Origin of the sequence: Paenarthrobacter sp. NyZ202 (assembly GCF_049860755.1) — a bacterium.
GTDB lineage: Bacteria > Actinomycetota > Actinomycetes > Actinomycetales > Micrococcaceae > Arthrobacter.
This window is the reverse complement of the sequence record NZ_CP187556.1, coordinates 850,054-907,724: the sequence shown is the minus strand read 5'-3', so window position 1 is coordinate 907,724 and position 57,671 is coordinate 850,054. Positions and strand designations below refer to the sequence as shown.

At 63.9% G+C, this 57,671-nt stretch carries 46 protein-coding genes and 3 tRNA genes (2 of these 49 only partly in view); 27 read left to right on the top strand and 22 right to left on the bottom strand.

All coding sequences use genetic code 11. The features are described 5' to 3' along the window. Both ACPFL9_RS04370 and ACPFL9_RS04365 read left to right on the top strand, forming a co-directional pair. Positions 1–706: the 3' portion of a hemolysin family protein gene (locus ACPFL9_RS04370; RefSeq protein WP_426006059.1), read on the top strand. Its footprint begins 653 nt before the window's first position; 706 of the gene's 1,359 nt are visible here — the last part of the coding sequence; its start codon lies beyond the left edge, outside the window; its stop codon occupies positions 704–706. After that, positions 699–1,739, top strand: coding sequence for a hemolysin family protein (locus ACPFL9_RS04365; RefSeq protein WP_426006058.1), 1,041 nt, complete (start codon positions 699–701; stop codon positions 1,737–1,739). The genes ACPFL9_RS04370 and ACPFL9_RS04365 overlap by 8 nt, the downstream gene beginning before the upstream one ends. Before the next feature lie 25 nt (positions 1,740–1,764). Here ACPFL9_RS04365 and ACPFL9_RS04360 read toward each other — a convergent pair whose 3' ends face one another. From ACPFL9_RS04360 to ACPFL9_RS04340, 5 genes are all read right to left on the bottom strand, one after another. Then, positions 1,765–3,282, bottom strand: coding sequence for a carboxyl transferase domain-containing protein (locus ACPFL9_RS04360; protein ID WP_426006057.1), 1,518 nt, complete (start codon positions 3,280–3,282; stop codon positions 1,765–1,767). After that, positions 3,279–4,511 (bottom strand): CaiB/BaiF CoA transferase family protein, encoded by a 1,233-nt coding sequence (locus ACPFL9_RS04355; RefSeq protein ID WP_426006056.1) that lies wholly within the window; start codon positions 4,509–4,511, stop codon positions 3,279–3,281. Before ACPFL9_RS04355 ends, ACPFL9_RS04360 begins: the two co-directional genes overlap by 4 nt. Positions 4,512–4,526: 15 nt before the next feature. Further along, on the bottom strand, positions 4,527–5,753 hold the full coding sequence (locus ACPFL9_RS04350; RefSeq protein WP_426006055.1) for an amidohydrolase: 1,227 nt from the start codon (positions 5,751–5,753) through the stop codon (positions 4,527–4,529). Between the two features lie 45 nt (positions 5,754–5,798). Beyond that, on the bottom strand, positions 5,799–6,533 hold the full coding sequence (locus ACPFL9_RS04345) for a hypothetical protein (RefSeq protein ID WP_426006054.1): 735 nt from the start codon (positions 6,531–6,533) through the stop codon (positions 5,799–5,801). A gap of 61 nt (positions 6,534–6,594) precedes the next feature. Continuing rightward, the gene (locus tag ACPFL9_RS04340; protein ID WP_426006053.1) at positions 6,595–7,353 is read right to left on the bottom strand and encodes a DUF5058 family protein; all 759 of its coding nucleotides are present in this window, start codon (positions 7,351–7,353) and stop codon (positions 6,595–6,597) included. A 283-nt stretch (positions 7,354–7,636) separates the two neighbouring features. Between ACPFL9_RS04340 and ACPFL9_RS04335 the strand changes: the two genes are divergently transcribed. Beyond that, positions 7,637–9,091, top strand: coding sequence for an amidase (locus ACPFL9_RS04335; protein ID WP_426006052.1), 1,455 nt, complete (start codon positions 7,637–7,639; stop codon positions 9,089–9,091). Here ACPFL9_RS04335 and ACPFL9_RS04330 read toward each other — a convergent pair. From ACPFL9_RS04330 to ACPFL9_RS04315, 4 genes are all read right to left on the bottom strand, one after another. Further along, on the bottom strand, positions 9,078–10,025 hold the full coding sequence (locus ACPFL9_RS04330) for an AsnC family transcriptional regulator (protein ID WP_426006051.1): 948 nt from the start codon (positions 10,023–10,025) through the stop codon (positions 9,078–9,080). The two genes, ACPFL9_RS04335 and ACPFL9_RS04330, sit on opposite strands and share 14 nt — an antisense overlap. Before the next feature lie 274 nt (positions 10,026–10,299). Further along, a complete protein-coding gene (locus ACPFL9_RS04325; protein WP_426006050.1) occupies positions 10,300–11,541 on the bottom strand; it encodes an AGE family epimerase/isomerase in 1,242 nt (413 codons plus the stop codon). Between the two features lie 250 nt (positions 11,542–11,791). Further along, complete coding sequence (locus ACPFL9_RS04320) at positions 11,792–12,574, bottom strand: DeoR/GlpR family DNA-binding transcription regulator (protein WP_426006049.1); 783 nt, start codon at positions 12,572–12,574, stop codon at positions 11,792–11,794. Between the two features lie 74 nt (positions 12,575–12,648). Then, the gene (locus ACPFL9_RS04315) at positions 12,649–13,791 is read right to left on the bottom strand and encodes a Gfo/Idh/MocA family protein (protein ID WP_426006048.1); all 1,143 of its coding nucleotides are present in this window, start codon (positions 13,789–13,791) and stop codon (positions 12,649–12,651) included. 133 nt (positions 13,792–13,924) lie between these two features. Here ACPFL9_RS04315 and ACPFL9_RS04310 point away from each other — a divergent pair, with 133 nt between their 5' ends. From ACPFL9_RS04310 to ACPFL9_RS04250, 13 genes are all read left to right on the top strand, one after another. After that, on the top strand, positions 13,925–14,824 hold the full coding sequence (locus ACPFL9_RS04310) for a PfkB family carbohydrate kinase (RefSeq protein WP_426006047.1): 900 nt from the start codon (positions 13,925–13,927) through the stop codon (positions 14,822–14,824). Between the two features lie 16 nt (positions 14,825–14,840). After that, complete coding sequence (locus tag ACPFL9_RS04305) at positions 14,841–15,725, top strand: aldolase (RefSeq protein ID WP_426006046.1); 885 nt, start codon at positions 14,841–14,843, stop codon at positions 15,723–15,725. Between the two features lie 85 nt (positions 15,726–15,810). Next, on the top strand, positions 15,811–17,100 hold the full coding sequence (locus ACPFL9_RS04300) for an ABC transporter substrate-binding protein (RefSeq protein ID WP_426006045.1): 1,290 nt from the start codon (positions 15,811–15,813) through the stop codon (positions 17,098–17,100). Next, complete coding sequence (locus ACPFL9_RS04295; protein ID WP_426006044.1) at positions 17,097–18,053, top strand: carbohydrate ABC transporter permease; 957 nt, start codon at positions 17,097–17,099, stop codon at positions 18,051–18,053. The genes ACPFL9_RS04300 and ACPFL9_RS04295 overlap by 4 nt, the downstream gene beginning before the upstream one ends. A gap of 4 nt (positions 18,054–18,057) precedes the next feature. Continuing rightward, entirely contained in the window at positions 18,058–18,873 is an 816-nt protein-coding gene (locus ACPFL9_RS04290) for a carbohydrate ABC transporter permease (RefSeq protein WP_426006043.1), read from the top strand. Positions 18,874–18,902: 29 nt separating this feature from the next. Beyond that, complete coding sequence (locus ACPFL9_RS04285; RefSeq protein ID WP_426006042.1) at positions 18,903–20,342, top strand: NAD-dependent succinate-semialdehyde dehydrogenase; 1,440 nt, start codon at positions 18,903–18,905, stop codon at positions 20,340–20,342. Then, positions 20,343–21,086 carry a sulfite exporter TauE/SafE family protein gene (locus tag ACPFL9_RS04280; protein ID WP_426006041.1) on the top strand — a complete coding sequence of 248 codons (744 nt, stop codon included), beginning with the start codon at positions 20,343–20,345 and terminating at the stop codon, positions 21,084–21,086. Positions 21,087–21,116: 30 nt separating this feature from the next. Continuing rightward, positions 21,117–21,305: a hypothetical protein gene (locus ACPFL9_RS04275; protein WP_426006040.1), complete on the top strand. Its 189-nt coding sequence runs from the start codon at positions 21,117–21,119 to the stop codon at positions 21,303–21,305. 64 nt (positions 21,306–21,369) lie between these two features. Continuing rightward, positions 21,370–22,764 (top strand): phosphomannomutase/phosphoglucomutase, encoded by a 1,395-nt coding sequence (locus tag ACPFL9_RS04270; RefSeq protein WP_426006039.1) that lies wholly within the window; start codon positions 21,370–21,372, stop codon positions 22,762–22,764. 116 nt (positions 22,765–22,880) lie between these two features. Beyond that, positions 22,881–23,480 (top strand): TetR/AcrR family transcriptional regulator, encoded by a 600-nt coding sequence (locus tag ACPFL9_RS04265; RefSeq protein ID WP_426006038.1) that lies wholly within the window; start codon positions 22,881–22,883, stop codon positions 23,478–23,480. Between the two features lie 334 nt (positions 23,481–23,814). Further along, entirely contained in the window at positions 23,815–25,311 is a 1,497-nt protein-coding gene (locus tag ACPFL9_RS04260) for an aldehyde dehydrogenase family protein (RefSeq protein ID WP_426006037.1), read from the top strand. Further along, positions 25,312–26,964, top strand: coding sequence for a GMC family oxidoreductase (locus tag ACPFL9_RS04255; protein ID WP_426006036.1), 1,653 nt, complete (start codon positions 25,312–25,314; stop codon positions 26,962–26,964). It abuts the gene before it with no gap. Between the two features lie 145 nt (positions 26,965–27,109). After that, on the top strand, positions 27,110–28,678 hold the full coding sequence (locus ACPFL9_RS04250) for an APC family permease (RefSeq protein ID WP_426007483.1): 1,569 nt from the start codon (positions 27,110–27,112) through the stop codon (positions 28,676–28,678). A 105-nt stretch (positions 28,679–28,783) separates the two neighbouring features. Here ACPFL9_RS04250 and ACPFL9_RS04245 read toward each other — a convergent pair whose 3' ends face one another. The 7 genes from ACPFL9_RS04245 to ACPFL9_RS04215 form a co-directional block, all read right to left on the bottom strand. Next, entirely contained in the window at positions 28,784–29,623 is an 840-nt protein-coding gene (locus ACPFL9_RS04245; protein ID WP_426006035.1) for an aldo/keto reductase, read from the bottom strand. A gap of 137 nt (positions 29,624–29,760) precedes the next feature. Then, on the bottom strand, positions 29,761–30,201 hold the full coding sequence (locus ACPFL9_RS04240) for a hypothetical protein (protein WP_426006034.1): 441 nt from the start codon (positions 30,199–30,201) through the stop codon (positions 29,761–29,763). A gap of 8 nt (positions 30,202–30,209) precedes the next feature. After that, the gene (locus ACPFL9_RS04235) at positions 30,210–30,854 is read right to left on the bottom strand and encodes a bacterial proteasome activator family protein (RefSeq protein ID WP_426006033.1); all 645 of its coding nucleotides are present in this window, start codon (positions 30,852–30,854) and stop codon (positions 30,210–30,212) included. A 90-nt stretch (positions 30,855–30,944) separates the two neighbouring features. Next, complete coding sequence (locus ACPFL9_RS04230; RefSeq protein WP_426006032.1) at positions 30,945–31,136, bottom strand: YbdD/YjiX family protein; 192 nt, start codon at positions 31,134–31,136, stop codon at positions 30,945–30,947. Next, complete coding sequence (locus ACPFL9_RS04225) at positions 31,136–33,406, bottom strand: carbon starvation CstA family protein (RefSeq protein WP_426006031.1); 2,271 nt, start codon at positions 33,404–33,406, stop codon at positions 31,136–31,138. Before ACPFL9_RS04225 ends, ACPFL9_RS04230 begins: the two co-directional genes overlap by 1 nt. A gap of 176 nt (positions 33,407–33,582) precedes the next feature. Continuing rightward, the gene (locus tag ACPFL9_RS04220; protein ID WP_426006030.1) at positions 33,583–34,116 is read right to left on the bottom strand and encodes a PadR family transcriptional regulator; all 534 of its coding nucleotides are present in this window, start codon (positions 34,114–34,116) and stop codon (positions 33,583–33,585) included. A gap of 28 nt (positions 34,117–34,144) precedes the next feature. Further along, positions 34,145–35,128, bottom strand: a complete 984-nt coding sequence (locus ACPFL9_RS04215) for an NAD(P)H-quinone oxidoreductase (protein ID WP_426006029.1) — start codon at positions 35,126–35,128, stop codon at positions 34,145–34,147. 101 nt (positions 35,129–35,229) lie between these two features. Here ACPFL9_RS04215 and ACPFL9_RS04210 point away from each other — a divergent pair. The 4 genes from ACPFL9_RS04210 (at position 35,230) to ACPFL9_RS04195 (ending at position 41,664) form a co-directional block, all read left to right on the top strand. After that, positions 35,230–35,320: transfer RNA gene (locus ACPFL9_RS04210), tRNA-Ser, on the top strand. 137 nt (positions 35,321–35,457) lie between these two features. Further along, the gene (locus tag ACPFL9_RS04205; RefSeq protein WP_426006028.1) at positions 35,458–36,243 is read left to right on the top strand and encodes a VOC family protein; all 786 of its coding nucleotides are present in this window, start codon (positions 35,458–35,460) and stop codon (positions 36,241–36,243) included. A gap of 181 nt (positions 36,244–36,424) precedes the next feature. Further along, positions 36,425–36,916 carry a septum formation family protein gene (locus ACPFL9_RS04200; protein WP_426006027.1) on the top strand — a complete coding sequence of 164 codons (492 nt, stop codon included), beginning with the start codon at positions 36,425–36,427 and terminating at the stop codon, positions 36,914–36,916. A 221-nt stretch (positions 36,917–37,137) separates the two neighbouring features. After that, positions 37,138–41,664: an ExeM/NucH family extracellular endonuclease gene (locus tag ACPFL9_RS04195; protein WP_426006026.1), complete on the top strand. Its 4,527-nt coding sequence runs from the start codon at positions 37,138–37,140 to the stop codon at positions 41,662–41,664. 53 nt (positions 41,665–41,717) lie between these two features. Here ACPFL9_RS04195 and ACPFL9_RS04190 read toward each other — a convergent pair whose 3' ends face one another. Next, the gene (locus ACPFL9_RS04190; RefSeq protein WP_426006025.1) at positions 41,718–43,655 is read right to left on the bottom strand and encodes an FAD/NAD(P)-binding protein; all 1,938 of its coding nucleotides are present in this window, start codon (positions 43,653–43,655) and stop codon (positions 41,718–41,720) included. A 60-nt stretch (positions 43,656–43,715) separates the two neighbouring features. On the opposite strand from ACPFL9_RS04190, the gene ACPFL9_RS04185 reads away from it, so the two are divergent. After that, complete coding sequence (locus ACPFL9_RS04185; RefSeq protein WP_426006024.1) at positions 43,716–45,914, top strand: prolyl oligopeptidase family serine peptidase; 2,199 nt, start codon at positions 43,716–43,718, stop codon at positions 45,912–45,914. A gap of 70 nt (positions 45,915–45,984) precedes the next feature. Beyond that, a tRNA-Ser gene (locus ACPFL9_RS04180) sits at positions 45,985–46,073 on the top strand. A gap of 79 nt (positions 46,074–46,152) precedes the next feature. Here ACPFL9_RS04180 and ACPFL9_RS04175 read toward each other — a convergent pair. Both ACPFL9_RS04175 and ACPFL9_RS04170 read right to left on the bottom strand, forming a co-directional pair. Continuing rightward, a complete protein-coding gene (locus ACPFL9_RS04175) occupies positions 46,153–47,586 on the bottom strand; it encodes an MFS transporter (protein WP_426006023.1) in 1,434 nt (477 codons plus the stop codon). A 178-nt stretch (positions 47,587–47,764) separates the two neighbouring features. Continuing rightward, positions 47,765–49,930 (bottom strand): RecQ family ATP-dependent DNA helicase, encoded by a 2,166-nt coding sequence (locus tag ACPFL9_RS04170; RefSeq protein ID WP_426006022.1) that lies wholly within the window; start codon positions 49,928–49,930, stop codon positions 47,765–47,767. A 125-nt stretch (positions 49,931–50,055) separates the two neighbouring features. Here ACPFL9_RS04170 and ACPFL9_RS04165 point away from each other — a divergent pair, with 125 nt between their 5' ends. The 4 genes from ACPFL9_RS04165 (at position 50,056) to ACPFL9_RS04150 (ending at position 53,849) form a co-directional block, all read left to right on the top strand. Beyond that, positions 50,056–51,474 carry a phosphomannomutase/phosphoglucomutase gene (locus ACPFL9_RS04165; RefSeq protein WP_426006021.1) on the top strand — a complete coding sequence of 473 codons (1,419 nt, stop codon included), beginning with the start codon at positions 50,056–50,058 and terminating at the stop codon, positions 51,472–51,474. A gap of 12 nt (positions 51,475–51,486) precedes the next feature. Continuing rightward, the gene (locus tag ACPFL9_RS04160) at positions 51,487–51,984 is read left to right on the top strand and encodes a hypothetical protein (protein ID WP_426006020.1); all 498 of its coding nucleotides are present in this window, start codon (positions 51,487–51,489) and stop codon (positions 51,982–51,984) included. Positions 51,985–52,007: 23 nt separating this feature from the next. Beyond that, the gene (locus ACPFL9_RS04155) at positions 52,008–52,517 is read left to right on the top strand and encodes an RrF2 family transcriptional regulator (RefSeq protein WP_426006019.1); all 510 of its coding nucleotides are present in this window, start codon (positions 52,008–52,010) and stop codon (positions 52,515–52,517) included. A gap of 174 nt (positions 52,518–52,691) precedes the next feature. Beyond that, positions 52,692–53,849 (top strand): globin domain-containing protein, encoded by a 1,158-nt coding sequence (locus ACPFL9_RS04150; RefSeq protein ID WP_426006018.1) that lies wholly within the window; start codon positions 52,692–52,694, stop codon positions 53,847–53,849. Positions 53,850–53,938: 89 nt separating this feature from the next. Here the strand turns inward: ACPFL9_RS04150 and ACPFL9_RS04145 are convergent, their stop codons facing one another. Next, the gene (locus tag ACPFL9_RS04145; protein ID WP_426006017.1) at positions 53,939–55,765 is read right to left on the bottom strand and encodes a phosphoenolpyruvate carboxykinase (GTP); all 1,827 of its coding nucleotides are present in this window, start codon (positions 55,763–55,765) and stop codon (positions 53,939–53,941) included. 284 nt (positions 55,766–56,049) lie between these two features. On the opposite strand from ACPFL9_RS04145, the gene ACPFL9_RS04140 reads away from it, so the two are divergent. Continuing rightward, positions 56,050–56,123, top strand: a tRNA-Arg gene (locus ACPFL9_RS04140). A gap of 254 nt (positions 56,124–56,377) precedes the next feature. On the opposite strand, the gene ACPFL9_RS04135 is transcribed toward ACPFL9_RS04140, so the two are convergent. After that, positions 56,378–57,325: a fumarylacetoacetate hydrolase family protein gene (locus ACPFL9_RS04135; RefSeq protein WP_426006016.1), complete on the bottom strand. Its 948-nt coding sequence runs from the start codon at positions 57,323–57,325 to the stop codon at positions 56,378–56,380. Then, positions 57,322–57,671: the 3' end of a cyclase family protein gene (locus ACPFL9_RS04130; RefSeq protein WP_426006015.1), read on the bottom strand. 436 nt of this gene lie beyond the right edge of the window; 350 of the gene's 786 nt are visible here — the last part of the coding sequence; its start codon lies beyond the right edge, outside the window — the gene reads right to left on this strand; the stop codon is at positions 57,322–57,324. The genes ACPFL9_RS04135 and ACPFL9_RS04130 overlap by 4 nt, the downstream gene beginning before the upstream one ends.

Below are 57,671 nucleotides of genomic sequence, written 5' to 3'. Positions count from 1 at the left end.
TGACGTCATGACACCGCGTGTCCGGATGGTTGCCGTGGACGCTGATGACACGGCGGCGGAGATCGTAGCCCTCGCATCAGCCACTGGGTTCTCGAGGTTCCCGGTGATTGGCAGGGACCGGGACGAGGTTCTGGGTGTCCTCCACGTGAAGCAGGCCTTCGCCGTTCCGTTGGACCGGCGTGAAGCAGTGACCGCCACGGACCTGATGACCGAACCGCTGTATGTACCTGAGTCAAAGGACGTGGACGCTTTGCTGGTTCTGCTGCGCAAGCAGGGCCTGCAGGTGGCCATCGTCTCGGACGAGCACGGCGGAACCGCGGGAATCGTCACCCTCGAAGACTTGGTGGAAGAAATCGTGGGCGAACTCGAAGACGAACACGACCGTGCCCGCGCCGGTGTGGTCCGTGTTGGCCGATCCATTACCTTTGATGCCTCGTTGAGGCCCGACGAACTGCTCGACCGGACGGGCATTGTGGTTCCGGAAGGCGATGAGTACGACACCGTCGCCGGTTTCGTGTCCGACCAATTGGACCGCGTGCCGGAGCTCGGCGACGAAGTTGCCATCTCCGGAGGCGTCCTTCGCGTGGAACGCGTAGCGGGCGCCCAGTTGGGACGAATCCGTTTCACGCCGGATCCCGACGCGGTAGAAACCAGCAGACACGACCAGATCGTTGACAAGATCTCCGAGGAGCTCGGCCATGAGTGAGTACCTTCCCGGCATCATCTGGCTGGTGATCCTGCTGGTGGTCAACGGCTTCTTTGTTGGCGCCGAGTTCGCTGTGATTTCGGCCCGTCGTTCACAGATCGAGCCCAAGGCCGAGGCCGGCAGCAAGGCCGCAAAGACGACCCTGTGGGCCATGGAGCACGCCACCCTCATGCTGGCAACCAGCCAGCTGGGCATTACCGTGTGTTCCTTGGTGATCCTTAATGTCTCCGAACCCGCCATCCATCACCTGTTGGAGATCCCGCTTGGGCTGACGTCACTTCCGGCGGAGGCCATTGGCATCATCGCATTCGTGGTGGCCTTGCTGCTGGTGACGTTCCTGCACGTGGTCGTCGGAGAGATGGTCCCGAAGAACATTTCCTTCTCCGTGCCGACCCGGGCAGCCCTGATACTCGCTCCCCCGCTGGTCCTCGTGGCCAGGATCTTCAAGCCCGTGATCTGGACCCTGAACGGGATCGCCAACTCGGTGCTCCGCCTCTTCCGGGTGGAGCCGAAGGACGAGGCCACCAGCGCCTACACGCTGGACGAAGTGGCCAACATCGTTGAGCAGTCCACGCGTGTAGGTACGTTGAATGACACCAGTGGAACGTTGACTGCGGCCTTCGAGTTCACGGCCAAGACCGTGAGTGACGTTGAAGTGCCGATCGCCAACATGGTGCTCCTTCCCGCCACGTCTACACCGGCAGACATCCAGAGGACGGTGGCGGAGCACGGCTACTCCCGCTACATCCTCACCGATGCTAACGGCGAGCCATCGGGATATCTCCATTTGAAGGACGTCATGGACCTGACGACACCGGAGAAGTTCAACCGGCCGGTACCCGAGAAACGGATCCGTCGCCTTGCGTCGGTGTACGTGGGAAGTGAACTTGAGGATGCTTTGGCTTCCATGCGCCGCAGCGGTTCGCACGTGGCCCGTGTTTTCAACTCCGAAGGTGCCACCACCGGTATGTTGTTCCTCGAGGACATCATCGAAGAGTTGGTGGGCGAAGTCCAGGACGTGACGAGCGCCTGATAACGCACTACAGACCCGGGAGACGTCAGCAGACCAGGGCGCGGTACTTTGCCCGGCGGGCCTGCAGTCCGGGCGTCCCGGCACTGAGCCCGTGAAGTTCGACGGCGATCGCCTCACCCACGCGGCGGCAGAAGGAAACGGGTTCCTGCGCGGCATCCGGCACTTCGGGAACCACCACATCCACCACGCCCGCGGCGGCCAGCGCAACAGACGTGATGCCCTGGCTTTCGGCGAGCGCCGGGGCGTGGGATGTGGTCCGGTGGACGATGGCGGACGCCCCTTCGGGAGGCAGCGGAGCCAGCCAGGCATTCCGGGCCGCAATGGTCCGGTCTGCAGGCAGGAGCGCGAGGGCCCCTCCTCCTGTGCCCTGCCCAAGGAGGACGGACAGGGTGGGTGTTGCGAGGCTGATCAGGTCGTGGAGGGACCGGGCGATTTCTGCGGCGAGCCCGCCCTCCTCGGCTTCCTTGGACAGCGTGGCGCCTGGAGTGTCGATGACGGTGACCAGCGGAAGCCCGAGTTCCCGGGCCAGCCGCATGCCCCGCCGGGCGTCACGGAGGGAGGCAGGGCCCATGGCCTTCCCGGACACCCCGTGGCGTCCATGCCCGACCACCACGCAGGAGCTGCCGCCGAACCGGGCCAGGGCAATCTCCATGCCGTTCTCCTTGGCCCCATCCCCTGCGCCCCGCAACAGCACCACACCGTGGGCAGCTTCGCGCAGCAACTCGGCGGTGGACGGCCGGAGCGGATCCCGTGAGGCCACAACGGAATCCCAGGCTGGGCGGTCCTCAACGCACAGGGGTGTGGCAGTGGCTTCCAAACCCGCGGTCGTATCCGCTCCGGAGGCAGGAGTGCACAGCACCTCCAGCACCCGGCCAAAGTAGCTCCCGAGTTCCTCCGGGGGAACCACGCAATCCACCAGCCCATGATCGTAAAGATTTTCCGCGGTCTGAACGCCTGCGGGGAACACCTCACCGTGCAGCGCCTCATAGACCCGGGGACCGAGGAATCCCAGCAGGGCACCGGGTTCAGCTGCGGTCACGTGGCCCAGGGACCCCCAGGAGGCCATGACCCCGCCGGTGGTTGGATGCCGCAGGTACACCAGGTACGGCAGGCCCGCTGACCGGTGTGCCTGGACCGCCGCGACAATCTCCACCATCGCAAGGAAGGCGGTGGTTCCCTCCTGCATGCGGGTACCGCCGGACGCCGGCATGGCCACCAGCGGCAGGCCACGTTCCGTTGCGCGTTCGACGGCGGCCACCAGCCTTTGTGCCGCATCGCGCCCGATGGAGCCGGCCAGGAAAGCGAAATCGGAAACCACCACGGCAACTCGATGGTTCCGGATGAGGCCTTCGCCGGTGAGGACCGACTCGTCGCTGCCGGACTTCCGGGCAGCGGCTGCAAGGTCGGCAGCGTACCCCGCCGCGGAGTCAAAGCCGGCCGCCCCCCGAACGGGACGGTCCCACGACACGTAAGTCCCGGCGTCGAGCATGACATCAAGCAGTTCCCGGGCGCCGAGGCGGCGGGCGGTAGCGGTGGCGGTCATTCAGCGCTCCTCCCCGCAGCGAGCCATTGACGGATACCGTCATTGTGCTGGTTGAGCAGCGGCGGCGCGGTATGGGTGCGGCGGGTGGACTCGGCCCCAACCATGTTGTCGAAGAAGCGCAACGGCGATCCGGGCAGGGTCACGGGGCCCAGCACCGGATGGTCAACCTCCGCCAGCAGGCCCTGGGATGCTACCTGCGGCCATTCGTAGACTTCCTTCAGGGAGCGGACCTTCCCCGCCGGAATCCCGGCAGAAGCGAGTTTGGCGAGGAGCGGTTCGGCCTCGTGTCCAGCGAAAGCCGATTCCACGAGCTCAATGACCTGCGTACGGTTCCGCACCCGGTCGGCGTTGGTGGCCAGGCCATCGGCGGCTGGATCCAGCCCGAAGGCCGCGGCGAAGGCGCTCCACAGCTTCTCGCTGCCCACGCTGATCTGGACACTCCCGTTCCGGCAACGGAAGAGCCCGTAGGGGGCGATGGACGGGTGGTGGTTGCCCTGGGCTTCCGGCGCTTCTCCAGCGACGGTGACCTTGGTTCCCTGAAACGCGTGCACCCCCACGAGCGATGCCAGCAGCGATGTCCGCACCACTTGTCCCTGGCCGGTCCGTTCGCGTTCCAGCAGGGCGGCGACCACCCCGTAGGCTCCGTACATTCCGGACAGCAGGTCGGCTATCGGCACGCCAACGCGTTGCGGATCGTCCGGACCGGAACCCGTGAGCGACATGAGCCCGGCTTCGCCCTGGAGGATTTGGTCGTAACCGCTGCGATGGGATTCAGGGCCGTCATGGCCGAACCCTGTGATGGACAGGATCACCAGTCCCGGATTGATGGCGTGCATGGCTTCCGTGCCGAATCCGAGCCGGTCAAGGACGCCTGGCCGGAAGTTTTCCACCACCACGTCGGCGCGCTCCAGGAGCTGCCGCAGGATGGTCCGTCCGTCATCGCTCTTGAGGTCAAGGGCAAGGGACTCCTTGTTGCGGTTGCAGGACAGGAAGTAGGTTGCCTGCGGGTCGTCCCCGGGGCCTACAAAGGGTGGCCCCCAGCCCCGGGTGTCGTCACCTGTGCCGGGATTTTCGATCTTGATGACCCGGGCGCCGAGGTCGCCCATCATCATGGCCGCGTGGGGTCCTGCGAGCGCACGGCTCAGGTCCACGACGAGCCGGCCGGCAAGCGGGCCGCCCGTCTCCTGCCGGACGGGTGCAGTTGCCAGGGTTTCGGTTGGTGCAGTCATGGGAATCCTTGATGTTCAGTTGCCCAGGCGGGACAGTAGGACAGCGACTGCGGCAGAGACTCCGCCGGCCAGGGAGCCTTCCAGCTCCGGGGCAAAGAACGGCGAATGGTTGACGGGAACCGGTCCCGGCCCATCGAAGGCCGAGGCGGGTGTACCGCCGAACATCCAGAACACGGACGGCACGCCGATGGCTGTCCCCAGGTGCCCGAAGTCCTCGCTGCCCATCATGGGCGGCGTCACCTCGACCGAGCCGTCCCCGAGCTCGAGGCGCAGTGCGTCGAGAACCGCAGGGACGGCGTCGGGATCGTTGTAGCACTGAGGGAAGCGGTACAGCTCCTCGATGTCCGGCGAGGGCGCGCCCGAGGCGGTTGCCTCTGCCTCGATGATCCGGCGGACTGCGGACAGGACCTGCCCGCGCACGTCTTGGTCGAAGGTGCGGATGTTGAGCGTGAACTCGGCCGCCGCAGGGATGATGTTCTCCTTGAGGCCCGCGTGGAAGGTGCCCACGGTGACGACGGCGGACTTCCGCGGATCCACTTCCCGGGACACGATCGTCTGAAGCCGGGTGACCATGTGTGCGGCCATGACGATCGGATCGATGGAATCCTGCGGCTGGGATCCGTGGGACTGTTGGCCGCGCACGGTCACGCGCAGCGAATCAGCCATGGCAGCAACCGGGCCGCTGGAGATGGAGATGGTCCCCACGGGCCGGGGCATGACGTGCTGCCCGAACACCACCTCCGGGCGCGGAGCCTTGTCCCACAGCCCGTCCTCCAGCATGGCCAAGGCACCTGCTGCGGTCTCTTCGCCAGGTTGGAAGACCAGCACCAACGTCCCGGACCAGGCGTCCGGGTTTCCGGCCAGGACTTCCGCTGCACCCAACAGGCTCGCTACGTGGGTGTCGTGGCCGCAGCCGTGCATCACCGGAACGGCAGCTCCGTCCAGCACACCGGTGTCCGTGCTGGCGTAGTCCAGACCCGTGGCTTCTTCGATGGGCAGCCCGTCCGTGTCTGCCCGGAAAGCGACCACCGGCCCCTCGCCGTTGCGCAGGATGCCCACTACGCCTGTGCCGCCGCAGCGGAAGTGGTCGATGCCGAGCCGGTCCAGTTGCTCTTCGATCAGAGCTGCCGTGGCATGTTCCTGCATGGAAAGCTCCGGATGCGCATGGAGCCGTCGATACAGGGCGTGAAGGGCCTGGGTCTGGACTGCGTCCAGGTGGAGAGCGGTTGCTGTGCTGGTCATGTGGTTTTCCTTCCGGTGCGTGCGGGGTCTGATCGGGGCGGCGCTCTACTCGATGTGGATCGGCTTGGCCTCGCTGACCTGCTTGCCGCGGAAGAACCACGCCAGCAGGATGGTGCCGAGAACCGCGATGGCCGTGGACACCATGGCGAGCGATGGCACCAGCGGCAGGACCACGAACACCACGACGGCGGATACGAGCAGGGCGAATACGGTGGTGCGCGGCTGCTTCATGGACACGATCGCCTGCACCAGGACCGCACCCAGGACCGTGGGCAGGACATACAGGCGGGTGACCGTCAGGACTGACGGCGGAATAACGCTGATCAGCCAGCTGCCCAGCAGTCCCACGAAGATCGCCAGCGAGACCAGGTGCACCACGGCGGCACCGCAGATGGCAACGACGGCGGCGAGTTCGGCCCGCTTGCTGCCTGGCTTTGCACCGATGTTGGTTTGGGCGATCAATGCCGCCGGAAGGAGCTTGTTGGAGATGTTGCCGATCATGAACGCCTGGTACATGGCCGCCGGCCCCAGGATCGGGTAGTACGTCAGGGGTTCGACGATCCAGATGATGCCGAAGGTGGCCGCCACTGCGGCGAAGGCGATCCACAACTGGGCGGGGCCAATGTCCAGCCCGGTGCCGAAGACCAGGTACAGCGGTCCTGCCACGGAGACCAGCAGTCCGCCGATCATGGTGATTTGTCCCCAGCGGGAGGTGGTCCGGTTGAAGTCGGCCATCGCCGTGCCGGTTGTTGTTGCGGGTGTGGAAGTCAGGGAAGACATGGGAGGTGTTCCTTTCAGTGCCTGGGTTTTCTCGAGTGAAGGACGACGGCGGCTGGTTGCCTTAGGCGCCCACGGCAGGACCGGCGGCGGCAAAGGCAGCACCCAGGCCGATCACGATCGAGAAGCCCAGGCCCCACTCACGCAGCCAGCTTTTGCCGAGCTTCCTGGCCAGGAAAAGGCACAGGCCCATGACGGCTGCTGAGACTGCGAAGGACAGGACGTGGATGGTGGACTTGGGCAGCTCAGTGAGGCCGAGGCAGGAAAAAGCACCGATCAACGCAGCGGCGGGAACGATGGCCATGGCTGCGGGGTTCACGGACCGGATCTTGGCGTCGCCCTTGCGCAGGATTGGGGTAAGGATCAACGTGGCCAGCATCCACATGGCACCGCCGATGCTCATCGCGAAGAACGCCACCGCGAAAACGCTCTGGGTGTAGCTCGCGTCGCCGAGCTTGGCGCCCATCGAACCGGCTGCGATGCCCGCGGCGGAAACGTCGTACGCCGCGGAGCCGATCAAGCCGATGCGGGAGAGCACTGCCGGGGCTCCGAAGAGGCCCAGGAGGGCGATCGCCACCAGGGAGACCGCCAGGGAGGGTCCGATCGCGGACACGGCACCGGAGCGGAACGACGTCCTGATGTCCTGGGTGCTCATGTCCACGGAAGGGGCGGCTTTGCGGGCCGCTTTCATGAAGATGACGGATTGGATGATGATGACGCCGAAGACGCCGGCCACGCAGATCCAGAGGACAGGATTGTTGGCGATGGCCAGGATATCGGCGGAGTCGGCAGCGAGCGGCTGTGGTGCGAAGGGTTGGTGCATGGGAACCTCCCGGTGAAGCCCAGAAGCAGGCATTTTTTCGAACCTCGTTGTACGGCGTGTGCTGAACAGCACGGCATGCGTCTGGGGAATCCTGCCCGAGGACCGAATCGGCCATCGGGTTGAGAACAGCTTTGACTATGAGCCTGATCACAAACAACGGTTGACGGAATCAGCCAGCTCCGTGGCCGAATCAGTCAAACTGCGGCTTTGCCCGGCCGCATGCTTCCACCCGTGTTGTGTGACCGGGCACACTTTCACGCAGTACACCCAGCAAAGGAGCACCATGCCTGACACCATTGGCGGGCTGTCCGCCGTCGAACTCACCGCCGCCATCCGCGCGAAGCGGATTTCAGCGCGGGAGGCCCTGGCCGCCCATCTGGACCGCGTCGCGGAAGTCAACCCGGTCATCAACGCCGTGGTGACGCTGGATCCGGAAGGTGCCCAGGCGTTGGCGCACCATGCAGACCAACTGACTGCCTCCGGAGCGGACCTGCCCCCGCTGCACGGACTGCCCATGACCCACAAGGACACCAACAACACCGCAGGTATGCGTACCACGCAGGGGTCCCTGGCCCTGCGGGACTTCGTGCCCGGCACGGACGACCTCATCATTGCGCGCCTGAAGTCAGCCGGCGTGGTGACCACGGGCAAGTCCAACGTCCCCGAGTTTGGCGCCGGTTCGCACACTTTCAACGACCTCTTCGGAACCACCACCAACCCCTATGCGCCCACGTTGAGCGCCGGCGGCAGCAGCGGCGGGGTTGCCGCCGTCGTTGCTTCCCGCATCCAAAGCATCGGCGACGGCAGCGACATGGGCGGCAGCCTCCGCATCCCGGCCTCCTTCTGCAACGTGGTGGGCTTCAGGCCGTCGACGGCGGTCATCCCCATGCCGTCCGACGTCAACGCCTACGCGTGGCTGGGCCGGACCGGGCCGATGGCGCGCACAGTGGAGGACATCGCGCTGTTCATGTCCGTCACCGCAGGGCCGGATGCCAGGGTTCCGCACCCCGCAGCCCTGGACCCCGAGGTTTTCCGGTCCTCATTGGACACGGACATGCGTGGCGTGCGGATTGGCTGGTCCCGGGATTTTGGGATCGGTATTCCCGTGGAACCCGAAATCCTGGAACATCTGGAACGGCAACTGGCGGTATTTGCGGACCTTGGGGCGATCGTGGAAGAAGCCTCACCGGATTTCAGTGAGGCAGACCTCGTCTTCGGGAACACCCGGGCCATGGATTTCGCCGCCGGGCTGGGCCCGATCCTGGAGCGTGCCGGGGACGTCATCAAGCCCGAAGTCCACTGGAACGTGAACAAGGGCCTGGCATTGACGGCCAAGGACCTGATTGAAACAGCCGCTGCCAGGACCCGGCTGGAGCTCGGTGTGCAGGAGTTCTTTGGACGCTATGACATGTTCGCGAGCCCCTGTGCACAGGTACTGCCGTTCGATGCCGCCCTGCGGTACCCGGCCTCGGTGGCAGGGGTGGAGTCGGAGACCTACCTCGACTGGATGCGTTCGGCCTGCGTCCTTTCTGCCACCGGCCTTCCCGTGCTGAGCGTTCCCGCCGGATTCAGCTCCGCCGGACTGCCGATCGGACTGCAGTTGGCCGGCAACCACTACTCGGACATGCAGCTGCTTCGCTGGGGCCGGGCGTTCGAGCAGCAGACGGGGTACGCCGCCGTCGAACCTGCTGTTGACGCTACCGGTTCCACCACGACGGCGGCACTTACGACCGCGTGATCCGCCCGCCGCGCTTGCGGGCATCGAGGAGGATGGACACGTCCACCCCGGCAGCGAACTGTGCCCAATCCGAGGCGGTAATGAAGCGGTACAGGGCTGACATGTCCCCCACGGTGACGTCCGCAACGATCTGGTAATCACCGGCGATGGCCGCGGCATAACGGACCGTGGGCAGCTCGGCCAGGCTTTTTCCGAGCTGCTCCACGTGCTGCGGCGAGGCCCGGATCCACAACAACGCCTCGACGGCCAGCCCAAAGGCAGCCGGTTCAACCACTGCCCTCAACTGGACCTGGTTGTTGGACAGAAGCCATTCACTGCGGCGTCGGGCAGTCGCCTCGGACACCCCCACCCGCCGGCCCAGGGCCTCGAAGCTCATCCGGCCGTCCACACACAGGGCATCGACCAGTTCGGTATCCTGGCGGTTCAGTTGCTGCTGGGCTTCCAGGATGCCGGCGTCCTGGGTCAGGACCGAACGGAGCGCTTCTGCCCGCTCCGCGCTAAGGACCTCCGGGCGCCAACCGCGGATCGTACGGAAGTACCGCAGGACGGGGTAGCTCGTGGAATCCCGCAAGCCGATGATGGAGGGAAGTTCGTCGGACAGCACGTCGCCCATTCGGTTCGGATCGGTGAGGATCTCCGCCACGCAGTCCCCCGTGCCGGTGGTGGTGTAGACGAACGTCGTGTCGTGGCGCTGCGCCAAAGCCTGGGCCGCGGCACGGACCGTTCCCGGGTTGCAGCGCATTTCCACGAGCACCGCGGCCGGGCGCGGCCTCACCCCGACCACCGCCACGGCGCCGGACTCAAGGAGCTGGGCACCGCGACGGGCAACAGTCCGCTCGGCCTCCCCCAGGACAGCTGCCATCTTGCGCCACGGGCAGCGCGGATCCAGCTGCAGGGCCGCAACGATTTGCCGCTCCAAGGGGTCAAACAGCACTGCTCGCGCTCCGTTCGGTTGGCCCTGGCCACTGGATCAGGGGTCTCAGGACAGACTATAGGCGCAGCTGGGTCGGTTGTGGTCCCGGGCTCCCGATGACGCTAGAAGGCCTGCCCCGTGGCCCTCACCATGACCAAAGACCGCCGGGGTACCAGGAAAATCCTGGCACCCCGGCCCTACCACGCAGGTCGTCCCATAGCAGGGGAAAGTCAAAATGATCCCCCGGTCCGCCTTCCCCGTATTGATGTCAAGTGCCCGGGGTTGACGCAGCAGCTTAGTGGAGGCGCGAGTCCAGCAAACCGGCTGCGAGTGCCGGAGCCAGACCGGGCGCCAGCGGGAGCCGAGGAACAACGAGGCAGTGCCACAAGTGGTAGATATCGGCCTTGCCTGACCACACAGTTGAGGCCACGTTGCCGTGCGCGTCCAGCTCCTGCTTCCAGGAGCCATGCTCGTAGTCGATGAACCAATCGCGGGCGTGGTCCCAAATCCGCTCGTACCAATCCGCGTAGCTCTGGTCTCCAGTGGCCATGTACAGCGCAGCCGCACCGCCAATCGCTTCCACCGGCACCCAACGAATGCGGGACGTGACAACGGGCTTCCCGTCCCAGTCCACGGAGTAGACAAATCCGGGATGGCCATCCGGCTCCCAGGCATCGCGGATGGCTGCGTCGAACAGACCTCGTGCGTCGTCCGTCAGCCAGGAAGGTGCCTCCATGCCCCGGGCCTCGAGTCCGGCGCGGAGGTGCAAGAGCAAGCGCGCCCATTCGACCCAGTGTCCAGGCGTTCCGCCGTAGGCACGGAACTGGCTTGCGCGGTCGTCCGTGTTGTACTCCGGAATCGGATTCCATTCCGGGTCGAAGTGCTCGAAAACGCGGTAGTTGTTGTTGCGGGCGAAGTGATGAATGAGCACTTCGGCGATGTGGAGGGCGCGTTCGATCCAGCGGTTCTCGCCGGTGACGTCAGCGACGATGAGGTAGGCCTCCACGGAGTGCATGCTGGCGTTCCCGCCTCTGTATGCCTCGGTTTCTGTGAAGTCGCGGTTCCAGGAGTCAAAGCACATGTTGGCTTCGTGGTCCCAAAATTTAGAGTCGGCTATGTGCAAGGCTTCCTCGAGCAGCTCCTGCGCGCCTGGCCGGCGGGCCGCGACGGCGCTGGCTGCCGCCAGGAGCACGAAGGAATGCTGGTACCCGGACTTTGCGTCGTTCACGGGCCCGTTCTCGTCCACTTCGGCGTACCACCCGCCATGCTCACTGTCACGGAAGACTCCGTTGAGCGCCGCTATGCCGTGGTCCACCATGGATGCCGCACCGGGCCGTCCCATCAACGCTGCCACCGCGAAACTGTGGACCATTCGCGCAGTGATCCACAGGTGGGTCGGCTTGCCCGGGTCCACCTTGCCGTAGTTGTCGAGCCAACCGAATCCTGTGGCGACCTTTGAACCGGCCGCGAAGTTGATGAGCCGGTCCGTTTCTGCTTCGAGCCAACGTGCGTGAGCGGCGCTGTTCAGCCACGTCATGTGCATCTCCTCAATGATGATGGGGGCCGCCGGAGGGGCCTTTAGTGATCTTAACTCCCGATGGTGGAATTCCACCAGAGTCAGTTTGAATTCAGACATTTGGAATTTATTGCAGGGCCACATTTGGCTATGCGCCATGCCACGGCAGGTCCGCCGTCGTCAATCCGTACAAAAGGGAGCCCGACGCCGGTTAATCGGCAGGGCAGGTCAGGAGCCTATGGCTCCGGGTGGCAGGGCCGCAGCGATGCGGTCAAGCCGCCACGATGAGTTTCACGTCGGCTGCTTTCAACGCGGCCGTAATTTCCTTCGGCGGCGGCGCATCCGTCACCAGAACATCGACTGCGTCAAATACCGCCAGCTTGGCCAGCGCATACCGCAGCATTTTCTGGTGCGTGGCCACCACTACCACCTGCTCAGCCGATGCCATGAGGGCGAGCTTCGTGGCTCGTTCAACATCACGTTCAATGTAGAACGCTTCATCATGGATTCCGCTGACTCCGATGAAGGCGGTCTTGGCACGAAGACCTTGGGCGGCACTGACGGTCATGGGACCGTTGAACGCCTGGCTGTCCAGCAAGAGTTCGCCGCCCAGGCAAATGGTCCGTGCGGACGTCAATTGCAGGCACCTCTGGATGGCTGGCGCCGAATGGGTAATGATCGTGCCCATGAAGGAAGCCGGCAGTTCCTGCGCGATCTGGTACGTCGTGGTTCCTGCGTCAAGGATGATGGCGTCCCGTTCGGCCACCATGTCCACGCAAGCCTTGGCAACACGCTGCTTCGCCTCGGCATCCTCGCGGGCACGCGCCGCGAAGTCAGCGTTTTGTCCATGCCCTTCAACGGCACTTACTCCACCATGGACCACCTTGACCAGTCCCAGCTTGGACAGCGCCCGGGTGTCGCGGCGGACTGTCATGTCAGAGACGTCGAAGGTTCCCGCCAAATCCGCGGTCGAAAGGAATCCTCGCCGGCCGAGCTCGTCCAGAATGGTGCGCTGACGCGGCGTCAGCGGCGCCTCTTCCCGTGCGATGCTCATGGCTTCGCCTTTCCTCTCGTGCCCTTGGACATTTTAGGGTGTCGCAAAGTGTTGTAATTCCAACACAATCCTACTTACTTCCGGGCGACAACCATTGGTGCGTGCAGTTCAATGGCGCGTCCTTCCACAATGGACTGCTCGGCCGCAAGGCCCATCCTGACGGATTGCAGGCCGTCCGCAACCGTGACATCCACGGGCCCCTCGCCCAGTATGGCCTTCCGGTAGCCGAGGTGCTCGTAGTAGGTGGACCCGTGATGGGCCCCCGCGGCAAGGACTGCCTCGTCCACCGGAACGTCGTGCTTTTCCGGACCCAGCGGCGAGCGCGGACTGAACTCGACGGTGGCTTCAGTTTCGTCGCCTTCGATCCAGTGGTTGGCGGCAACCGGGATGAGGGTCTCGATCTTGGCAGCGTCCCCCACAATCGAAATTCGTTCCTGGAATTTGGATCCCTCGGCGAACATGGACAACTCCAGCATGGCCCGGCGGCCGCCCCTGAAATCGACGATCACATAGGCGTTGTCCACCATGTCCGGTGTTCGACCGTCGTAGGACTCGTCCAGGTGGTTGACATCGTGCCCGCCACTGGCGTAGACGCGGGTGGGCTCGTCCTGCAGGATCAGGCGCATCAGGTCGAAGAAGTGGCAGCACTTTTCCACCAGGGTGCCGCCGGTGCGCTCGGCGAACCGGTTCCAGGCGTCCACCTTGTGCAGGAACGGGAAGCGGTGTTCCACGATAGAGAGCATGTGGATGTTGCCGAGCTTGCCACCATGCGCGGCCTGGATGATTTCCTGCACGGGCGGCATGTAGCGGTACTCCATGGCAACCCATACGGGGGCCGGGTACGAGGCGGCCAGCACTTCCAGTTCGTCAGCCTGCGCTGCACTGGTGCACACCGGCTTCTCCACGAGGACCGGTAGGTTGGTGCCGCTGGCGAAGATGTCCTTCAGGATTCCCAAGTGCGTATCGTTCGGGCTCGCAATCACGAGGGCGTCCACCAGCCCCGATGCCAGCAGGTCCTGGTGCGAGGAGAACGTCTTCACCTCATAGCCAATTTCGCGAGAGGTCTCCTCGAGGGAGGAGGGCGTGGGATCGGAGACCGCTGTGATGCGGCTTCCTGGGATCAAAGCAAGGTTTCGCACATGTTCGCGGGCCATGTGGCCGGCGCCGATGAGGCCGTAGCGAATGGTCTGGGCTGTTTCCTCAGAGGGCAATGCCATGAGCTGCTCCGTTTCTCTGCGTTGAGTGGGGGATCGACGTTGCATCCCAAACATCACTATACAGAATGTGTTGTTTTTCACACATAGCGTGTGTATATTTTTTCAAACCAGCCCAACTACAACGAGGTGGATCGTGCCCCAACTGTCATCCGGAACCCTTCTCTTCGTCGGGTGTGCCACTTTGGACTCCATCGCCCTCGTGCAGGAATACCCCGGTGCCGACAGCCGCACAGTGGCCGCAGATTTTGCTACTGCAGGCGGCGGACCGGCCGCCACGGCGGCAGTCGCGGCAGCCCGCGCCGGTGCAAAGGCGGCTTTTGCCGGCGTCGTAGGCGAGGACGAGGAAGGCGACCGGATCATCAGCGGCCTCGAAGCGGAAGGAGTGGACACCTCGGCTGTCATCCGCAACCCTGCGGTGAAGACTGGCGCAAGCGTGATCGTGGTCAGTAAGTCAACCGAAAGCCGGGCGATCGTCACCCGGCCTGTGCCTCCCGTCCGCTTTCCCGCAGGCAGCCGATTCCATGAGCTGGTGCGCAATGCGGATTGGGTCCATGTGGACCACTTGGGATGGAATGCCGTGATGAATTTGCAGGGCGTTCGGATCAGCGTGGATGCCGGCAACCCCATCCCATCCTTCAGTCCCGAAGGTGTGGCGCTGTACGTGCCCACGATCGAGCGCTTGCGGGTCGAATACGGTGACCACCTGCCATCTGAGACACTTGTGCAAAAAGCCGTCGACGCCGGTGCCGCCGCCGTGGTGGCCACGGCAGGTTCCGAGGGAGCCTGGGGCCTGGAGCGGGACGGCGTTCCCTTCCACATACCGGCAACATCGGCAGAAATCGTATCGACGCTCGGTGCCGGCGACGTCTACCACGGCGCTATCCTGGCCGCCGTCGCGGCCGGACTCCCCCTGGCGGAGGCAGCAGCCTTCGCAGGCCGCACAGCCACGGCCGCCTGTGCAGGTCTGGACGGACGCTCCATGATTCCCCGCCAGGCCATCACCCCCGTTTTGACCATCAATCCCACTGCCTAGCTGAAAGAAGCAGCCGATGACCACCACCGATCTTTCTCCCCTCCAGCGTCCTTCAGGTGCGTTCGCCATGCTCGCAGTCGATCAGCGCGAAGCCATGCGGAACATGTTCGCCGAGCACACTGACCAGCCCGTCACCGACGAGGACCTCCGTGACTTCAAGCTCGCGGCGGCCCGGATCCTCACTCCTTACGCGTCCGGTGTTCTCATCGACCGCCAGTTCGCACTGGACCAGGCCATTGAAGCGAACGTCGTCGCGCCCGGCTGCGGGCTCATCGCCTCAGCAGACCACTTCGAGTCTGCCCACGGCGAGCTGGTGGGCGAAGTGACCATCGACAAGCTGGTGGATCCCGCCAAGTACGCGGCGCTGGGAGCCAAGGCCCTCAAGCTCCTGGTGCTCTACCGTCCGGACGAACCCGCCGAGGGTCGGGTGGCAATGGTCCGTGAGTTCGTTGAGAGCTGCAAGTCCGCCGGGCTCATCAGCATCATCGAACCCGTCTCCCGCAAGCCTCTTTCAGGAGGCGACTTCGACTGGAATGCCGGCATCCTGGCCGCAGCCAAGGAACTCGGCAGCTTGGGCGCAGACCTTTACAAGGCCGAGGTCCCCTTCAAGGGCCTGGCCCCTGAGGCAGAGGTCCGAGCAGCGTGCGCCGAACTGACCAAAGCCATCGACGGCCCATGGGTGGTCCTTTCCTCCGGCGTCCCTGAGGACGTCTTCCCTGACGCCGTTCGGTGGGCGTGCCTGGAAGGGGCCAGCGGGTTCCTGTCCGGACGGGCCGTTTGGGCATCCTGCATCGGCTCCACTGACGTAGAAGAGTCCCTGTCCGCGGATGCCGTCCGCCGACTGCAGCGGCTCTGCGCAGTAGTGGACGAGGTGGTAGCGGCACAACGCACCACCGCCTGATCCTTTCCGGCGGCCGTGAAGGCGCCCCACTCCAAACAACGCCCCATTCCAACCAGGCACAGCAACACTCAATGAGGAGAATATTGTGAGTCAGATTTCACGTAGGCAGGCCATGGCCGTTCTCGGCGCCCTGGGTCTCGGTGCCACTGCGGCGGCATGCGCAGGACCCGGCGGGTCCACAACCCCTGGTGGCACCACCGGGCCGGCTGCTCCGGCCACCGGTGACATCACCGGCAAGGTGTCCTTCGCCCACTGGCGTGGCGAAGACAAAGCAGTGTTTGACGAGCTCATCAAGCGCTTCGTTGCAAAGAACAGCGGCGTGGAGGTTGTCCAGGACATCTCGACCTCCAACGACTACAACGCCCAGGGTTTGCAGAAGGTCCGGGGCGCGGCCATCGGCGACGCGTTTGCGACCTTCCGGGGTGCACAGTTCAAGAACTTCGGTGAGGCCGGAATCTACACCGAGCTGAAGAACAGCAAGGCCGTTGGCAACTACCAGAAGGGCCTGCTCACGGCCGGGCAGTCCGGCGACAGCCAACTTGGCCTGCCCTACCAGGTGGTGTTCCCCATGCCGATGGCCAACACCGACCTCTTCGACAAAGCCGGCGCCGAGCTGGCCCCGAAGGACTGGGATGCCTTCCTGGCCATGTGCGAGAAGCTGGCGTCCTCCGGTGTCACGCCTATCTCGTGGCCCGGCGGCGATGTGGGAAACGGTGGCCAGCTCTTCAACTGCATGATCGCCAACAACGCCCCAGTGGACGACATGTGCGCACAAATCGAGCAGGGCAAGCTCAAGTGCACAGACGACTGGTTCATCAGGATGTTGAATCAGTACAAGGACCTGGCACTGTTCCTGCAGTCCAACGCCACGGGCACCGCGGTGGAGCCCGCACAAAACCTGTTCTCCCAAGGCAAGGCCGCAATGCTGGCCACGGGTTCCTACCACCTGGCGGCGGTCCGGAACCTGGGCGCGAAGTTCCCGATCGAGTTGGTTTTCCCCAATACTTCAACCGACAGCAACGCCAAGTATGAGGGTGTCTACAACGCCACGTTCATCCTCGGCGTCAATTCGGCCAGCAAGCACCAGGCCACGGCGGCAGCCTGGATCGATTTCCTGTCCGAACCGGAAAACGCCGGGTACTACGCCAACCAGACAGCCCAGCACGTCTCGGTCAAGGACGTCGACTACACCAACGCGGACCTCAAGCGGCTGAGCCCGTGGCTGGACAAGAAGACGGCGCTGGCCGCCCGCTTCCAATTCCTGAACCTGGACGTACGCAACGCCGTGGAGGCAAGCGCGACGGCGGTAATCTCCGGTACCAGCCCTGAACAGGCGGCCGAAGCTGCCCAGAAGATTGTGGACGAACGGTTATGAGCACCCACACCGGAATGGCTGCGAAGCGAAAGGCACCGGACAGCAGCTCGGAAGCTGCCACAAAGAAGCGCCGGTCCCCTACGCGCGTAAATCCTGCGCTGTACCTTTTCCCGCTCCCCGCCGTCGCGGTCATCGCCTTCTTCCTGGTGATGCCCACCCTCCAGGCGTTCCAGTACGCCGTCACCGACTGGAACGGCTTCTCGGCAGCATTCAACTACGTGGGCGTGGACAACTTCATCCGGGCGTTCACCAAGGACTCGTTGTTCACCAATGCGCTGACCAACAACCTGAAGTTCGTGTTGCTGGTAGTCATAGCCCAAACAGCCTTCTCGCTTCTGCTCGGCCTGCTCCTCACCAAGAACTCCCGCGGCAGCATCCTGCTCCGCGCCTTGTTCTTCTTCCCCACTATCCTATCCTCCGTCTCCGTGGCCTTCATTTGGAAGTTCATCTACGATCCCAACTTCGGCCTGGCCAACTCGGCCCTGGGTGCGGTGGGGCTTGAAGGACTCCAAGGGTCCTACCTCGGAGACAACAACCAGGCGCTCTACTGGGTGGCCGTGACCCAGGTCTGGTTCCATGCCGGACAAATGATGGTGGTGTACATCGCCGGGCTGCAGTCCATACCGCGCGAACTCTACGAAGCAGCGGAAATGGACGGTGCCAACAAATGGCAGCAGTTCAAATCCATCACCTGGCCTTTCGTGGCCCCGGCAACGTCCATTGTGGTGGCCTACACCACCGTGCAGTCGTTCAAGGCTTTCGACCTGATCCTTGGTATCGCAGGCAATCCGCCCAAGAGCTCCCTGGACATCCTCTCCACCCGCATCTACAGCACTTTTGCCAACTCGGAGTTCGGCTACGCCGCCGCACAGTCGATCATCTTCATGGCGATGATCGCCCTGGTCACCTGGCTGCAACGCCGGTTGCTCCGGCTGACCCCGAAGGGGGAATAACAGCATGCTCGCTTCAATCAGCCGCCGCGCCATCCTCGGCATCTACGCGCTCATCATCATCATTCCGCTGACCGTTGTTGGTTTCGGCAGCTTCAAGTCCACGCAGGAACTTTTCGAAGGTCCGTTCAGCCTGCCACAGTCCCTCTCCCCCGGCAACTACGCCGAGGTGATCGGTGGCCAGGACCTGGGTTCGTCCTTCTGGAACAGCGTCGTCGTCACCGCCATCTCCGTACCAGTCACGCTCTTTCTTGCCAGCTTGGCCGGTTACGCCGTGTCACGGCTCAGGGGCTTCGTGTCCTGGGCGATCTTCGGCTTCCTGGTGCTGGGCATGGCCATTCCCGCCCAGGCCAACATGGTCCCGCTCTACGTACTTTTCGGACGGCTGGGACTGTTGGATAACCTCGCGGGACTGATCGTGGCCAATGTGGTCTCAACACTGCCCATAGCCGTATTCATCCTTGGCGGCTTCATGCGGACGCTGCCCAAGGAACTTTACGAAGCCTCCTCCATCGACGGAACCGGGCCGTGGAAGACCTACGCCTCGATCGCACTGCCCCTGTCCGCGCCCTCAATCGCGGCCGCAGCAATCTTCCTTTTCGTCATCCACTGGAACGAACTGCTCTATCCCCTTTTGTTCATCCAGTCCCCCGGAAACCGCACACTGCCGTTGGCTTTGCTGAGCTTCCAGGGCGAATTCCAGACCAACTACCCGCTGCTGTTTGCAGGAGTCATCCTGGCTTCGCTGCCGGTGGTGTTGGCCTACATCTTCCTGCAGCGCTACTTCGTGGCAGGCATCACTGCCGGTGCCAGCAAGGGATGACCACGCTGATTACCCGAAAGGCACCACATATGAACCTGAAATTTGCACATCACCTGATCAATGGAACCTGGCACTCTGCCGGAACCTCCAAAGACGTCACGGATCCCGGAAACGGTTCCACTGTGGGCGAGGTTGCCTGGGGCAGCGCGGACGATGCCACACAGGCCGCCGATGCCGCAGCCGAAGCGTTCGGCAGCTGGTCCCGGACCACCGCCCGAACCCGGGCCGACCTGCTCCACAACGCTGCCTGTCTCTTGGCCGAACGCCGTGACGAACTGGCCCCAACCTTGGCATTGGAGGCCGGTAAACGGCTTCCGGAAGCGCAGGGCGAAGTGGACTTCTCCGTGGAATACCTCCGATGGTTTGCGGAGGAAGCCCGGCGAACCACCGGCACAGTCAGCCCACCTGAACTTCGGGGACGCCACCACCTCTGCTCGCGCAAACCGATCGGCGTCGCCCTGAGCCTTACGCCGTGGAACTTCCCTGTGTCCATCCAGGCCCGAAAACTCGCAGCCATGCTCGCAGCAGGCTGTACCGTGGTGGGCCGTGTGTCCGAGAAGGCGCCTCTAGCAGCAACCGGCCTGTTCGAGATCCTGCACGACGCAGGGTTCCCGGCCGGGGTCGTCAACCTGGTCCATGGACCCTCCCGGGAAATGACCGGTGCCCTGCTCAAGCACCCCGCCGTTCGGGCGGTCAGCTTCACCGGCTCCACCGGCGTCGGACGGCAGATCATGGCCTCCGCTTCAGAACGGGTGGTGCGGCCGCTGCTCGAACTTGGCGGCAATGCACCCTTTATCGTTTTCGAAGACGCCGACCTCGATGCCTCCGTCGAGGGCGCAGTGCTTGGCAGGCTCCGCAACACCGGCCAATCCTGCGTAGCCGCCAACCGCTTCCTGGTCCAAGACAGTGTGGCAGACGAATTCACCCGGAAACTGGCCGCACGGTTTGATGCCATGAGTATCGGGCACGGGGTTCCCGACGGCGGCACATCGGTACCGGACCTTGGTCCAGTGATCGACGCCGAACGGGTGACAGCTGTCCAGGCCCTGGTGGATGATGCACTCAGCCGCGGAGCCCGCCGGGTCACCGAGCGGACCGAAGTCCCCGGGCAGGGTTCCTTCATGGCCCCCACCCTCCTTGCTGATGTTCCCGATGACGCTCCGCTCGTAAGCGAGGAAGTCTTCGGACCTGCGGCCGGGGTGGTGACTTTCTCGTCCGAGGAGGATGCCATCCGCAAGGCAAACGCGACCGAAATGGGTCTCGCCGCCTACGTCTGGACCAACAGTCCAAAGCGCGGCTGGGATATTCCCGAACAACTGGAAGCCGGCATAGTCGGCGTCAACGATCCCCTCCCCTCTGTGGCCTTTGCGCCCATGGGCGGGGCCAAACAGTCCGGTCTTGGGCGGGAAGGATCGAGCCTGGGCCTCGAGGAATTCGAGGAGGTCCAGTACGTTGCCTGGAAGGCCTGAATGCTGACCACGGGACTGGTGCTGGGTGCCGTGGTCATAGGTGCCGGGATGCAGCGCGTGACCGGGATGGGATTCGCCCTCGTGGCGGCCCCTTTCCTGGTCCTGCTGCTGGGCCCGGTGGAAGGCGTGGTGCTGGTCAACGTCTGCGGCGCCGTGACGGCCGGCGCCATCATCTTCCGGGTAGTCCGGGATATCGACTGGAAGCGGTACCTGGCGCTGGCCGCATCAGCCCTCCTGGGCATTATTCCCGCGGCCATCCTTATCCGGTTCATGCCGCCCCCGGTCCTGGAGATCTCCATCGGCGTCATCCTAGCCGTGGGACTGACAGTCCTGCTGTTCATGAAATCAGCTGTCCTGCCCGCACGTCGCCGATACCTCTTCGCTGCCGGGGGGCTCAGCGGTTTCATGAACACCGCGGCCGGGGTGGGAGGACCGGCCGTCAGCATGTACTCCATAGCAACCCGGTGGCAACACAAATCGTTCGCCGCCACCATGCAGCCCTACTTCTTCACCATCGGCTCCTTGTCGCTCATCTCCAAGGCCGTCACTGCACCGGAATCGTTTCCCATCCTGCCGGCAACCATGTGGGTGGCGGTCGCCGTCGCATGCCTGCTGGGGCTCGTCCTGGGCGACCTCGCCTCCAAGCGGGTATCGGCTCGGGCCGCACAGATCCTGCTGATCGTGCTGGCCTACCTCGGTGCGGCAGCCACCATTGTCCGCGGTGTCCTGGACGCCGTCGGCTGAACTCAATCAATCACTACGCAAAGGACCACCATGTTTGACGTCTCCTCGAAAGAAAGCACCCTCCGGGTTTCCACCTCCGAAGGCGAACCCGTAACCCTCGCCTTCGGTTCAAACAGCTCCCAGACCGTCCGGCTTGAAATTGAGGCCACGTGCGGCTGCAGCGAAGTTTCGGCCCCCCGAGTGGGTTCCTACACGGATACGGACTTCGGCATCCGGTAGGATTTTGTTGTTATTCCAACACTAAGCGTTTACTTCCCTCCACAAGTGGGGGCCAAGGAGAATCATGGATCTGTCCTCGTCATTCAAGGCCTACGACGTCCGGGGTATCGTCGGCATCTCCTTGACCGATCACATCGCACAGGCAATCGGGGCAGCCTTCGTCGACGTCCTGGGCCTCGCGGGGAAGACAGTGTTCTGTGGCGGAGACATGCGTCCTTCATCCCGGGGGTTTGTCTCGGCGTTCTCGCTGGGCGCCTCCACCCGCGGCGCGCACGTGTCCGACCTCGGTTTGATTTCCACCGACGAGCTCTACTTTGCCTGTGGTTCCCTCAACGCGGCCGGCGCCATTTTTACGGCCAGCCACAATCCGGCACAGTACAACGGGATCAAAATGGCCCAGGCCGGAGCCGTCCCCATCTCCTCCGACTCAGGGCTGTTCGATATCCGGGACCTCGCCCAGCGCTACCTCGCTCAAGGAATTCCGGCAGCCGGCTCACGGGGAACTGTGACCGCGCTGGACGTGCTTGCCGACTACGCACGCAAGCTGCGGTCCCTCGTGGATCTTTCAGGCGTCCGCCCGCTCAAGGTGGTGGTGGACGCCGGAAACGGCATGGCCGGGATGACAGTTCCGGCCGTGCTTGGCAGCCAACTTCTGGAGGCCCTGCCGCTGACGATCATCCCCCTGTACTTCCGTTTGGACGGCACCTTCCCAAATCACCCCGCCAACCCTTTGGAACCTGAGAACCTCCGTGACCTGCAGGCGGCTGTGGTGGCCCACGGCGCCGACCTTGGGCTGGCGTTCGACGGCGATGCGGACCGCTGCTTCGTCGTCGACGAGATAGGACAACCAGTCACGCCATCCGCCATCACCTCCATAATCGCGGTACGGGAGATCGCCAGAGCACAGGCGGCCGGAGAGGCAGAGCCAGCCGTGATCCACAACCTGATTACGTCCAAGTCTGTTCCGGAGTTCATCCAGGCCGCCGGTGGCCGTTCCGTCCGAACGCGGGTTGGCCACTCGTTTATTAAGGCCCGAATGGCCGAAGAGGACGCTGTGTTCGGTGGCGAACATTCCGCCCACTACTACTTCCGCGACTTCTACAGCGCGGACACCGGCATGCTTGCCGCAATGCACGTGCTCGCCGCTCTCGGCACGCAGCCCGGACCACTCTCCAGCTTGGCCGAGAAGTACCAAACGTATTACTCAAGCGGCGAAATCAACTCGACCGTGGCGGACACGGCCAGGTCCATCGCGGACATTCAGGGCTCCTACGAGGGCATGGACGGAGTCCTCCTGAATGATTTGGATGGTCTGACCGTGACCGCGGAATCAGGAGACTGGTGGTTCAACGTCCGGGCGTCCAACACCGAGGAACTGCTGCGGCTCAACGTCGAGGCCAAGGACGCCAAGACGATGGACAGCGTGCGGGACTCCGTGCTGGGCGCGATCCGGCGCTAGGACGGGCTGGCGTGCAGCGTCAGGGCCCCGCGTTGTAGCGGTGGGCGACGTTCGCTTACGCGTCCGGCCGGTAACCCAAAGTGCACCTCCCACCCCTTTGGCAATAGGGTTGCCACATGGGGACGAATACGTTGAACTCCGGTGGTCAGCTCGACAAGCAGTCCCGCATCCTTGACGCGGCGATGGAGCTGCTCTCCCGGCACGGCATTTCAGGCGTGAGCATGCGTGCTGTGGCGCGTGAAGCCGGCGTCGCGCTGGGTCTGGTCAACTATTACTTTGACGACAAAACGACCCTGATCCGGGCCGCGCTCCGACGCGTTGACGAGCACGATCTCCTGCTGGTGGCCGTGGACCCGGCCACCGACCCCCAGGAACAACTCCGCCAGGCCCTCCGCCGCGTGGCCGGCGCAGATCTGCTGACCACCGGATACTTGTCCCTGCGTCTACACCTGTGGGCCCTGGCGCAGGCTGACGAAGGCTACGCGGAAATCAACGCTGCCGCGTTCGACCGGTACATCGACGGCCTCGCCACCCTGGTCTCCAACGCCAATCCAAAACTTTCCTGGGAAGAGTGCCGGGACCGCGGTGCGGACATTGTCGTGATCCAGAACGGCATGTGGTTGACGTCTCTCCTGGGCATCGACAAGGCCGCCATCCAGCGAAGCATCGCCCGCACGGAAGAAATCGCCTTCGCTCCGGCCCGGGACGCCAAGTAGTACCAGCAAGCCCCGCAGGTCACAAACCGGCAGATTGATATATCTCGCTTCAAAACCCTTGAACGATCGTTCAAAGTGCTCTACTGTCTTTCTATGACCTACGACACACTCGTTCCTGGCTCTTAGCGAAAGCACCACCCACCTCCCGGCAACGTTTCACTACGCAGTCCGGGATCGCGCCGCACCACACGACGGCCGCGCAGCAATACCCGCCCCACAGCAACGGCCCCACAAGGCGCAGCTGTGCCGTGCCCACATTCAGGGACGCGCGGGACGTCAACACCTCAGCCCACGCTCTCAGCCGGGCATTGGCACCCACTACCGAGGGAGAACCATGTCAACAACAGCATCCACGCTCTTCATCAACGGCTCATGGGAGGCGGCCGCCTCCGGTGCCGCACGGGAGATCCGCAATCCGGCAGACGGTGAAGTGGTCGCCACAGTGTCAGAAGGTGGCAAGGAAGACGCCGAACGCGCCATTGCCGCGGCCCGCGCCGCGTTCGACTCCGGAGTCTGGTCCGGAACACCTGCCCCGGAGCGCGGGACGTTCCTCTTGAAAGTCGCAGCGGGACTTCGCGAACACCGCGAAAAGTTCGCCCGTGCCGAGTCGCTGGACACGGGAAAGCGGATCGTGGAGAGCCGCATCGACATCGACGACATCGCAGCCTGCTTCGAGTACTTCGGCAGGCTTGCCGGCCAGCAACCGGGCCGCGTGGTTGACGCCGGGAATCCCGATATCGTCAGCAGGATTGCCTATGAACCCGTAGGCGTGTGCGGCCTCATCACGCCGTGGAACTACCCCCTGCTCCAGGCCGCATGGAAGATCGCCCCGGCCTTGGCGGCCGGCTGCACCTTCGTCCTCAAGCCGGCCGAATTGACTCCGTCCACCAGCATCCTGTGCATGCAGCTCATGAAGGACCTGGGCCTGCCCGACGGCGTCGCGAACCTCGTCACCGGACCCGGACGCAAGGTGGGCGCCCCGCTGACGGAACATCCCGACGTCGACCTCGTCTCCTTCACCGGTGGCCTGGAAACCGGCAAGAGCATCGCCGCTGCCGCCGCCGCAACTGTCAAGAAGGTCGCGCTGGAACTCGGCGGCAAGAACCCCAACGTTGTCTTCGCTGACGCGGACTTCGATGCCGCCGTCGACAACGCCCTCAACGGCGCCTTCCTCCACTCAGGCCAGGTCTGCTCGGCAGGTGCCCGGCTGGTGGTGGAGGAGTCCATCGCCGAACGCTTTGTGGACGAGCTGGTGCGCCGCGCCCAGGCGATCCGCTTGGGCGGCCCGTTCGACGAGGACGCCGAGACCGGTCCGCTGATCTCCGCAGACCACCGCGACAAGGTCCACGAGTACGTCCAGCGCGGCATCGCCGAAGGCGCGCGGCTGCGGACCGGCGGTTCCGCACCTGAAGGCGGAAAGTACGACGCCGGGTTCTACTACCAGCCGACCATCCTGGACCGCGTCACCCGGGGAATGTCCGTGGTCACCGATGAGGCGTTCGGCCCGGTGGTGACAGTGGAGACCTTCAGCACCGAGGACGAGGCCGTGGCCATCGCCAACGACACCATCTACGGACTGGCCGGAGCAGTCTGGACGCAGGATGCCGGAAAGGCACAGCGCGTGGCAGGCAGGCTGCGCCACGGCACGATCTGGATCAACGACTACCACCCCTACCTCCCCCAGGCGGAGTGGGGCGGGTTCGGCGCATCGGGAGTGGGCCGGGAGCTCGGCCCCACCGGACTGGCCGAGTATCAGGAAGCCAAGCACATCTACCAGAACACCAACCCCCAGGTCACTGGTTGGTTCGCTGACCACGGCAAGGAGAACTAGATGCACTTCGACAACATCGAGAACCTCGGCGAGCGCTCATTCGACTACATCGTGATCGGCGGCGGGTCCGCCGGGGCAGCGGTAGCCGCCCGGCTGAGCGAGGATCCGGATGTCACGGTCGCGCTCGTTGAAGCAGGCCCGGACGACCGCAATCTGCCCGAAATCCTGCAGCTGGACCGCTGGATGGAACTCCTCGAATCAGGCTATGACTGGGACTACCCGATCGAACCGCAGGAAAACGGCAATTCCTTCATGCGCCACGCCCGTGCCAAGGTCATGGGCGGCTGCTCCAGCCACAACTCCTGCATCGCTTTCTGGGCTCCCCGCGAGGACCTGGATGAATGGGAATCCAAGTACGGGGCAACGGGATGGAACGCCGATGCCGCCTGGCCGCTGTACAAGCGGTTGGAAACCAACGAAGACGCCGGTCCGGATGCCCCGCACCACGGGGACTCGGGTCCTGTACACCTCATGAACGTCCCTCCCGCCGATCCTGCCGGCGTAGCGTTGCTGGACGCCTGCGAACAGTCGGGCATACCCCGCGCGAAGTTCAACACGGGCGCCACGGTCATCAATGGAGCGAACTTCTTCCAGATCAACCGCCGGGCGGACGGCACGCGCTCCTCCAGCTCAGTGTCCTACATCCACCCGATTATCGACCGGCCCAACTTCACCCTCCTGACCGGTTTGAGGGCCCGGCAACTGGTGTTCGACGCGGACAAGCGCTGCACCGGCGTCGATGTCGTTGATTCGGCATTCGGCCGCACGCACCGGCTCTCCGTGAACCACGAGGTGATCCTGTCCACCGGCGCAATCGACTCCCCCAAGCTGCTCATGCTGTCCGGTATTGGCCCGGCCGCACACCTTGCCGAACACGGTATTGAAGCACTGGTGGACTCCCCCGGCGTGGGCGAAAACCTGCAGGACCACCCCGAGGGCCTGGTACAGTTCGAGGCCAAGCGGCCCATGGTGGAAACCTCCACCCAGTGGTGGGAGATCGGCATCTTCACGCCCACGGAGGACGGACTGGACCGCCCCGACCTTATGATGCATTACGGCTCGGTGCCGTTCGACATGAACACCCTCCGCCACGGCTACCCCACCACCGAGAACGGCTTCAGCCTCACGCCGAACGTCACGCACGCCCGCTCCCGCGGCACCGTGCGGCTGCGCAGCCGGGACTTCCGCGACAAGCCCATGGTGGATCCTCGCTACTTCACTGACCCCGAGGGCCACGACATGCGCGTAATGGTTGCCGGCATCCGTAAGGCCCGCGAGATCGCCGCCCAGCCCGCCATGGCTGAGTGGACGGGACGGGAACTCTCACCCGGCATCGACGCGCAAACCGACGAGGAACTGCAGGACTACATCCGCAAGACCCACAACACGGTCTACCACCCGGTGGGGACCGTTCGGATGGGAGCGTACGACGACGACATGTCACCTTTGGATCCTGCGTTGCGGGTCAAGGGGGTCACCGGACTCCGGGTCGCCGATGCGTCCGTCATGCCGGAGCACGTGACCGTCAACCCCAACATCACCGTCATGATGATCGGCGAGCGCTGCGCCGACTTGATCAAGGTTGCACGTGGCGAGGCCAACGCTGCCGCCGCTACTACCGAAGAGGAGGAATTCACGCCGTCGTACGCCTGAGAAGGGTGCCCTCCGGGGCCCCTTCCTTTGGGGGAAACCACCACAGCAAATCCTGATTCGCCGCGCCCCAGGGCGGCCGATCCCATCTTGCTTTTCTGATAAGGAGTCCATAGTGGAACCCAGCAAGAGTAATGATTCAAGCGGCATGGATGAGTTTGGCTATACGCAGACCCTGGACCGCAGCATTGGCAAGTTCGCCAGCTTTGCTGCCGGCGTCAGCTACATCTCCATCCTCACCGGTGTTTTTCAACTGTTCTATTTCGGCTTCTCCATGGCCGGCCCTGCCTATGCGTGGTCCTGGCCAATCGTCTTTGTCGGCCAGCTCATGGTGGCCCTCTGTTTTGCCGAGCTTGCGGGCCGATATCCCGTAGCCGGGTCTGTCTATAACTGGGCCAAGCGGCTCGCTTCGGGGACGTCGTCGTGGCTTGCCGGGTGGCTGTTGCTTCTCTCCTCCATCATGGCCCTGGGTTCTGTAGCACTGGCGCTGCAGATCACCCTCCCGCAACTCTGGTCCGGGTTCCAGATCGTGGGGGACGGAACCGGGCCGTTCGACTTCGCCATGAACGGTGTGGTTCTGGCGACGATCATGATCACCATCTCAACGCTGATCAACGCCTTCGGCGTGAAGCTCATGACGCGCATCAACAGCATCGGTGTCTTTGTTGAGCTGATTGCGGCCGTGCTGTTGATCCTTGCGCTTGGCTGGCATGTGGTGCGCGGTCCCGAGGTATTCTTCGATACCGCCGGCTTTGGAGAAGGCACCGACCTGGGCTTCTTCGGTGCCTTCCTTATCGCTGCCATGGCCTCCGGCTACGTGATGTACGGATTCGATACGGCCAGTTCCCTGGGCGAGGAGACAAAGGACCCCAAGAAGACGGCCCCCAAGGCCATCATCCGGGCCGTGACCGCCTCCTTCCTCCTGGGTGGGTTGATCCTGTTCTTCGGCATCCTTGCCGCACCGGACCTCACTGACCCCAAGGTTGGTGCGGCCGATGGCGGGCTCCAGTACATCGTCCTCAGCGTCCTGGGCGGCCCTTTTGGCAAGGCGTTCCTGGCGTGCATTGTGGTCGCTGTGATCGTCTGCACCCTGGCCGTCCATGCAGCGGCGATCCGCATGATGTTCGCCATGGCCCGGGACAACAACCTGCCCTTCAGCCGGCAGCTCAGCAAGGTTGATCCCGTCCGCCGCACCCCCACCGTGGCCGCCATCGTCATTGGAGTGCTTGCCATCCTCCCGTTGCTCATCAACGTCATGCAGCCCGCGATCTTCACCATCCTGTCCAGCATCAGCATCGTGCTGATCTACCTGTCCTACCTGCTGGTGACAGTACCCCTGCTGCGCAAACGGTTCCTGAAGAAGTGGCCCCTTGCCACCGCGGACGGCTCGGAGCCCGGGTTCAGCATGGGCAAGTGGGGGCTGCCGGTGAATATCCTGGCCGTGCTCTGGGGCGGCGCCATGACAATCAACTTGATCTGGCCGCGGCAGGAGATCTACAACTCCGTCCCGCCCTTCGAGTGGTACCTGCAGTGGGGCGGAGTGATCTTCGTGGCCGCCGTGACCGTGGGAGGCGCGCTGCTGTACCTGCTGAAGATCAGGCACCAGACGGGCGTTCTCGCCGAGCACGCCGCAGCGGTCGCGGCCCATCCCTCATCGGGTGAGGAGCCGCAGCCCGCAGGCCAGTCAGCAAACCCGCCCGCCGCCGTCGTGCCTTAACAACAAGTGCCCCGCCCCCAACTAGGTCGCAGAAGTGCGCGTTATGAGCCCTCATAACGCGCACAAATGCTACTTAGTTGGGGCGGGGCACTTGCGTGCTGCGGCTTAGGCGAAGTCGGAGACAGCCGGGTCCGGGCCGATACGGCCTTCGGCGCCACGGTCCAGGCCGTTGATGGCCTGGACGTCAGCGTCGTCCAGCTTCACGGAGAGGGCCGCGAAGTTTTCCTGAATACGGGATTCGGTGACGGACTTGGGGATCACCACGTTGCCGACGGCCAGGTGCCAGGCGATAACCACCTGGGCAGGGGTGGCGTGATGCTTTGCAGCAATCTCGGCGACCGTAGCGTTCTCGAGCAGCTCGCCGCCCTGGCCCAGCGGGGACCATGCCTGGGTCAGGATGCCCTTGGAAGCATTGAACTCACGCAGCTCGGACTGGTTGAAGAACGGGTGCAGCTCGATCTGGTTGATGGCCGGGACAACGCCGGTCTCATCGATGATGCGCTGCAGGCCTTCGATGGTGAAGTTGGAAACACCAATGGACTTGACGCGACCGCGCTTCTGCAGCTCGATCAGGGCCTTCCAGGTGTCCACGTACTTGTCCTGTTTGGGCTGCTGCCAGTGGATCAGGTACAGGTCCAGGCTCTCCAGGCCGAGGCGGTCCAGGGATTCCTCGAAGGCAGCAAGAGTGGACTCGTAGCCCTGGTCTGCGTTCCACAGCTTGGTGGTGATGAAGATGTCCTCAGCCGAGAGACCGGAAGAAGCAATGGCACGGCCGACGCCGGCCTCGTTGCCGTAGATCTTGGCGGTGTCGATGTGGCGGAAGCCGGCCTCGAATGCCTGGCGGACAACCTTTTCGGCTACATCGTCTTCAACCTGCCACACCCCGTAGCCGAGCTGGGGAATGGTGTTGCCGTCGTTGAAAGTAAGTGTTGGTGAGGAAGTCATGTCTGCCATCCTGCCAGCATGAAGTTGCTCAAAGCACCAAATATTACCAGAATCAGCTATCCGCTTAACTTATTTCCACAGGGGAATAACGGCGCGCGCTGGTAGTTGCTTACGCGCTATACCTTGAGGGCGAAGGGTTAGGGGTTGAGTTGGCGCTCGGCATCCGACACTTGCTCGAAAACCGACTCCGCACGCCGTCGGACGGACAACGCTCCTACCGGCACGGGGCCAACTGCCAGCCTGAGCATCGCAGCGGCTTCTGCCGTGGTGGCCAGTGAATTACCGGCCTTGGATAACGCGCGATGCACCCCTGCCAAGGAGCCGGGCACATCCAGGCCATCGCTGGGAGCGCGTTTCTGGGCCTCCACACAGACAGCCCTGACCCGCGGCAGCAGTTCGGCCAGCTGGTTGGCGACGTCCACAAGTTCTCCGTAGAGCTGGTCGTCATCCACGCCTTCAAGTACCTGGTGGTACCGGTCCAGGCCACGGTGAAAGCGGTCATGGGCCCGGCGCCAAAGCCCCTTGCCGAGCTCAAGATCGTCCTTCCGCCCTTGCCGGACGGCCCCAAAGAAACCCACGGATCAGCTCAGAGGTACTGGCCCGGACCGTGGTCGGGGTCTTCCGGGCGGGCCTGCTGTGCAGCGCCAGGTGCCGGAGCACGCTGGGGCTGGCCGTTCTCGCCGATGACAATGCCAGGGGCTATCACCGTGCCGGGCGGAAGCTGGCGCAGCTGCATTTGTGCGGCCGCGTGGCTCTGGGCCGCCTGCTGGGCGGCGATAGCCGCCTGGATGCCGTGGAACAAGCCTTCCAGCCAACCAACCAACTGTGCCTGGGCGATGCGCAGTTCCGCGTCGGACGGAGCCTTCTCCTCAGGGAAGGGAAGGCTGATGCGCTCAAGCTCCTCGATGAGCTCGGGAGCCAGCCCGTCCTCGAGTTCCTTGATGGAGCGTTCGTGAATTTCAGCCAGCCGGCCACGCGCGGCATCATCCAATGGCGCGCTTTTGACCTCTTCCAGCAACTGTCGGACCATGGTGCCGATCCGCATGACCTTCGCGGGCTCGTCAACAAGTTCCTGAAGCTTGGTTCCCCTGGGCTTGGTTTCTTCCACCGAAGTTTCCTGCGGGGCCGGGCCGGCGCCGGAGGTGGCAGCATCCTGGTCCAGGGTTGTCCCCTCTACAGGCGTGTCGTCCGAAGCCGCAACCTCAGGCTGGGTGTTGTTCAGATCGCTCATGCGTTTCATACTCTCACGTGGTTCACGCCGGCCGGCCGCCGGGGCCGGATTTTGGACTTCGTTCGTAGCGAAACCCGCATCCGGACCCGGTCAGCAGCATCTGCCCTGCGGATTGGTGTCCTGGCGGTCCATCCGGTCCCGCCAGAACTCGCGTTCAGTCATGGCAGGACCGGAATGTCCGGTGTTCTCGAAATGCTCCAAGTACTTCTGGTAGGCGTCCGCACCCATCAAGGCGCGCATGTACGCGGAAAAGTCCTTCAAGCCCTTCGTGATTGCGTTCATCAGTGGTGTGCTGCCTTCTGGAGGCGCTTTTCCGGCGGCAGGGCGTTCCACTGGGCCAGCAGTTCCTTCTCCGCCGGGCTGGCAATCAAACCTGCGGGTGCATAGACCTTGGATGGCACTGCCGGGTCTTCGTGGTCGTGGCCTCCACCCGTACGGAAAGCCCGCACAGTGGCCAGGATGGCAGTCACAATCACGATGATGCTCAGGGTCACGAAGATGACCGAGAGGACGCCCTGGATCATGGTGTTGCGGACCACGGCTTCCATGGCAGCCACGGTCTTCGCGGTTCCGAACTCGGTCTTCCCTTCTGCCAGTGCCTTGCTGAACGCGGCGTTGTTGGCGAAGTAGCCTACAGCTGGAACGGAGGAGAAGATCTTGTGGAAACTCGCCGTAATGGTCACTACGGCTGCAAAAGCCAGCGGGACTGCCGGGATCCACAGGTAACGGAACGCTCCGCGCTTGGCCGCGATGGCCAGGCATACTGCCAGGGCAATGGCTGCCAGCAACTGGTTGGCAATACCAAACAGCGGGAACAGCGTATTGATGCCGCCCAGGGGGTCCGTGACGCCCATGAGCAGTACCGCTCCCCAGGCACCGACCATGATGGCGGTGCACAGCCAGGCACCCGGGCGCCAGGAGGCTTCCTTGAACTTGGGGATGAAGTTGCCGATCGAGTCCTGCAGCATGAAGCGCGCAACGCGTGTGCCGGCGTCCACTGCGGTCAGGATAAACAGTGCCTCGAACATGATCGCGAAGTGGTACCAGAACGCCATCATGCCCGGGCCGCCGATGAACTGCTGCATGATGTGCGCCAGGCCGACAGCCAGGGTCGGGGCACCGCCTGAGCGGGAGATGATGCTTTCCTCCCCTACGTCCGTGGCAGTCTGGGCCAGGACATCGGGAGTGATGTTGACGTTGGCCAGCCCGAGGCTGTTCACCCACTGGGCAGCCGATTCCACGGTGCCGCCCGTGAGGGCCAGTGGTGCGTTCATGGCGAAGTAGATGCCCCGGTCGATCGAGATCGCCGCAACCAGCGCCATGATGGCCACGAAGGACTCCATGAGCATGCCGCCGTACCCGATGAACCGAGTCTGCCGTTCCTTCTCGATCAGCTTGGGCGTGGTGCCGGAGGAAATCAGGGCGTGGAAGCCGGACAACGCACCACACGCGATGGTCACGAAAAGGAACGGGAACAGTGCACCTGAGAAGACGGGACCGTTCTCCCGGCTGGCAAACTCACTGAACGCAGGAACGTTGATCTCCGGGCGGACCACGATGATGGCCACTGCCAGCATCACGATCACGCCGATCTTCATGAACGTGGACAGGTAGTCACGCGGAGCAAGGAGCAGCCAGACGGGCAGGATCGCGGCGATGAAACCGTAGACGATGATGCCCCATGCGATCGTGACCTTATCCAGGTGGAAGAACGCCGCACCCCATTCCGTCCCGGCCACGGCACCGCCGCCGATGATTGCTGCCATCAGCAGGACGAAGCCGATGATGGAAACCTCCATCACCTTGCCCGGACGAATGAAGCGCAGGTACACACCCATGAACAACGCAATCGGAATGGTCATGCCCACGGAGAACACACCCCACGGGCTCTCACCCAGGGCGTTGACAACCACCAGGGCCAGGATGGCCACGATGATGATCATGATCAGCAAGGTGGCGATCAGGGCGGCGGTGCCGCCAATGACGCCAAGTTCCTCGCGGGCCATCTGGCCCAGCGACCGTCCGCCGCGCCGCATCGAGAAGAACATCACCAGATAGTCCTGCACGGCACCGGCAAGAACGACGCCGATAATGATCCAGATAGTGCCCGGGAGGTAGCCCATCTGGGCCGCGATGACCGGACCCACCAGCGGACCCGCCCCTGCAATGGCCGCGAAATGATGGCCGAAGAGGACGTTCCGGTCCGTGCGGACATAGTCCTTGCCGTCGGCCTTGTACTCGGCCGGGGTAGCCCTGCGGTCATCGGGCTTGAGGAGGTACCGCTCAATCACCTTGGAGTAGAACCGGTAGCCGATCAGGTACGTACAGACGGCCGCGAAAACGAACCAAATGGCATTGACCGTCTCTCCCCGGACCAGGGCCAGCATGACCCACGCAACGCCGCCCAGCAGGGCAATTGCTATCCAGAGTCCGATCTTGGCCGGGGTCCATTTGCGGTCCTCGGCCTCAAGGACGGAATCGTCCACGGCCGGTGGCGGCAGGCTTGGGTCCAGCCCTTCAGCCGTAATGGCCTTGCCAGGGATCTTGTCCATGTCTCCTCCTTGAGAGCTGCGGGTGGGTGCTTCAAGCACCCTAGCAACGCGCACGGACAGGAAAGAAGGACCCACGCCAACCACCGCCGAACACGCGGTAAACGGTTGCTCCCGTGCGGCAGGCGTGTGCGGCAGGCGTGTGCGGCAGCGGTATCCCGGGCCACGGTCACGGGAAGTCAGGACTGGGCCCGAGCCTGCACCATCCGTGCTTCGCACAAGTCAAGCCAGCGGACTTCCGCCTCCGCCTGGAAGATCAGGGAATCAAGGACCAAAAGCATCGCGGTATCTGCGGTTTTGGGATGTGTGGACAAGCTCTTCCGTGCCAGCGTGTGCTCCTGGAGGGCCCGGACGGAAACCTCACGCTGGGACTGGATCACGGCCGACGCATCCACCCCCGGCAAGGTAACGGCGAGCGCCAGCTTGATCGCGATTTCGTTCCGGGGCGGATTGCCCCGCTCCACGGCCCCCGCAAACCAGTCCCCGACTGCCTCAACCCCCGCGTCGGTGATGCTGTAGACCACGTGCCCGCCGCCGTCGTCGCCGTCCTTGCTGACCAGGCCGTCGCGCTCGAGCCGGTCCAGTGTCGTATAGACCTGGCCGATGTTCAGTGGCCAGGCGGCGCCAGTACGGTCCTCGAATTCCACGCGCAACTCATAGCCATACCGGGGCCGGTCCTGCAGCAGGGCCAGCAAACTGTGCCGGATGGACATGAGCCTCCTTCCTCGTGGGCGTGCGCGGTCAGGCGAGCAGCAGGACCTTCCCTACGTGCTCGCCGGAGTCGAAGTATTCATGGGCTTCCCGTACCTGGTCCAGGGGAAAAGTCCTGGCTACCAGCGGCTTGATCCGGCCATCGGCGAGCATGGGCCACACGGACTCCCGCACTGCGGACATGATGATGCCCTTTTCCGCGACGGGACGCGGACGAAGCGCCGTTCCGATAACTGCCGCGCGCTTGCTGAGCAGTTGGCCAAGGTTGATCTCCGCAGTGGTGCCGCCCTGCAGTCCGATGACGATCAGCCTGCCGTAGTCGGCGAGCGCATCAAGGTTCTGCTGGAGGTACTTGGCGCCCACGACGTCGAGGATCACGTCGGCGCCCCGCCCGCCGTTTTGTGCCTTGAGGCTCTCCGGAAAGTTCTCCTCGGAGTAGTTGATCGCGATGTCGGCACCGAGGAAGGCCTTGGCGGTGCCTGCCTTCTCGTCAGTGCCGGCAGTGGCGGCAACGTTGGCGCCGTAGGCCTTGGCGAGTTGGATGGCCATGGTTCCGATGCCGCCCGTGGCTCCATGGACCAGGACGGTCTCACCGGGCTGCAGTTGCGCGGTCATGATGAGGTTGGAGTACACGGTTGCCGCGGTCTCGGGCAGGGACGCGGCCGTGATGAGGTCGACGCCTTCGGGGAGGCGAAGCACCTGTTCGGCGGGAACAGCCACTTGCTGTGCGTAGCCGCCTCCGGCGAGCAGCGCTACGACTTTGTCGCCGAGCGAGAATGCCTTGGTCACGCCGGGCCCGAACGCCGCGATGCGCCCGGAGACTTCCAGCCCCGGAATGTCGGACGCGCCGGGAGGCGGCGGGTAGAAGCCGCGGCGTTGCTGCACGTCAGCGCGGTTCAAGCCGGCAGCTACGACGTCGATCAGCACCTCGCCCTCGCCGGGCACCGGAGCCGGTACGTCCCGGACCTCAAGGACCTCAGGTCCGCCCGGTTCTGAGATGTAGACGGCTTTCATGACGAACTCCCGGTTTCTTGCTGGTCCTACAGGGCCGGGGCGGGGCCTGCAGGACGTGATGTTTTGGTAGAGCCAACTCCCTATGAAACACTACTAGGCAGGGAAGGTTGTCCGAGCGGCCTAAGGAGCTGGTCTTGAAAACCAGTGTGCGGTAACCCCGTACCAAGGGTTCAAATCCCTTACCTTCCGCCAGGCAAATGCCCGGGTCCATGGACCCGGGCATTTTTTGTTGAAAAAGTGTCAGAGCCCCCGCATAGTGTTCTTCGTGTCTCCACCACTACACCATCAGCCGCGGAGTATGCCGCGGCCTGACTACAGGAGCTCTGCACATGCCTACGCCTGATATCACTGCCGGTTCACCGTGTTGGATCGATCTGATGACGTCCGATCCTGAGAAAGCGAAATCCTTCTACAACGCGCTCTTCGGCTGGACCTACGAGACTGGAGACCAGGAAAAGTACGGCGGCTACATCACTGCTTCCAAGGACGGAAAGCTCGTAGCCGGAATCATGCAGAAGCAGGAAGACATGGGCGCCATGCCTGACCTCTGGTCCACCTACCTGCGTACGGATGACATCAAGGCCACCACTGAGGCTACCGCCGCGAACGGGGGCCAGGTCTTCCTGGAGCCGATGGAGGTTCCGGAGCAGGGCAGCATGGCCATGTATGGAGACTCTTCAGGAGCCTCCGTCGGAGCCTGGCAATTCGGAGAGATGAAGGGCTATGAGGTCGCAGCGGAGCCCGGCACGCCGGCCTGGCACGAACTGTTGTCCAAGGACTACGAGTCGGCGGTGTCGTTCTACCAGAACGTCTTCGGCTGGCAAACGGAGGTCATGAGTGACACCCCGGAATTCCGGTATACGACGCTGGGCGCCGGAGACAATGCCAAGGCCGGCATCATGGACGCCTCCGGTTTCCTCCCGGAGCAGGTCCCGTCCATGTGGAGCGTCTATTTCGCTGTCGAGGACACGGACGCCACCGTGGAGAAGGCACTGGCTTTGGGCGCCACGGTCACCCAAGCTGCCGAGGACACACCGTTCGGACGTTTGGCCACGCTGACGGACCCGACGGGTGCCGTGTTCAAGGTGATCCAGGACCTGGGTCCCACGCCTTAGACTTTGATTTTAGGGTCGCGTCGGCCGCCACCTACCCAAGGGCGGCCGGCACGGTCTGCCCGTTGCCGATCCTGGGGGATCGTTCGGCACGGGTGCCTGTATCCGGTCCCTCATCGACCGACCACGTGTGCCGGATCTCAGTCCGGACCGATGTGGTCCTTCTGGGGAACGAGGACCGGAAATGCTCCACCTTTCACAAACCATCAAAGCCGCAGCCGTGCTGGGCGCTGCCGCTTTGGCGCTGGCAGGCTGTGCCTTCATCAGCAGCGGGGATGCCAAAAGAGACGAGTCGGGCCGGCCGACGGAGACCTCGATTGCGGACGCTTTCAAGGTCAAGGTGGGCGATTGCATCGCCGAGCCCGACGGCACCGAAGTCAAAGACGTAGCCGTCATCCCCTGCGGACAGAGCCACGATCTTGAGGCTTACGCCGCCAAGAACATTGTGGCCGACGCCTATCCCGGCCAGTCCGAGGTGGAGGCTCAGTCCGAGGATTTCTGTGGAGCCGAGTTCGCCACGTTCGTAGGCCTGCCCTTCGACCAATCGTCCCTGGAACTGACGTACTTCTACCCCACCAGTGAGACCTGGAAGGCCAACGACCGCGAGATCGTCTGCCTCATCGGTGGTGCCGCAGGGGAACCAACCACTGGTTCCTTGAAGGGGGCCGCCAAGTAAGTTTCACTTGGCCGCCTGTCAGGCGGTGACCAGCCGGTGGCCTGCCGGTGACCGGAGCAACCCCCCGGCCACCGGCGCGCCATCCCCTATTCATCCGTTCGTGTTCAGCTATGCCCGAGGCAGCTTTACCCGGGAGTAACTTCCGGTACATCGTCCACTTCACAAGACAGTGGGCGCCGTCCATGGAGCCCCACAGGGCTCACTAATGAAAGTTAGAGCGGATGCACCAAAAGCACTGGAAACTATTGGCAGGGACCATCCTGTCAGCGGGATTGATAGCGGCCCCGCTGACGGCGGTCCCGGCCATCGCAGCCGATGAACCGGCGGCCGGCACGTCGCCGGTGGTCATCAACGAGGCCTACTTGAGCGGAGGCAGCAGCGGGGCTGCGTTCAAGAACAAGTTCGTAGAGCTCTACAACTCCTCGGATACGCCGGTCAGCCTGGCCGGCTGGTCCCTGCAATACCGATCGGCGACGGGAACGGGAGCCCCCACCGGCATCACCGCCCTGGCTGGCACGATCCCGGCCAAGGGCCACTTCCTGATCCAGGGCGCCACGAACAGCGGCACGTCCACTGCTCCTGCCCTGCCCACGGCGGACGTCCAGGCCAGCGGCACCCTGAACCCGAGTGGCACGGCGGGAACCTTGATCCTCGCCAAGCAGCCAACAGCCGTCTCTCCGCTGGCCGCAGGCTCCGTGACGGGCGACGCCGCCATCGCGGACCTCCTCGGCTACGGTACGTCCAATACGTTCGAAGCGGCGCCGGCCCAGGCTCCGTCCGGGAACACGGACGTGCGGAGCCTTAACCGCACCAACGGCGTGGATACCGACTCCAACGCCGCCGATTTCAGCCTGAACGCCACCATCACGCCCACGGCGGCTGGAGGCAGCGGAACGCCCTCGGATCCACAGCCCGAACCCGGCACCAGGACCATCGCCGAAATCCAGGGCACGGGCGCAGCCAGCCCCTTCGTCGGTGCCACGGTGACCACCCGTGGCAAGGTCACCGCGGTCTACGCCACCGGCGGTTTCAACGGCTACTACGTCCAGACCCCCGGAACCGGCGGCGACGGCAGCGGGGCGGCCAGGACGGCGTCGGACGCTTTGTTCGTCTACTCCCCCACGACTGCGGGTTCCGTCCAGCAGGGCGAGTATCTGGAACTGACGGGGCCCGTGAGCGAATTCGCAAACCAGACCCAGATCACGGTGGAAGCTGCCGGGTTGAAGAAGCTCACGGAAGCCGCACCCGAAGTAAAAGCCACGCCGTTCGCGCTGCCGGCCAATGACGCCGCGCGCGAGGCTTTCGAAGGCATGCTCGTGGCACCCGAAGGCAATTTCACGGTCACCGACAACTACTCGTTGAACCAGTACGGCGAAATCGGCCTCGCTGCCGGGACGTCACCTTTGGTACAGCCGACGGCGGTAGCCGCCTACGGTTCGGCGGAACATGCGGCGGTGGTGGCCGACAACGCGATGCGCGGGATCAAGCTCGACGACGGCGCGTCCACCAACTTCCTCAAGGACGCCACCACCAAGGCCCAGCAGCTCCCGTACCTCACCACCACGGATCCTGTCCGGGTGGGCTCACCGGCAAACTTCACCACCAACGTGATCCTGGGCTACGGCAACAACGCCTGGAAGTTTCAGCCGCTCACTGCACTGACTCCGGCCAACGCCGACACAGTCCAACCGGCGACGTTCACCGCCAGCCGCCCCGAGGGTCCGGCAGATGTTGGCGGCACGCTGAAGTTGGCGTCCTTCAACGTGTTGAACTACTTCCCCACCACCGGCGACCAGCTCAGTGGCTGCGTGTTCTACACCGACCGCGACGGAAACCCGATCACCGTCAAGGAAGGCTGCAACGCACGCGGTGCTGCCAACGCGGAGAACTTCGAGCGCCAGCAGGCCAAGATCGTCGCAGCCATCGCCAAGTCCGGCGCCGACGTCGTGTCCCTCGAAGAGATCGAGAATTCTGCGCAGTTCGGCAAGAACCGCGATGATGCCCTGTCCAAGCTGGTGGACGCCCTCAACGCCCAAACGCCGGGAATCTGGGACTACGTGCGGACACCGGCCAACGCCCCGCCACTCAGCGACGAAGACATGATCCGCACGGCGTTCATCTTCAAGAAGGCAACGGCGGAACCGGTGGGCGAATCCATCATCCACAACGACACTGTGGCTTTCGCGAGCGCGCGCAAGCCACTGGCCCAGGTCTTCAAGCCGGTGGGCGCGGCCGATGACAAGAAGTTCATCGCAATCGTCAACCACTTCAAATCCAAGGGATCAGCGGCCACTCCGGACGACACGGACAAGGGCCAGGGTGCGTCCAACATTGCCCGCACCAAGCAGGCCGAATCGCTGCTCGCCTTCTCCAAGGACCTCCAGGCTTCCAAAGGCACAGACAAGGTGTTCCTGATCGGCGACTTCAACGCCTACGCCAAGGAAGACCCCATCAACGTCCTCACTGGTGCCGGTTACGTGGACCTGGAGGCGGGAACCAACAAGCACTCCTACCTGTTCGGTGGAATGGTCGGTTCTCTGGACCACATCCTGGCTTCCCCCGCTGCGCACAAGACCGTGACGGGAACCGACATTTGGAACATCAACTCCGTGGAGTCCGTGGCGCTGGAGTACAGCCGGTATAACAACAATGTGACCAACTATTATGCTCCGGACGAGTTCCGGGCCAGCGACCACGATCCTGTGGTGGTGGGCCTCAACCTGGCTCCGGACGCACCGGCAACCGTTGACCTGCAGTTCCTGGGCATCAACGATTTCCACGGCCGGATCGACACCAACACCGTGCTCTTCGCGGGGACCGTTGAGAAACTCCGTGCTGCGGCAGCTCCTGGCGCCACGGCCTTTATCTCGGCAGGTGACAACATCGGGGCGTCCCTCTTCGCCTCCTCGGTCGCCAAGGACCAGCCCACCATCGATGTCCTGAACGCGCTTGAACTCCAGGCCTCAGCAGTGGGCAACCACGAGTTCGACGGCGGCTGGGCTGATCTGCGCGACCGCGTTGTCGCAGGGGGCAACAACGCCACGTTCGCCTACCTCGGTGCCAACGTCTACCAAAAGGGCACCACCACCCCGGTCCTGCCGGAGTACAAGGTCCTGGACATGAACGGCCTCCGGGTGGCTGTCATTGGCACGGTCACCCCGGAGGTGCCCACCCTTGTCACGCCCGCAGGCATCGCGGATCTGGATTTCGGTGATCCGGTCGACGCCATCAACCGCGTTGCGGCCAGGATCAAGGCTGACAACGCGGCCGACCTGATCATCGTCGAAAACCACGACGGCGCAGCCTCCGGAACACCGGAAGGCGCCACCCTGGAACAGGAAGTCGAGGCCGGCGGACCATTTGCCAAGCTGGTCAACGAGACCACTCCCGACGTTGCCGCGATCTTCACCGGGCACACGCACAAGGAATACGCCTGGGATGCTCCCATCCTGGACAGCAACGGCCAGCCAACCGGCAAGACCCGTCCGATCGTCCAGACCGGAAACTACGGCGAAAACGTTGGCACCGTGACCCTGACGGTGGACACTGCTTCCAAGTCCGTGACGGCGTATAAGGCAGCCATCGTGGACAGGACAACCGAAACGGCAGAAAGCCTCGTCGCCGCCTACCCGCGCGTCGCCGCGGTCAGGACGATTGTTGACAAGGCACTGGCCAATGCTGCAGAAATCGGCAACCAGCCCGTGGGTGCAGTGACCGCTGATATCACCACAGCCTTCACCCCTGATCCGGCCGGCGGTGCCCCCAAGCGCGACGACCGCGCGAACGAATCCACCCTTGGCAACCTCGTGGCGGACTCCCTGGTGGACACGCTCAAAGCACCGGAACTGGGCGGGGCGGAGATCGGCGTCGTCAATCCGGGCGGTCTCCGGAACGAGCTCTACTACGCACCCGACGGCACCATCACGTACGCAGAGGCCAACGCCGTGCTGCCGTTCGTGAACAACCTCTGGACCACGTCACTGACCGGTGCCCAGTTCAAGACCCTGCTGGAACAGCAATGGCAGACCAACCCGGACGGCACCATCCCCAGCCGCCCCTACCAGCAATTGGGCCTCTCCAAGAACGTCAACTACACCTACGACGCTTCCCGCCCTGCCGGTGACCGCATTACCGGCATCCGGATCGACGGCGAGGTCATTGATCCGGCCAGGCAGTACAGGATCGGGACGTTCAGTTTCCTCGCCACCGGCGGTGACAACTTCCGGATCTTCAAGGAAGGCAGCAACACGAAAGACACCGGACTGGTGGACCGCGACGCCTGGATCAAGTACCTCCAGGGGAACAATCCGGTCTCTCCGGACTTCGCGCGACGTTCCGTGGCCGTGGCCAACTCCACCGCGGCGGAAGTCAAGGCCGGCGACGCCATCGCCCTGGCCGTCTCCAAGCTGGACCTGACCTCCATCGGCAGCCCGGCCAACAAGACCCTCAAGGCTGTCTTCATCGACGCGAAGGGCGCCAACACAGCCCTCGGCGATGTGCCGGTATCCGGGGGTGCCGCGGCGGTCGACCTCAAGGTTCCCGCCTCAGCAGCTGCAGGACCGGGCACGCTGGTGCTGACCGCCGTCGAGTCCGGGACCGTAGTGAAAACGCAGGTCACGGTGGCTGACAGCGGACCCACCCAGCCCCAGTGCACGGCTCCGGTGAAGCCCACCAAGTGGTACGACGTCGTGGGATGGTTGAAGTACGCCATCGCGTGGCTTGAATACCAGCGGTGCCTGAGGGGCTAGCCGCTCCCCCGCCGTCGTCATGCCCCCAAGCCCGGCTTGGGGGCATGACGCGCTTAAATGCCGAGGATGCTCCGCGCGATTTCGTCGGCATCGCGCAGGGTCCGCTGGCCGCTGGCGTAAACCCTGCCCGTGCGCGGACGCGCTTCGGCGGCGATGGCGGTCCCCCACTGGGAGGCCGACAGCTGCAGCCCCAGGACATACATGCCCTTCGTGACGGAACCGTTGGCAGCCACTGGACGGTACGGGTGCGGCTGGACGTCCAGGCCCGTGGTCTGCATCGGTGTGCCTTCCACGCTCATCATGATCCTGGTGCGCACCAGGCCGTCAGCCATCAATTGCTCCAACAGCGGCGAAACGTTGAAATTGACCCGGTTGGCCGGCGACATCGCCTCGATCAGCGTGCGGGCTTCCGCGGGATCATCGTGTACCCAGGGTGAATCGGCCCGGAAGACTCTCGCGGTCCTGTCTACGCTGAACTTGGGGTCGGGTCCTACGAAGCTCACGACGCCGGCCCGCGCCAAGGCGGCCAGCTGTTCCGATCGCAGGGCGGGAGGACCGCTCGCCAGCCCCTCCACGAACGACTCAAACCATCCGCGGAGTCCGGCAAGCCAGGACTCGTCGGTGATCCCCCCGTCCGCGACCACGGACTTCAAAATCGCACGGCCGGTATGAAGGGCGCCGATCGCCATCTTCACCGGGTCCGACTCCCCCAGGGCTGACCGCCGCGCGTCATCATCCAGGTATGCAGTGATCGCCGCATCCAGCTCACGGCGGGAACTGAAAGACCTGCCGGCTAATGGCGCGGCAAGCGCGCGCAGATTGAGGCGGCGCGAGGCTACGACATGCTTCTCCACGAGCTCGCCAACGTCGCTCTCCCAGTTCGCCGTGGAGTGGGCGTGCGGCTGCATCGCGTCCCCCAGGTCCGCCAGGAACTGTTTCGGGTCGCGGATGGCTGCCGGTTGGGACCTCGCCAGCGTCGAGTAGTAAGCCCACAAGGCATCCCGGTGGAGCAGCGGCCACAGATCGTGGTCAAACGCCGGCTGGATTCCTGCCGCCCGAAAACGGTCCATGGCCGCCTCCGTCAGGTACCGCATGGTGACGCTGCTGGGGTAATACCCGGTCAGGCCGGCTTTCGCGCGGTACGGCGTCCCGCGCCGGGAGGCAGCAATGATCTTCGGTTCGCGGCCCGATGGCCGGTACTCAAGAGCGGCGGCTCCGGGTGAGCCGGCGTCCACAAACTTGCCCCCACGCCCTTCGGTGAGCTGCCCCATCACATCGAAGAAATTCAAGCCCATGCCCCGGACCAGCACGGGCTCATTGTCCGGCACGCGCTGCCAGTCAACATCGGCAGGAGGCGCAGGAGGGAAATAGAGCAGGCCATGTTCGGCTGCCGCCTGGTCGAAGGAACGCTGCTCCGGGTTCAGCCGCGAGTCGACATGGCCCAGCGCCAGGACCACCGAACCGACGGTGAGGACCGCGCCGTCCGCAAGTTCGACGTCGAACTGGTCGCCTGACGGACGCGCAGCAACAGCCTCCGTCTGGTGGAAGGTGACCTCAACGGCGTCGGGCTTGCGCTCCAGCACCTCCGCGAGCGTCTGCCGCAGATAACGCCCGTACAGCGCCCTGCTCGGGAAATCATGGGACTCAAGCGTGGAAAGCTCCGCCTTTTCGGCCTCGTCCAGTCCGCGGCCATCACGACGGCGGGACTCCCGCCACTGGTCGAACGAACCACCTGCGAGCGGCGGCGCAAGTTGGGGATCCTCAGGAATCAGCGTGGGATAAAACGATTGGGTGTTCATCAGGAACAGCCGCGACTGCTCCGGCTGCCAGACATGCCCTGAACCCGCGGGGTAAGGGTCTACGACGTGGATATGGAGCGACTGGAAGGCTGTCGGGGTCGCCGTCCAGTTGGCGAGCAGGCGCTCAAGGACACTGGTCCCGCGGGGACCGGCCCCGATCAGGGCGACACTGCGTGTTTGCTTTTTATCCACGCTCCAGCTTAACTTCCGTGTGACTTGCTTCCCGTTGACGGGAGTTGCTTGGATGGGGCGATGACCACCACAGCAGAGACCGGTCAGGGACCGGCCGAACCGATCGCACCTGAACCCACGGACGAGAACGCGTGGCTGGAAGACATCCACGGCGAGGAGCAGCTGGCCTGGGTCCGGGAACAGAACGCGCGTACCGAAGACCTGCTCGATGGTGACGACTACGCTGCCGTGGAGGCCGGAATCCTGGAAGTCCTCGACTCCACGGACCGCATCGCCATGGTGGGCAAACGGGGCGGATACTACTACAACTTCTGGAAAGACCAGGAACACCCCAAAGGCCTGTGGCGCCGCACCACCTGGGACAGCTACAAGGCTGACGAGCCTGAGTGGGATGTGCTGCTCGATATCGACGCGCTGGCCGCTGCAGAAGGCCAGGACTGGGTTTTCCACGGAGCCACTTTCCTGCGCCCCCGGGACGGCGACGACTACCGGCACGCCATGATCGCGCTGTCGCCCGACGGCGGAGACGCCAACCGCTACCGCGAATTCGACGTAGCCACCCGCAGTTTCGTGGATCCTGTTGGCGGTGGCTTTGATATTCCCACGGCCAAGGGCAATATCAGCTGGCTCGACGCCGACACCCTGCTCGTCTCCAGCACGGCCGCCGGACTCCCTGCCACGTCCTCTTCGTATGCCCGGACCGGCGTGAAGCTTCGCCGGGGCCAACTGCTGGACGATGCCGAACGGCTTTTCGAGATCCCCGAAGACCACATGCTGGCCATGGTGGTCCACGACGCCACTCCGGGCTTCGAACGGACCTTTGCCGTTGACTACATCGATTTCTACAACCGCCATACCTGGTTGATGCAGGACGGCCGGTGGCTGGCCATCGATGTGCCCACGGACGTCAACATCAGCGCCCACCGCGGCTGGCTCCTGTTCCGCCCCCGGAACGACTGGGAACCGGCCGGCACCGTGCATCCCGCCGGATCCCTGCTGGCCGCTAGGTTCGATGACTGGCTGGCGGGTTCCCGGGAGCTCACCGTCCTGTTCACCCCGGATGAACGAACGTCACTGCAATCCTGGAGCTGGACCCGCGACTACCTCCTGCTGAACCTCCTCCGGGACGTTTCATCGGAAATCCGGGTACTGGATCCTTCCCAGGCCGGCCCGGACGGTTCCTGGGCGTCCACCCTGCTGGATGCCTGCCCGCCCCTGCACGACGTCAATGCCTACGCCGTGGACGACGAAGACGCTCTCCCCGGGCCGGGCGACGATGCGTCTGTGGACGCAGCCGGCAACGACTTCTGGCTGGTGGCCACCGGTTTCACGACGCCTACCACCCTGATGCGCGGAACCCTGACGGCCGCTTCCGGAACCCCCACCGTGGTGAGCAGCCACGCCGTCGTCAAGCAGTCGCCGTCGTTCTTCAACGACGAGCTCTACGAGGTGCAACAGCACTTTGCCACCTCCGCCGACGGCACCAAAGTCCCGTATTTCCAAGTCGCCGCCAAGGACCTGGTGCTGGATGGCCGGAACCCCACCCAGCTGTCCGGATACGGCGGGTTCGAAGTCTCACGCACTCCTGCCTACAGCGGAACCATTGGACGTGCCTGGCTGGAACGGCGCTTGACCGGTCCCGATGCACGCGGCGGTGTGTACGTGGTGGCGAACATCCGTGGCGGCGGCGAGTACGGACCGTCCTGGCACCGGGCGGCCCTGCAGGAGAACAGGCACCGCGCCTATGAAGACTTTGCAGCCGTGGCCAAGGACCTGGTCACCCGCGGCGTCACCAGCCGCCGGCATTTAGGCTGCGTCGGCGGCTCCAACGGCGGACTCCTGGTGGGGAACATGCTGACCCGGTACCCGGAGCTGTTCGGTGCTGTGTCCTGCGGCGTACCCCTGCTGGACATGCGCCGGTACACCAAGTTGTCCGCCGGATACTCCTGGATCGCCGAGTACGGCGACCCCGACGTGCCCTCGCAGTGGGAATTCATCAAGACTTTCTCCCCCTATCACCTGCTCAGGGACGGCGTGGACTACCCGGAGACGTTCATCTGGACGGCAACCTCGGATGACCGCGTCGGGCCTGTCCAGGCACGCAAAATGGCCGCCCGCATGCAGGCCATGGGCATACCGAACGTGTGGTTCCACGAAGCATTGGAAGGCGGACACGCGGGAGCCTCGGACAACCGGCAGGCCGCAGCATTGCAGGCCCGCAGCAATCACTTCCTCTGGCAGGCCCTGGCCGGAGCCTGAGTGACTGGGCGGCTGTTTTGCACTGGGCCGCACGTTCTGCGTATCCTTGGTGGGCTAGCAATAGCGGATTGGAGACGTGCCAGAGCGGCCGAATGGACTTCACTGCTAATGAAGGGTCGGGGTTAAACTCGACCGGGGGTTCAAATCCCCCCGTCTCCGCGAATTGGTCCCGGTTCTTTTGAACCGGGACCTTTTGCGTTCCAGGTGTCCGCTGAGGGCTTCAGCTGGACACCGCAAGCTACCTCCGGGCCGACCCGGCGCTGACCTCAGCACCTGCATCGCGGTGGAGGGCGAGGCTGTCGGCGGCGCTCACCAGCATCAGGACCCCCATGGCAATGAACGCGCCCTTGTAGGCGGCAATCTGGTCTGCGCCGAAGACCGGGGCGGTATCGAACAACCGCAGGAACAGGGCGCCCACCGCAATGCCTGCCCCTGCGGCCAGTTGGACCAGCGTGGCGGAAATGGCGTTGGCGGAGGGCAGCTCGTCCGGGATGATGTCCGCGTACTGCACTGAGGCGTAGGCGGAGAATCCTATGGAGCGGAACGCCCCGCTGAACAGAAGCAACGCAAAGATGATGGGTTCCGGTGTCTGCGGGGTCAGGAACGCGCAGAGGGCAAAGGTTGCCGCCGACGCCAGCGAGGCAAACACGAGCACCGGCTTGAAGCCAAAACGCCGAATGATGGGCGTGGTGGCTGGCTTGATGCCGATATTGCCGATGAACACGGCGGCCACCATCACCCCGGCCTTCAGGGGATCCCACCCGAACCCGTCCTGGAACATCAAGGGCAGCAGGAACGGGACGGAACTGATGGTCAGGCGGTAAATGAAACCACCCGTGGACGTCGCCCTGAACGTCCGGGTCCGGAAGACGCCGAGGTTGAACAGCGGCACGCGGGTCCTGCGCATCCACCAGACTGCACCTCCCAGCGAGAGGACTCCGGCAGCAACCACGACGGCGGCCAGCAGCCCGGGCGCGTGGCCGCCCAGGGTTTCCAGGCCTACCACCAAGGCACCAACGCCCAGCGTGGTCAGCAGCAGGCCAAACCAGTCCAGCTTGCGCTTGCCCTGAGGTTTGGTGCCCGGTACCAACCGGAGGGCTGCGATAAACGCCGCGATGCCCAGCGGCAGGTTGATGAGGAAGATCCAATGCCAGGACAGGAACGTGGTCAGGGCTCCGCCCACCATCGGAGCGAGGACGGGCGCAAGCAGGCCAGGCCACACCAGATAGGCGGTGGCACGCAGGAGCTCGGACTTGGGCGTGCCGCGGAGGACCACCAGGGTCCCGACCGGCACCATCATCGCCCCACCGGCTCCTTGGGCCACGCGGCTCAGCGTCAGCATGGTCAAGTCCTGGCTGAGTGCGCATAGCAAGGATGCGACCGTGAACACCGCGATGGCCGCGCAGAACACCGTTCGGGCGCCCATCCGCTCGGCCAGCCAACTGCTGAGCGGAATACCCATGGCCACGGTCACCAGGTATGCCGTCATGGTGATGTTGACATCCGCCGCAGCTACGTTGAAGTCTGAGGCGATACTGGGAATGGCCGTGGTCAGGACTGTGCCATCCAGGAACTCCATGAAAAACGTCGCTGCCACCAGCAAAGCCAGGCGTGGCTGCCAGGTGCCTTCCTGTCCTGCTGTGACGTCCGTGCTGCTGGAAGGTGTACTCATGACTTCCGTCCGGGATCTCTGGGGTGGTCCGCTCCGCTCATGCGGGTTTGCCTAGATCCTATAGAGGCAGCGTGGGAGCGATCACAACATGACGTTCATCGCAGGGTTTCATTGCAGTTGGACGTTCATACGGGCGTTCATAGCGGGTGCCACGCAGCATCCCCGCGCTATTCCGGCGCTATCCCGCCTGCGCCAGGGCCAGTGGAAGCACCGCGCCGGCCCCAGCATGCCGAAGCGCTCCTCCCGCCACTGTCATGGTCCACCGTGAGTCGATCAGGTCATCCACCAGGAGGACAGGCTGTCCCTGCAACGCTGTCAATGCGTGGGCCAACTCCGGCCCTACGATCAACCGGTCCCAGACTCCCGCGAGCCTGAAGGCACTGTTGCCGCCACGTGATCCCGTGGGTCCACCGAACTGGGGCTGGAGCTGACCCAGATACGGCATACGGCCGATGCCTGCGATTCCTTCCGCCAACGTCGCCACCAACTGCGGCTTGCTTCTTGAGGGAATACTGATCACAGCGGCGGGGCGCCCGGCTCCGCTCCACGGCGTTCCGCCTTCGGCCCCGGACCATTCGCGCAGCACCTGGACGCAGCCCTGCAACATGGCGGGGTCAACAGCGCGGTCTGTCGCTCCTGCTGCAAACAGCTCCCGCAGCGGACCTCCCCAGCCCAGATCAGTCAACCGCGCAAGGACGCGTCCTTCCGAAACGCTTGTGTCCGGCTTGATCTTTCCCTTCACCGCGACCCCCAGCCGGTCCATGCCACTGGGCCACTGCAGCCGGGGCTCCACTGCGACTCCTGCCCGGCGCAGCGTCTGGCCGGCTGTATCCATGGCGGAGTCGGCGATATCCGACGGGAACCAGCGGCCGGCGCAGTTGTCGCAACGGCCGCAGGGAGCAGCCGTAGGATCATCCAGCACCGACGTGATGAACTCCATGCGGCAACCGGCGGTGTCCTGGTAGATCACCATCGAGTCCTGCTCATCCACGCGGGCCTCCGCGATTCGGGCGTACCGCTCAGCATCGTAGCTCCAGGGGTGTCCTGTTGAGCGCCAGCCGCCTCCTACGCGTTCCACTGCTCCGTCCACGGCCAAAACCTTGAGGAGGAGTTCCAACGGGGTGCGGCGAAGGTCCACCCGGGCTTCCAGTGCCACCGTGGACATGGCCGCACCTGCTTCCGACAGGACGTGCAGGACATCCGAGGCCTTTTCTTCGGAGGGCATGGACGCTGTCGCAAAGTACTGCCAGATCTCACGGTCCTCGGGTCCCGGAAGCAGGAGGACGTCAGCGTTTGCTGCGCCACGACCGGCGCGACCCACCTGCTGGTAGTACGCAACCGGGGACGACGGGGCGCCAAGGTGGACGACGAAGCCCAGATCCGGTTTGTCGAATCCCATTCCCAAAGCGGACGTGGCCACCAGTGCCTTGACCTGGTTGTCCTTAAGCAGTTGTTCGGCCCGCTCACGGTCCGCTGGATCAGTTCGGCCGGTATACGGAAGCACATTGTGGCCGGCCTCGGACAACAGGCGGGCGGTATCCTCTGCAGCGGAAACCGTGAGCGCATAGATGATGCCGCTTCCCGGAAGGTCGCCCACGTGCGTCAGAAGCCACCCAAGGCGGTCCCTGGAGTTGGCCAGCTTGAGGACGCCAAGCCGCAGGGACTCCCGCCCCAAGGCCCCGCGAATGGTCAGCACTCCTGCTCCGAGCTGTTCTTCAATATCGTGCACCACACGCGAGTTGGCTGTGGCGGTGGTTGCCAGCACGGGGACAGACCCCGGAAGTTGGGCGATGAGGTCCGCGATCCGGCGGTAGTCGGGCCGGAAGTCATGTCCCCAGTCCGAGATACAGTGGGCTTCATCAATGACCAGCAACCCCGTCCGGCGGATTAACTCCGGCAACTGGTTTTCCCTGAAGGCAGGGTTGGTCAGACGTTCCGGGGAGACAAGGAGTACGTCTACCTCGTCAGCGGCCAGCTGTGCCCTGACTGTGTCCCATTCAAGGGCGTTCGCGGAGTTGATTGCAACCGCACGGACCCCCGCCCGCGCCGCCGCCGCGACCTGGTCCCGCATCAGGGCCAGCAACGGCGAGACGATCAGCGTTGGACCTGCACCACGGCGACGCAGGAGCAGCGACGAGACGAAGTAGACCGCAGACTTCCCCCAGCCGGTCCTTTGCACCACCAGGGTCCTTCGCCCGGCATCAACCAGGGCTTCGATGGCCTCGAACTGCCCCTCGTGGAAGTCCGCCTCTGGATGTCCCACCAGCTCCCGGAGGCAGGCCAGGGCGTCCTGACGGGTAGATGTTTGCACGGAAGCGGCGGCGTTCGAGGGGTGATTGGCCATGGATTCCAGTATTCCAGCCAGCCCCGACAGCCATCACCCTGCAACCGGCCTATGTGGAAAACGGGTTTCCACAAGCGCTCCTCCCGGTTCCTGCCGAATTGCCCTCCCGCAGTAGGATTGAGCGCGTGACTAGCGAGCAGAACCAGAATTTCGACCTCTCGGCTTCCTTCAAGGCGTATGACGTCCGGGGAATCGTGGGGGAATCCATCACGGCTGAAATCGTTGAGGCCGTGGGTGCTGCCTTCGTTGATGTCCTTGGCCTGGAAGGCCAAACCGTCCTGGTGGGCGGGGACATGCGCCCTTCCTCCCCGGAGTTCAGCCGGTCGTTTGCCAATGGTGCTGCCACCCGTGGGGCGGACGTGCAGCTGCTGGACCTTATTTCCACGGATGAGCTCTACTACGCCAGCGGCGCGCTCAACGCCGCCGGGGTCACGTTCACTGCAAGCCACAACCCGGCGGAGTACAACGGGATCAAGATGGCCAAGGCCGGTGCGGTGCCGATCTCCTCGGAAACGGGTTTGAAGGAGATCCAGGCCCTGGCAGAGGAATACTTGAACAGTGGTTCCATTCCTGCCGCTGCCGTGCGCGGGCAGATCGGTGTCCAGGATGTCTTGAAGGGTTATGCCGAGTACCTGCGCAAGCTGGTGGACCTGTCCGGTTCGCGCCGGTTGAAGGTCGTTGTGGATGCCGGCAACGGCATGGCCGGGCTGACCACTCCCGCGGTGCTCGGTGACAAGCTGTTGCCTGCCCTGCCCTTCGAGATCGTCCCGCTGTACTTCGAGCTTGATGGCTCTTTCCCCAACCACCCGGCCAACCCTTTGGAGCCGGAGAACCTCCGCGACCTGCAGGCAGCGGTGATCGAGCACGGCGCGGATATCGGCCTGGCCTTTGACGGCGACGCCGACCGTTGTTTCGTGATCGATGAGAAGGGCCAGCCGGTGTCCCCGTCCGCGATCACCGCATTGGTGGCCCGGCGGGAGATCGCCCGGGCCAAGGCAGCCGGTGAAGAAACCCCGGTGATCATCCACAATCTGCTCACGTCCAAGGCTGTGCCCGAGCTTGTCGCCGCTGATGGCGGCCGCGCAGTCAGGACCCGTGTGGGCCACTCGTTCATCAAGGCCGTCATGGCCGAAGAAGGCGCAGTTTTCGGTGGCGAACATTCGGCCCACTTCTACTTCCGCGATTTCTGGAACGCCGACACCGGGATGCTTGCCGCGATGCACGTCCTCGCAGCGTTGGGTGAGCAGGACGGGCCACTGTCGGAGCTGGGCCGGCAGTATGAGCCCTATGTCTCCTCCGGTGAGATCAACTCCGAGATCGAGGACAAGGCCGGCGCGATCGCGCGCGTACGTGAAGACTTCGCCGCAGAAGACATCGACGTCGACACCATGGACGGGTCCACCTTCATCGCCAGGAACGGATCCTGGTGGTTCAACCTGCGCCCGTCAAACACCGAACCGTTCCTGCGCCTGAACGCCGAAGCCAAAGACCAGCCCACCATGGAAAAGATCCGCGACCGCGTCCTCGCCATCGTCAGGGGATAAGGAACACAGACCATGAGCCAAACACCTCAAGCAGCGGGGAATCCGGCCGAAGACCACACGCAAACCTCCACGCCCGGCGCGGAAGATGCCGGGATCGTCCAGGAGCGTGAACTCCGGGAGACCCTTGGTACAGCCCTGGGCACCGCGCAGGAACACCTGCTCCAGAACGGTGGATTCCTTCCCTTCGGCATCACACTGTCCCATGACGGTGAACTCAGGATCGTCATGGTGACGCCCAACGAGCCGGACGAGAACGGCGAGCTCGATGCCGGGCAGATGCTGGACGACGTTCAGCACCTCCTCCGCCAAGGCCGGGACGACTACCGCGCGGTAGCCATTGCCTACGACGTCACCCTGCCGGAACATGGATCGGACGGGATTACGGGAGCAGCGGAGCACCGCGACGGTGGCGTGCTGGCAGCGATAGTTCCCTATCATGAAACAGAAGACGGGTTCACTTTTGGAGCAATGGAGCCCGACACCCACGAGCCGACGATCTGGGTGGACTAGACCTCGTCACGTAAGGGAAAGCCATGAAAATCAATGCTTTCGCGGATGTGAGCCTCCGCGCTGTCATGGTGCTTGCCGCCGCACCGGACGGCACGTTGTTGACCACCCAGGCTGTGGCCAATGCCGTAGGCACTCCTTACAACCACGTCAGCAAAGCCATGGTCCGGCTGCGCGAGATGGGCTTGATTGATGTTGAGAGGGGCAGGCTCGGCGGCTCACGCTTGAACACCGCCGGCCGCCGGGCCACCGTCGGCCAGATCCTGAGGCAGCTTGACAGCCGCCAGGACCCGGCCGAGTGCCAGTCCCCCAATGGCGATTGCCCCCTCCTGACCGAGTGCGGGCTCCGCCATGCCATGAAACGTGCACGAGAAGCCTTCTACCGCGAGCTCGATGCCGTAGTCATTTCCTCTTTGCCCCATGCGCGCCAGATGGCTCCGGTCTTTCAAACCATCGGCCTGCGTCCCGAATTCCAACACGCGTCTGCAGGAGAACCGGCAACCTCACCACAGGCAGCCCCGGCCCTCCCGTCTTGATCGGCCCGCGCCGTCCTGATCGGCCGCCCCCTTCCTGATCGGACCGCGCTTGGCGGACTCAACTTGCATAACCCTTCTACAGGGCGTAGAAATTGAGCTGTGAATACAAGCATTAGAAATACTTGTATTCGGATGGTCCGGACAACCCGGCCGGATACCAACGTCAGGAGAACCATGCTCTCGGAAAAATCCCGCCCCATCATTGAAGCCACTCTCCCACTGGTCGGATCACGGATAGGTGCCATCACCACAGACTTCTACAACCGCCTCTTCTCCGCGCATCCCGAGCTGCTGGACGGCCTGTTCAGCCGATCCAACCAGCGCTCCGGCGAGCAGCAGAAAGCGCTGGCGGGAAGCATCGCGGCGTTCGCCTCCCACCTGGTCGACAATCCAGGCACCCTTCCGGAGAGGGTTCTTTCGCGGATCGCCCACAAGCACGCATCCCTGGGTATCGTCGAGGAACAGTACGGGGTAGTTTACGAGCACCTTTTCGCAGCCATCGCGGCCGACCTCGCTGACGTCATCACGCCGGAAATCGCCGAAGCCTGGACCGAGGTTTACTGGCTCATGGCCGACGCCCTCATCAAGCTGGAAAAGGACCTCTATGCGTCCCAGGCCAACACCCACCTGTGGATGCCATGGCGGGTGGTATCCAAGGAGGCGGCCGGCAAGGATTGCATGACATTCACACTTGAACCTGCTGATGATACGCCGGTTACCGAAGCCAAGCCCGGCCAATACATCAGCGTCAAGGTGGCACTGCCGGACGGCCTCCGCCAGGTCCGCCAGTACTCACTCACCGGCGGCGCGGGAACCAGCCGGGTCTTCACCACCAAACTCAACGACGGCGGCGAGGTGTCCACCGCCCTGCACACCGCCGTCGAACCTGGTGACGTTCTTGAGATTTCCAACCCGTATGGCGAAATCACGCTCAAGGACGGGGAGGGACCGGTTGTCCTTGCCTCGGCGGGAATCGGATGCACCCCTACGGCGTCGATCCTGCGCTCGCTCGCAGACGCCGGATCGGACCGCGACATCCTGGTCCTCCACGCCGAGCGGTCCATGGACAGTTGGGCCCTGAGCGGCCAGATGACTGCGGACGCCGCGAAGATCGATGCCCGGTTGCACCTCTGGCTGGAGTCCCCGGAACCCGGAGCCAATGCCGGCTTCATGTCGCTGCGCGAGGTGGACCTGCCGGCCGGCGCCTCGCTCTACTTGTGCGGGCCGCTGCCTTTCATGAAGAAGATCCGCGACGAAGCGATTGAAGCCGGCATCCCCGCCACCCGCATCCATTACGAGGTTTTCGGACCGGACGTCTGGCTTGCCAACTAGAAAAACCAACGACGGCGGCCTGTCACCTTTCCAGCGAAAGGTGACAGGCCGCCGTCGTTCACTTAGGGACGCCGTTGTCCCTAAGAGGTCTAGGCCAGACGCTTCTTGAGGCCGTCCAGTTCAGACTGCAGTGCTGCCGGGAGCGAACCGCCGAAGTTGGCGAACCATTCCTCGATGGAAGCCAGCTCTGCAGCCCACTCGTCAGCGTCAACGCGGACCGCTGACTCAACCTCGGCCGGGGTCATGTCCAGGCCCTCAAGGTCGATTGAGTCTCCGGTCGGGACGAAGCCGATCGGGGTCTCCACGGCGTCGGCCTTCCCTTCAAGGCGCTCGATGGCCCACTTGAGCACGCGTGCGTTGTCACCGAATCCGGGCCAGGCGAAGCCACCCTCGGCCGTGCGCCGGAACCAGTTGACCAGGAAGATCTTCGGCAGTCGCCCGGGGTTGCCCTTGGCCGACAGGTTGACCCAGTGGTTCAGGTAGTCGCCCGCGTCGTAACCGATGAACGGGAGCATGGCCATGGGGTCGCGGCGGACAACGCCAACGGCGCCGGCGGCAGCAGCAGTGGTCTCCGACGAAAGGGTGGAGCCCATGAAGATGCCGTTGGACCAGTCGCGGGCCTCGGTGACCAGCGGGATGGTGGTCTTGCGGCGGCCACCGAACAGGATCGCCGAGAGCTCCACACCGTCGGGGCTGTAGTACTCGTCCGCCAGCATGTCGATCTGGTCGATCGGCGTGCAGAAGCGTGAGTTCGGGTGCGCAGCCGGGGTTTCCGAATCCGGAGTCCAGGAGTTGCCCTGCCAGTCGGTCAGGTGCGCCGGGGTCTCCTCGGTCATGCCTTCCCACCAGACTCCACCGTCGTCGGTCAGCGCGACGTTGGTGAAGATGCTGTTGCCCTTGGCGATGGCGCGCATGGCGTTGGGGTTGGTGCCCCAGCCGGTGCCCGGAGCGACGCCAAACAGGCCGGCTTCAGGGTTGACGGCCCGGAGTTCGCCTTCCTTGCCGAAGCGCATCCACGTGATGTCGTCGCCAAGGGTCTCCACCTTCCAGCCCTTGATGGTGGGATCGAGGAGCGCAAGGTTGGTCTTGCCGCAGGCGGACGGGAACGCAGCGGAGACGTAGTACGTCTTCTGTTCCGGGGAGGTCAGCTTGAGGATCAGCATGTGCTCTGCCAGCCATCCCTCATCGCGGGCCATCACGGAGGCGATGCGGAGCGCGTAGCACTTCTTGCCCAGCAGGGCGTTTCCGCCGTAGCCGGAACCGAAGGACCAGATGGAGCGCTCTTCAGGGAAGTGCACGATCCACTTCTCCGGGTTGCAGGGCCAGGCAACATCGGCCTGGCCGGGCTCCAGCGGAGCGCCAAGGGAGTGCAGGGCCGGCACGAAGAAGGCGTCGGTCTGTGTGATGCGCTCGAGGACATCCGAGCCGATGCGGGCCATGATGCGCATGGAGGCCACCACGTAGGCGGAGTCGGTGATCTCAACGCCGAACTTGGGGTCTTCGGCATCCAGGTGGCCCATGACGAATGGAATGACGTACATGGTGCGGCCGCGCATGGAGCCGGCGAACAGGCCGCGAAGCTTCTTCTTCATCTCCTCCGGCGCCATCCAGTTGTTGGTGAAGCCGGCATCGCGCTCGTTTTCGGAGCAGATGAAGGTCTGCTCTTCAACACGGGCAACGTCTGCGGGATCGGAGAACGCGGCAAAGGAGTTGGGGAACGTCTCCGGGTTCAGGCGCTTCAGAGTTCCAGCCTCGACGAGCTCGTCGGTCAGCTTCTTGTTCTCTGCTTCGCTGCCGTCAACCCAGTGGATGCGGTCCGGCTGGGTCAGTTCAGCAACTTCCTCAACCCAAGCCAGAAGGCGTGCATGCGTAGTAGGTGCCTTCTCAAGCAGCGGCAGTCGCGCCAGATCGCCCATTGCGGTTCCCTTCCTCGGGTTCAGTGGTGTGTCCTAAACGATAGGGGCCGCGGACCAGACCATTGGGCTTGTCAGACATCTGATCTGCAAAGGAACGAAGAGCAAAACCCCGGGAATTCAAGGATCTTGGCTTCGAGGAAGCGTATTTAAGTGACAAAGGTCACGTAGACCGGTCTAGTTGCGCAGATTACAGCTTCTCGATTTGGAACTTCACATGAACTTCTGTAAAGTTTATTGAGGTTCGAGGGGGTCAGAGAAACAGACCGCCGCGAATCACGCGAAATGCGCCCATAGCTCAGCTGGATAGAGCGTCTGTCTACGGAACAGAAGGTCAGGGGTTCGAATCCCTTTGGGCGCACAAATGAAGACCCGCACCGGTTCGCCGGTGCGGGTCTTTTTCTTTCCCCTGCGTACTAACCGAGCACCCAACCAGGTCGCAGTTGTGCGCGTTTTGAGCCGGCTAAACGCGCACAAGTGCGACTTGGTTGGGTGCTGACGGCGTAGGTAAAGGCACGACGGCGACGCCCGGGTCAGGTGCCTTGCCTTGCCGTCGGCGCTCCGCGGGGTTAGGGCCCGGCGCTCCGCGGGGTCAGGGCTCGGCCCTCCGCGGGGTCAGGGCTCGAAAGGCGTTGGCGGCGTATATCCCCTGCGGCGTGCCCCGGGGACCGGCTGGACCGGCGGAGCTTCTCCCACAACGTTCGTCAGCGTCCCAAGTCGCTCCACGGTCAAGCTCACAACATCCCCAGGCACAAGCGCGGGCGGCGTCAGGGAACCCTGCCAGCCCCAGAATTCCGCCAGGCACCCGCCACCACTGGTTCCAGAGCCCAGGATGTCCCCGCGCCGGACCCAGGTTCCCCTGCTGGCGTAGGCCACCAGCTCGGGAAATGACCACGCCATGTTGGCCAAGGAATCGGCAGCCAGGACCTCCCCGTTGATGGCCACTGACATGGCCAGCTTCAAGAAGCCATCCGAAACAACATCCACCAACTCATCCTTGGTCACAAAGAGCGGCCCCAAGGACGTCGCCGTGTCCTTGCCCTTCGCCGGACCCAGCCCAACCGTCATCTCGGCACGCTGGAGGTCCCGGGCTGACCAGTCATTGAGGATCATGTACCCGGCGATGTGCTCCTCTGCTTCCTCCACGGACAGGTTGAACCCGTCTTTTCCGATGACTGCCGCCACCTCAAGTTCACAGTCGAACTGCTGCGATCCCGGCGCCACCGGAACCACACCGTTGTGACCTATCGCGGCATGCGGGTTGGTGAAATAGAACGCCGGAGCGTCAAACCACGCCGGAGGAACGCCCTTATCCACCGCTACGGAACGCAAAGCGCCAACCGTATGCTGCTCGAACGTGATGAAGTCCCTGATGGAGGTCACATCAAAGGGCGGCAGGAGTTCGGACCCCAAATCCACAACATCACCGGACGGTGCAGTCCAGGGCCGTTCCAGGACATCGAAAACGTTCAGCCCCTCCTCAAAAAGCCGCCCCGCAACCAAGGTGTCGTCTGTCAGCCCAAGGCGCGGAACGCCGTCGTGCATTAACCGGAAGAACTTCACGCCACGGCCTCGTCATCGAGAATCGCTACCGCCCGGGTCCAGCCGGCGGAGGCACCGTGGATTTTTACGGGGAAGCAGGAGATCCGGAATCCGGTACTGGGCAGGACCTCCAGATTATGCAGTTTCTCAATGTGGCAGTAGCCGATCTCCCTACCGGCCTTGTGGCCTTCCCAGATGAGGGAGCTGTCGCCGGTCTCGATGTACCGCTTGGCCGTGTGGATGAAAGGAGCGTCCCAGCTCCAGGCGTCGGTGCCCGTAACCCTCACGCCCCGGCTGGTGAGGAAGAGTGTCGCCTCCCGACCCATGCCACAGCCTGTGGAGAGGTAGTCGTCCATGCCGTACCTCG

Excerpts from the sequence above, each read along its gene's own strand:
- ACPFL9_RS04365 (WP_426006058.1), top strand. The coding sequence starts at position 699 with ATGAGTGAGTACCTTCCCGGCATCATCTGGCTGGTGATCCTGCTGGTG.
- ACPFL9_RS04360 (WP_426006057.1), bottom strand. The coding sequence starts at position 3,282 with ATGACCGCCACCGCTACCGCCCGCCGCCTCGGCGCCCGGGAACTGCTT.
- ACPFL9_RS04355 (WP_426006056.1), bottom strand. The coding sequence starts at position 4,511 with ATGACTGCACCAACCGAAACCCTGGCAACTGCACCCGTCCGGCAGGAG.
- ACPFL9_RS04350 (WP_426006055.1), bottom strand. The coding sequence starts at position 5,753 with ATGACCAGCACAGCAACCGCTCTCCACCTGGACGCAGTCCAGACCCAG.
- ACPFL9_RS04345 (WP_426006054.1), bottom strand. The coding sequence starts at position 6,533 with ATGTCTTCCCTGACTTCCACACCCGCAACAACAACCGGCACGGCGATG.
- ACPFL9_RS04340 (WP_426006053.1), bottom strand. The coding sequence starts at position 7,353 with ATGCACCAACCCTTCGCACCACAGCCGCTCGCTGCCGACTCCGCCGAT.
- ACPFL9_RS04335 (WP_426006052.1), top strand. The coding sequence starts at position 7,637 with ATGCCTGACACCATTGGCGGGCTGTCCGCCGTCGAACTCACCGCCGCC.
- ACPFL9_RS04325 (WP_426006050.1), bottom strand. The coding sequence starts at position 11,541 with ATGACGTGGCTGAACAGCGCCGCTCACGCACGTTGGCTCGAAGCAGAA.
- ACPFL9_RS04320 (WP_426006049.1), bottom strand. The coding sequence starts at position 12,574 with ATGAGCATCGCACGGGAAGAGGCGCCGCTGACGCCGCGTCAGCGCACC.
- ACPFL9_RS04315 (WP_426006048.1), bottom strand. The coding sequence starts at position 13,791 with ATGGCATTGCCCTCTGAGGAAACAGCCCAGACCATTCGCTACGGCCTC.
- ACPFL9_RS04305 (WP_426006046.1), top strand. The coding sequence starts at position 14,841 with ATGACCACCACCGATCTTTCTCCCCTCCAGCGTCCTTCAGGTGCGTTC.
- ACPFL9_RS04295 (WP_426006044.1), top strand. The coding sequence starts at position 17,097 with ATGAGCACCCACACCGGAATGGCTGCGAAGCGAAAGGCACCGGACAGC.
- ACPFL9_RS04290 (WP_426006043.1), top strand. The coding sequence starts at position 18,058 with ATGCTCGCTTCAATCAGCCGCCGCGCCATCCTCGGCATCTACGCGCTC.
- ACPFL9_RS04285 (WP_426006042.1), top strand. The coding sequence starts at position 18,903 with ATGAACCTGAAATTTGCACATCACCTGATCAATGGAACCTGGCACTCT.
- ACPFL9_RS04280 (WP_426006041.1), top strand. The coding sequence starts at position 20,343 with ATGCTGACCACGGGACTGGTGCTGGGTGCCGTGGTCATAGGTGCCGGG.
- ACPFL9_RS04275 (WP_426006040.1), top strand. The coding sequence starts at position 21,117 with ATGTTTGACGTCTCCTCGAAAGAAAGCACCCTCCGGGTTTCCACCTCC.
- ACPFL9_RS04270 (WP_426006039.1), top strand. The coding sequence starts at position 21,370 with ATGGATCTGTCCTCGTCATTCAAGGCCTACGACGTCCGGGGTATCGTC.
- ACPFL9_RS04265 (WP_426006038.1), top strand. The coding sequence starts at position 22,881 with ATGGGGACGAATACGTTGAACTCCGGTGGTCAGCTCGACAAGCAGTCC.
- ACPFL9_RS04260 (WP_426006037.1), top strand. The coding sequence starts at position 23,815 with ATGTCAACAACAGCATCCACGCTCTTCATCAACGGCTCATGGGAGGCG.
- ACPFL9_RS04255 (WP_426006036.1), top strand. The coding sequence starts at position 25,312 with ATGCACTTCGACAACATCGAGAACCTCGGCGAGCGCTCATTCGACTAC.
- ACPFL9_RS04250 (WP_426007483.1), top strand. The coding sequence starts at position 27,110 with ATGGATGAGTTTGGCTATACGCAGACCCTGGACCGCAGCATTGGCAAG.
- ACPFL9_RS04245 (WP_426006035.1), bottom strand. The coding sequence starts at position 29,623 with ATGACTTCCTCACCAACACTTACTTTCAACGACGGCAACACCATTCCC.
- ACPFL9_RS04235 (WP_426006033.1), bottom strand. The coding sequence starts at position 30,854 with ATGAGCGATCTGAACAACACCCAGCCTGAGGTTGCGGCTTCGGACGAC.
- ACPFL9_RS04230 (WP_426006032.1), bottom strand. The coding sequence starts at position 31,136 with ATGAACGCAATCACGAAGGGCTTGAAGGACTTTTCCGCGTACATGCGC.
- ACPFL9_RS04225 (WP_426006031.1), bottom strand. The coding sequence starts at position 33,406 with ATGGACAAGATCCCTGGCAAGGCCATTACGGCTGAAGGGCTGGACCCA.
- ACPFL9_RS04220 (WP_426006030.1), bottom strand. The coding sequence starts at position 34,116 with ATGTCCATCCGGCACAGTTTGCTGGCCCTGCTGCAGGACCGGCCCCGG.
- ACPFL9_RS04215 (WP_426006029.1), bottom strand. The coding sequence starts at position 35,128 with ATGAAAGCCGTCTACATCTCAGAACCGGGCGGACCTGAGGTCCTTGAG.
- ACPFL9_RS04205 (WP_426006028.1), top strand. The coding sequence starts at position 35,458 with ATGCCTACGCCTGATATCACTGCCGGTTCACCGTGTTGGATCGATCTG.
- ACPFL9_RS04200 (WP_426006027.1), top strand. The coding sequence starts at position 36,425 with ATGCTCCACCTTTCACAAACCATCAAAGCCGCAGCCGTGCTGGGCGCT.
- ACPFL9_RS04195 (WP_426006026.1), top strand. The coding sequence starts at position 37,138 with ATGCACCAAAAGCACTGGAAACTATTGGCAGGGACCATCCTGTCAGCG.
- ACPFL9_RS04185 (WP_426006024.1), top strand. The coding sequence starts at position 43,716 with ATGACCACCACAGCAGAGACCGGTCAGGGACCGGCCGAACCGATCGCA.
- ACPFL9_RS04175 (WP_426006023.1), bottom strand. The coding sequence starts at position 47,586 with ATGAGTACACCTTCCAGCAGCACGGACGTCACAGCAGGACAGGAAGGC.
- ACPFL9_RS04170 (WP_426006022.1), bottom strand. The coding sequence starts at position 49,930 with ATGGCCAATCACCCCTCGAACGCCGCCGCTTCCGTGCAAACATCTACC.
- ACPFL9_RS04160 (WP_426006020.1), top strand. The coding sequence starts at position 51,487 with ATGAGCCAAACACCTCAAGCAGCGGGGAATCCGGCCGAAGACCACACG.
- ACPFL9_RS04155 (WP_426006019.1), top strand. The coding sequence starts at position 52,008 with ATGAAAATCAATGCTTTCGCGGATGTGAGCCTCCGCGCTGTCATGGTG.
- ACPFL9_RS04150 (WP_426006018.1), top strand. The coding sequence starts at position 52,692 with ATGCTCTCGGAAAAATCCCGCCCCATCATTGAAGCCACTCTCCCACTG.
- ACPFL9_RS04145 (WP_426006017.1), bottom strand. The coding sequence starts at position 55,765 with ATGGGCGATCTGGCGCGACTGCCGCTGCTTGAGAAGGCACCTACTACG.